The sequence below is a fragment of the Streptomyces sp. NPDC090798 genome (assembly GCF_044768965.1).
In the GTDB taxonomy this organism is placed as follows: domain Bacteria; phylum Actinomycetota; class Actinomycetes; order Streptomycetales; family Streptomycetaceae; genus Streptomyces.
Window position 1 is genome coordinate 1 of record NZ_JBIVXA010000004.1, and the last position, 54,386, is coordinate 54,386.

The window sequence follows — 54,386 nt, forward strand, 5'->3', positions numbered from 1 at the left end:
GAAAGAGAGCGGTCCCACCGCGGTCGTACCCCCGCGCTCCTGACTTCGGGCCACCGTCTCGTCCGCACTCGCCACCGCGAAATACGGAGTCCACGCGACGGCCGTGCTTGCCGCGAGGTTCACCTCCGAGATCCCTGCGACCGGGACCCCGTGCACGCTCGCGACCCGATACTGGTCGCCCACCGTGCTGCCCGTGCGCCACTCCCAGCCCAGCACGGCGTGGTAGAAGTCCTCCGCCGCCCGCAGATCGCGCGTGGTCAGACTCGCCCAGCAGGGTGCTCCGAACACCGAGTGACTGGTGGTGACCTCACCGTGCAATGCTGCGTCGCTCTTCATCGCCGTACCGCCTGACCTGCCTGACACCGCAATCGTCATGGATCGTGCATAGACCCCGGACTCGGTGGTCGTCCAAGAGCCGGGTGCCCCTTCGAACGCGCCGCAACCGCTGTCCCGCGCACACCGCGCAGCGACCGACGCCAGACGAGTCGAACTGCCTGCAGTGGCGCGCAACAGGCCGAGGCGGTCGGGCAGCTGTCCCGACCGCCTCGAGCCGTCTCATGCAGTCAAGCCGCGGGTGGTGCCGACCGACGAGGTGTTCGGACTCGGCATTCGCTCGGCTCGGTGCGTCCTGTCAGGCGTACCGCCGGAGCGAGCAGTCCTACCGGCCGGTCCTCTTCACACGGTCCGTCGCCTTTTCCGTGGTCTCTTGCGCCTTACCGACGATCCGCTCACCCCTGCCCTCAGCCTGCATGCCCTCGTCGTGCATGGCCTTGCCCGTGGTCTCTTTCATCTTTCCTTTGACCTGCTTGGCCTTTGCCTTCGCCTTGCTCATGACCCGTTGCCCTCCAATGAGGCTGGAATTGGTGCTTAAACAATGCGCTGGGCACGACGGCTCCGCAACCGGTCCGCAATCGGTCGCGCAGCTGTATCGGAATGCGGCAGCACGAAGAAATGCCAGGTCGAAACAGATCATCGGGGGGGGTAGGGCGGTCTCGTCTGTTTCTGACTCGATCGGGTGGAGGCGGGCCTTGGTCAGCAGGTCGAGTCCCGTGCAGCCGCTCCTGCGGAGTGTTCGACCAGGTCTGGCCGCCAGATCTCGCGGGGAAACGCGGTGAATGCGAGAGGTTCGTCCCGGCGGCGTCCAAGTGGGTTGCGGCCTTGGGGAACTTGGCCTCCACAGCGTCCAGGGCGTGCCGCATCTGGACCTGGAGGACGGCGGTCTCGGGCTTTTCGAAGACGGTCCGCAGCAGCGTGGGCACCCAGGGCTGGGCCGATTTCGGAACCTGGCTCAGCACGTTGCGGGCGTAACGCGTGCGGCTTCGCCGCCACGATGAACCGGGCACGACCGCGCCGATGGCGTCGACGAGCCCCGTGTGGGCGTCGGAATTGACGAGCTGGACGCCGGACAGGCCGCGGGCGATCAGCGAGCGCAGGAAGGTGAGCCAGCCCGCCGCGTCCTCGGCTGTGGTGACGTCGACGCCGAGGATCTCGCGGTGGCCGTCGGCATGCGCGCCTACCGCGATCAGCGCGTGGACGTTGATGATGCGGCCGCCTTCCCAGACCTTCCGGGTCGGTGCGTCGACCCAGACGAACGAGTAAGGGCCCTGGTCCAGGGGCCTGTGGCGGAAGGCGGCAAGCTTCTCAACCCGGCGGGTGGAGTCGCCTCGCCCGACCTGGCGCGCTCCTTGTTGACCGTCCGCGCAGCGATCTCCTTCCCCCGGCCAGTAGAGGCACCGCGACTCTCGACACCCTCCTTGAGGTGCTCGTATTGACGCTCACGCTTGGGACTGGAACCTGACGGAAGCGGGAGCCCGCCATGGAACCTGCGAGCAGAGCGGAACAGCGGCATCATGACGACATGAGCCACAGGCGCAGCGCGGTCATCGTGATCGACATGATCAATACGTACGACCACGCCGATGCGGACCTGCTGCTCCCCTCTGTCCAGAGGGCCGTCCCATCGATAGTGCACCTGATCGAACGAGCTCGGGAGCGCAAGGTCCCCGTCATCTACGTCAACGACAACTTCGGACAATGGCGCTCGCACCACGGCGAGATCCTCCAGACGGCGCTCGCCGGGCCCCGATCCGACCTGGTCGAACCGATTCGCCCCGACGAGGACTCCCTGTTCGTCGTCAAGGCACGGCACTCGATCTTCTACGAGACACCGCTGGCCTACCTGCTGAATCAACTCAAGGTGCACCACACCATCCTGTGCGGGCAGGTCACCGAACAGTGCGTCCTGTACTCCGCTCTCGACGCCCACATCCGCCACCTGCAGGTAACCGTGCCGGAGGACGCCGTCGCGCACATTCACGCCGACCTGGCCCAAGCAGCACTAAAGATGATGCACACCAATATGAACGCCGACATCGTGGACAGCGGCGCCGTCCAGCTCAGAGCCCGCTAGGAAGACGCCACCCATTCTGGATCTGCCATGGGTAATGGCGGGTCAGGTGCCTCGGGTTGAGCAGTGCAGCGCCCTGCATGCTGCTCCTATGGAGCTCCGGTCACTCCCGGTCGGCGAAGACACTGGTATCCAGGCGTTCCAGGAGGTCGGCGGGGTCTCGGTACACCGCGCGAGCGCCGGCTGCCTCCAGGTCTGCACGCGGGATCCCGCCGGACAGTACCGCGACGGCGACCACGCCGTCCCGTACGCCGGCCTTCATGTCCCAGACGGTGTCGCCGACGAACACGGCTCGTTCGCTCGGCACGCCGGCGAGTTCCCTGGCCTGTTCGACGGGGTCGGGGGCGGGTTTGCCGTCGGCGACGTCGTCCGCGCTGGCTGACCCGAGGATGACGTCGTCAGCGTCGATGGCACGTCGTAGCGCGGCGAGCTCCGCGCCGGCCGCCGAGGTGGCCAGTACGATCTCCCAGCCTCGCGCGGCCAGAGCGTGCAGCAGGTCGGCCGCCGAGTCCAGTGCCGGCAGTCGCTCGAAGTACGTGGCGTAGAGGGCGTGGTGGGCCGCGGTGAGCTGCTCGTCGTCGTCACGGTCGCGGTCGTCGCCGAGCAGGTGGTCGATCAGGTCGCCGCCGCTGAGGCCCACGGCCCGGTGGATCTCACGCATGGGGACGTTGTGGCCCGCCTGCCGGAACGCCTCCCACCAGGTGACGACATGGAGGTGATTGGTGTCGACAAGTGTTCCGTCGACATCGAAGATCGCAGCACGTTTCGTGGTCATCTCAGGTGTCCTCGGTCCGTACGAACTGGGTGGCATCGGCGAATCCTGCTGGTCCGGGCAGTTCGGAGGTGATCGGCCAGCCGCTGCCGAACCAGCGGAACTGGTGGACACCACGGTGGTTGACGTTCCCTCCCGCGAAGAGGGAGCGGATGATCTCCACTGCCTCCTCCAGCATCTCCAGCTGGACGGGCGCGGCGGGCCATCCGCCGCCCGCCGCATACTCGTTGAGGCTTTCCCCCGGAGCCGAGTCCCAGGCGGAGGCGTCCCTGGGAGAGGAGTTGCATGGCGGTGGCCTTCTGGGGAACCGCCGCCGGGTGGTAACGGGTCGTCGGGCAACTCACGTACGTCATCAGGGGAATGCGCTCAGTGGCCTGCGCGGCGACACCGAGCACGCTCCACGCGTAGGGGGCGTGTCTCTGGGCCTCTAGCCGGGGGAAGCAGGGATCGGATGTGACGGAGAAGTCGAAGACGGCCCGCTCGGCTCCGGCCACACGGCCGACGAGCTCCCGCGGGCCGCCCTGTTCGGTCATCATCGTGTACCCGATCTGCACCATGTCGCTCTTCTCCTCGTGGTCGAGGCCACCCAGGTGCGCATGGGGTCGCCAAGCGCGGCCTCCGTGTCACTACTGCATCCTCCGCAGCTGCAGGTCGACCTCCTTCTCCTGGTCTCCCGACGCCGTACCCCGCTCGTGTACGGCGAACGAGGCTCTCAGGGCCTCACAGAGCTGGTCCACGGCGACGTAGCCGCCCTGCAACGTCGCGGTGAGCGAACCCTCCAGCGGGGTCGGCCCGGTGGGTATGCGCTCCTGCGTCGGCTCGAACTCCGCGGTCCACACGACAGGGTGGTCCCCGGGCCGCTCATGGAGCGCGGCGTCGGAGGGCCGGTCGATGGGGAACGCCCTCCGCAGGACGTCGAAGACGGTGGCAGCGTCCTGCTTGGACGCTCCGGTCAGGGACACAGTGACCATCGGGGTCACACTCCATTCCTCTGAGGTACGACGGTGTACTTCGGGTCCTCCGCGGAGGCGATGCCCGCCGCGAAGACCCCGAAGCGGGTGCAGACCGAAGCCGCGAGCAGTGCGATCCCACCCCCCAGGGCGGCCGGCCGCCACCGCCGCGGTCGCGGCGCCCGCCAGGGTCAACACGCGGGCGGTGCGCATGAGCGTGCCCGCGCGGCCTTCGCGCCAGGTCTCGGCAACCATGCCCAGGCGTCGTTCGGCAGCGTCGGTCACCACACTTTCGGCCGCTGCGGCGAGGACCGCCGCGCACCGCGCGGGCCCGCTCTCGCGCCGTGGCGCGACGATCAATGCCATCCCCGAGGCGGCGGCCGTAGCGGACGCCGTGAACAGACAGGGAAGTTCTCGGTGAGCACCGTGCCAGGCGGGAACGGCGGTATCGGCGGCAAGAACCGCGGTGTACGAGGCCAGCATCGGCCCGAGTAACGCGGCTCCCGCGGTCGCGGCGGCGCCCGCCTGGGGCAGCCGCCCAGTGACGGCACTGAGAGCGGCTGCGCCGGCGGCGGGGCCGTACGCGCTGAGCCACCCGGTCGGCGACCATGTCCATGGCCGTCTCCAGATCGAGGGGCTCCCAGTCGGTGGCATACGGGCGCCGGTAGAGGACCTCGTGGAGACGCGCGGAGCCTGTGGTGAGCTGAAGGGTGGCAGATCCCTTCGGGCAGGGCGGCCTCGGCTGATGGGCGACGCGGGATCGCCCTCGATCTGCACCACCTTGTCGTCCTTGACGTAGATCTGCCGGCCACAACCGACCGCGCAGTAAGGACAGATGGAAGAGACCACTCGTTCGGCGGTGTCGGTGCGCGGCCTCAGCTGCCGCGTCTGTGCGGACATGACCACCCGGCCCCGCGCCAGCGGGTCGGATCCGGTCAGTTGTCGGTGGACGGGCCAGTCGCTGACCCAGGTGCGCACACCCATCACATGTCCTCTCGGGCGGCCAAGACCCTGTCGACAGTCGCGGGCTCCCTCCCAGCGTCACCTGTCGGGGTTCCCATGGCGCGCGGGACGTCAGGCTGGCGGTTCGTCGGGCACGGGATGCTCCGGACGCCGGCTGCCGGAGTGCGGGGCGCCCCTGCGGCCGGTGCCGGCCTCGTCCGTATCGGGAATCTCCGGGTCGGGCTGCTCGTCGGCGGTGGACTCCATCGAGACGCCGACGACGTCCCAGGGGTCCTCGTCGGCGGTGGCCTGCTGATCGGGCAGGTCCCTGGGGATCAGCTTCGGTATCTGCTCCCCGCTGTTCCCAGGGGCTTCCGGGCGGCGCTCGCTCACGGCATCCTCACTTCCTCGTGCAGGGGCTGGTGTGAGGCGCAGGTACCCCGGCGGCCGACGATGATGCCCGGTGATCAAGGCCCCGCCCCGAGGCTCGTCTCCAGGACTGCCGTTCGCCGCGGATCGAGGATGCGCAACACACACCGGCCCCTTTTCCAGCACTCGGCGGGCGCTGCGATCGCGCTCACGGAACACTGCCGTCGTTCAGCAACACTGTCGTCGTTCGCGGAACACTGTCGTCGGCGCAAACTGGCGCTGGCGACTCAAGCGTGCCGTCACCACACCTCAGGCCCGCCACCGTGCCACTCGATGACCGGTGAGTCGGCCACATCGATCTCATCCATATCCACCCAGCCCGCCCGCCGCATGATCTCGGCCAAGCCGCGCAGACTGCAGGCCGCCCCCGCGGGCTCCCCGTCCACGCGCACTTGGCGCCCCTCCCCCTTGACGGGCGGGCAAACGATCACGGAACGCTCGGTCATTCGGCAAGCATCGCTCGCAACCACACTCCGCGCATGCGGACGTAGCCCAGGACACGCGTACGAAGGTCGCGCTCGTCACCTTCGCCGAGGCGGCCGAGGGCCGGCGGGATCTCATCAACGCTGTCCAGGGCGAGCAGCGTCCTCGGCAAGCCGGGCGTGCTCCTCGGCACGACCGCCCGGCGAATGGCAGCGGCCGGCGCTGTCGTCCCACCGCGGCCGACGGGCAGGACGCTGGACCTCTCAGTGAACGAGCGCCTTGCGCAGCCCGGGCTTCGACGCGTCGGCCCACGCGGTCGGCAGTTCCCGCTCGCGCCCTTGAGCCACGGCTTGCTCCTGGCCGTACAAGAGGCCCCAGGTGAAACCGGGCTCTCCTGCCGCGTGCGCCGCCACGGCCAGGTGCCGCAGGGCGTCCCGCGCGACGACGCTGTCCTGATGGTCCCCGAGCACCTTCTGTACGGCCTTGACGCGCTTGCCGAGCTTCTTGGCGGGTTCGCCGAGCGAGGCGCGCGCCAGTTCGGTGGCGTACCGCGTCTTCTTCGCCGCCTTGCGGGCCTGATGGAGGGCCGCGTCGCGTTCCGTCCCAGGGGAGAGCTCCAGCGCGTGTGCTACCCGGTCAGCCAGCTGGTCGTACTCCTTGAGGGTTGCCTTGACCATCACTTTCTCCGGCTTGCGAGCGGCTTTACGACGCAGCGGGGGCTGCTGCGTGAGCGTGGCCAATGAATTCAGTAGGTCCAGGTAACGGGGTGAGAGCAGGGCGTCGAGAGTGCGCTGCCGCGCCTCGGCGGTGCGGGAGACGTTCCACACCTGCAACCTGGCCTCGACGGGCCCAAGGACCAGTTCCCGGGGCGCGGCCTCGATGCGGCCGCCGAGCCGTTCCATGAGGACCTCCTGGTCGCGTTCGGCGCCCAACTCGCCGCCCAGCCACTTGAGCTCCTCGCGGATCGGATCGGTGACCTCACGCTCCAGCACCGCCCGGTAGGAACGCAGGGTGCTGCGCAGTCGACGACAGGTGACGCGCATCCGGTGCACCGAGTCCGGCAGGCCGCGGCGTACCGCGGGATCGAGGTCCACCAGGGTGCGCACCTGCCCGTCCACATACCTGAGGACCTCTTCGGCGGCCGAGCCGGGTACGACGATCTCGGCACGTGTGTCCGGCAGGCGCGGCGCTCCCGTCCCTGTTTCCTCCAGGGCCCGGCTCAGCTTGGAGGGATTGCCAGCACGGTCGATGCCCTTCTTGCGCAGCGCCTTGTCCACGAGGTCGAGCAGCAAGGGATCGGTGTTCTCGGCGAGTTCGACCTCCATCTCAGTCCATGAGGCCCGTGCGGTCGTGGCCAGAAGGGACTCGGCGCGGACCCTGTCGAGGCTCAGCTCAGCCAGGACCGCGCCTTCCGTATCGACGAGGTGCCGCGTGCTGCGAGTGGACCAGATACGGACGACTGGCCTCAGCTCCACCCCTCGGGTGCGAGAAAGGACCAGGTCACGCAGGGCGTCCGGGACCCTGTCGGACAACGGGACCTGCACCTCCTCCCGGCTGTCCCCGGACATGGGCAGTTTCAGGTGCCAGCCCGCATCCGCCCCACCGGTCCTTCGCCGGAGTGTCGCCGACGCACCAACCAGGCGCAGGTCGTCAGTGTCGTAGTACACGGCGTCCAGTTCGTCGAGGCCCTCTCCCACGACCGATGCGATGCCGTCCACGCCGGTGAGGTCCGGCAGCCACGAGGTGTCATTGGCCGACGGGGCTTCGTACTTGCGCTCTGTCTCTCGCTTCGAATGGGTCATACCGGGCGCGTGCACACCTCAGCACCGCTCAAACCCTCGTGAGGCAACATATGCGGCCTCCGGCCAGGAGGCTCGGCCGGGGGCCGCGTCGAACGGACAGGCTATGGCCTGGATGGCTTTGCGGCGGTCGTCTTTCGGTCTCCGCAGATCCCTCAGTCTCCGCAGAGAGCAGTCGGTCTTCAAGGCGGTGACGGTTCGTGGGACCGGCGGTTCGTGGGACCGGTACCTGCGGCGCTCACGCCGTGGCGGGGCGGGCGGCGATACGGGTCACCGTGACCGCGACGGTCACCGGCTCCGCGACACCGTGAGTGGCGAGGTGGGAGGTGGCGGCGGTCCGTACCCGGTCGTGGACGTTCCTGGCGGTGTCCAGGGCTCGGTGGCCCTCGGCCAGGACGCAGCGCACCTCGATGCGCCATCCCGAACCGTCCGGCGCCCGGTCGGCGCGGATGCCCGCCTCGGGCGGCATGCGGTGCGGCGCGGTGTCCGCCAGGGTGTGCGCGGCGGCTGCCGCGAGGCAGTGGGCCAGTCGGGGTTGCAGGCCGGCCACGCCGGAAACCGCGAGGGCTGCCTCGGCCGCGACGCCGAGGAGCGTGGTCGTGCCGGTGGCGGTCATCACGTACCTCCGTCCATGAGGCCGGGGCTCAAGGATGGCAACGGCTCCAGTACGTCGACCACGCTGATGTCGACGGCAGTCACGGCCAGACCCAGGTCCTGTCCGGCCGAGCCGAGGACCGATTGACGTACCTGATCAACCCGGTCGGGCAGCGGGCGGTCTAGGGCAGCGGCCAGGGCCATGGTCACCCGTACGTCGGTGCCCTCGGCCGCGGGTACGAGCCGGCAGGTCGCGGCCCTCACACCGGAAATCGTGTCCGCGGCCTGCCGCAGCACCTTCGCGGCAGCGCTCTCGGCGATCCGCAGCTCGCGGCCCGGGTCGGCCAGAGGCAGCAGCCGTCCGAGCCGGACCTCTGCTCTGACGACGTTCATGACACGGTCGGCGAGTGCCTGCAGGCCGGGAGGATCTTCCGTACGCAGCGCCTGGGCGGCCTGGTTCACCGTGGCCAGTCCCTCGGCGGCCTCGTGGCAGTGAGGACAGGACACCGTGTGCGGGTCCGCGGCCGGCGCGGCGTCCTGCGCCTGTTCCCAGACTCGGCTGAGCAGACGGCCGCAGGGCAGTACCTCATCACCCGCGAACGGGGGCGGGTCGGCGGCGGTCGGGCTGGGGCGGGGCCCGTCGGCGCGGGGCGATTCGGAAGGCCGGGCGTGTGGGTCGTCTAGCGCCATGAGCCCATCGCCTCCTGCAGGGATCGGCGTGCTCTGAACAGTCTGCCGCGCACCGTCTGCTCACTGGTCCGTGTCATATGGGCGATCTCGTTGTAGGGCAGGCCCTGCAGTTCACGCAGGATCCAGCAGATGCGCTGGTCGGCGTCCAGCTCGGCGAGCGCCCGGGACAGGGCCGCGGTGGCCGCGTCCTGCTCGGCGGTCCGGGCGGGCTGGCTGCTCGCGTCGCCCGTCGCGGGTTCGGCGACGGTGTCCAGGGGAAGGGGCGGCGGGCGGCGCCGCCGTCGCATGGTCAAGCAGCGGTTGATGGTGATCCGGTACATCCAGGTGCGGAACTCAGCACTGTGACGGTACTCCGGTAGACGCCGCCAGGCGCTGACGAAGGCGTCCTGAACGGCCTCTTCGGCGTCCTGGGGATTGCCGAGGATGCCACGGGCCAGGGCCAGGAGGGACCCGTTGTGCCGCTGGACGAGAACGGCGAAGGAGTCTTCGTCTCCCTCGGCCGCCCGCACCGCAAGCAGTCCGTCCGGCAGGTCGCATCCCAGCCGTGGGGAAGCAATACGTTGGATCATGACGCTCTCGCAGGGGACTTGGAAAGATCGTGTACCCCCACCACACCCATGTGATGCACATCACACATCATGTCTGTGAGAGGTACGCCGCCCCGGGTGTCCAACCTCTTGAAGGGCACCGTGCAGGTGTCACACCTGACCCATCGAGGCGACCGCCATGACGGACAACATCACCAGCGTCGGCGGGGGCAGCCGGCCCGACACAGGCGTCAGCGCGCTGAAGGGCCGTACCGGGGCCGGAGCTCCGGCCGAGACACGAGGGAAGACCACCATCGCGGACGGCGTGGTGGCCAAGATCGCGGGCATGGCCACACGCGAGGTACCGGGCATCCACAGCCTGGGAGCGGGGATGGCCCGCGCCTTCGGCGCCATGCGGGAACGCGTCCCCGGCGGAGGCGGGGGCGGAGGCGTCACGCGCGGGGTGAAGGTCGAGGTCGGCGAGCGCCAGGCCGCGGTGGACTTGGACGTTGTCGTCGAGTACGGCGTCTCCATCGTCGACGTCGCCGGGGCCGTACGCACCAACGTGATCAGCGCCGTGGAGCGGATGACGGGACTGGAGGTCGTCGAGGTGAACATCGCCGTCGACGACGTCCACCTCCCCGACGAGGAGGAAGAGGCCGAACCGGACGAGGGCCGCGTGAGGTGATCGACCGCCGTGCCCACGGCCATGCCCCGCGCATGAGCGGGTGATCACACGGACGATCACGTTCGCGAGACGGGTGAGTGCAAGATGAACGCAGCGACAACGGGACTCGCGGCCGGCATGGCTCTGGGCTTCGCCGGATACTTCGGCGGCTTCTGGGCGTTCCTGCTGGTTCTGGTTCTGGGTGTGGCGGGGCTGATCGTCGGCCTCGTCGTGCAGGGCGACCTCGACCTCCATGCGCGGAGGCAGCGGTGAGTACCGGGCCCGGTTCCCAACCCCCTGACGAAGGGCCCGGCCCGCCGGGGCGATCCGCCGACCTGCCGCCTCCGGCCGAGCGGGGCGCCACCGTCATCCCGGACAGGGTGGTCGCCCGTATCGCCGCCAGGGCCGCACACACGGCTCAGTCCCGGCGCGCCGTGATACCGCCCGACCGGGGCGGACCGACGGCCCCCAGCGCCTCCGCCACCGTCCGTACCGGATCGGTGCGCCTGCACCTGGCCATGGACCTGCCCTATCCCACCGACATTCCCCACGTCTGCGAGCGGATCCAGCACGACGTCGCCGAACGGGTGACTCAGCTGACAGGCTTGGAGGTGGGAGAGGTCACCCTCACCGTCCGTCGGCTGGTGACCGCCGCCGACGCGAACCGGGGACGGGTCCTGTGAGCCGCCCGGCAGCCCGGGCCGCCGGGCACACCGTCCAGGAAGCCGCCGGGCACACCGTCCAGGAAGGAGGACCGGAATGACACCAGACCCGGACCCTCCCGCGCGCAGCTCCGCACCGTCCGGGCGTCGCGCCACGGTGCCGCTGACGAAGGAGCCCGAAGAGCCGAGGGAGCCGACGGAGTCCGGTCCCCCCGAACACGACGTGCCCCCTCCGCCGGACTTGGTGGCGGACCAGCACGACAGACGGCACCGGACCCACCGTCCATGGTCCACGCGCCGCCTACCGGCCGCGCTGGTCGCCTCGGTGATTCTCGTGGCGGCGGCTGCGGCGCTGTTCGACGTCGTCGCCGTACGGGCGGGACGCCCTGCGGCAGCCTGGCGACGGCACCTGGCCGACGAGTTGGCCACTCGCCCCGTGGACGACGTGTGGGTGCTCACGGGGGCCGCAGTGGCCGCCGCCCTCGGCATCTGGTTGATCGCCCTGGCCCTCACCCCCGGCCTACGCCACTGGCTGCCCCTGCGCTCCCCCGCGACCGGGCTGCGGGCTTCCCTGGACCGCGACGGCGCCGCCGAACTGCTGCGCGACGCCGCCATGCGGGTCCCGGGAGTGAGCACGGCTCGCGTCCGGGTGCGCCGACACCGCGTCAAGGCCCGCGCGGACGTCCGCTTCCGCGACCCCCAGCAGGTGAAGGACGACCTCACCGCCGTCCTCGACGAGGAGCGCGACCGGCTGGCCCTCGCCCGCCCTCCCCGCATCGTCGTACGGGTGCGGCGACGCACCGACTGAGCGAAATCCCCCAGCACCGGAGCCCACACCATGACGCCGCGAACCGTACTCAACCGCAGTCTGCTGGCCCTCGCCGGACTGGTACTGCTCGGCGGCGGCCTGCTCATTCTCTTCGCCGGGCTCGACATCTACCGGCGCCACGACCTGATCCCGCCCGTCGGCTGGCCTCTGACCACCCCGCACGACGTCCTGCTCGGTGCCGCCGACCGGGCCCGCTGGAGCAGTCAGGGCTGGTGGTGGTGGCCCGCGGTCATCGCCGCCCTCGCCCTCGTCGCCGTGCTCGCCCTGTGGTGGCTGCTCGCCCAACTGCGACAACGCCACCCCGGAGCGCTGCCCGTGGGCGGCACACCCCCGCAGGAAGGCGTCGAACTGCGCGACCGCGCGCTCAGCGACGCGATCGCCGCCGAGGGCGGTGCCCTTCCAGGGGTTGAACATGCGGCCGTACACATCACTGGCCGGCCCGCTCACCCCCGCACCGACATCACGCTCGCTCTCACCCCCCACAGCGCACCCGGCGCCGTCCTCGACACCCTGTGCGAAGGCCCGCTCCGTACCGCACGCCGGTCCACCGGCTTCCCCAACTCCCCCCAGATGCACACCGAGGTCCGCCTACGGGTCGCCCACCACAAACCGCACCGCGCGCAGTAAGGCAGGAGACCGTTGCCTGGCGATCTGTCCTCTCACCGCTCCCCTTGGCTTGAGGCGGTCGCCCAGTTGCCGGGCCCGGCGGGCAGGCGCACGGTGAACAAAGATGTGTCGGTCCTGGACGGGCCGCGCTTCCCAGCGTCTTCAAGAGGATGGCGATTCAGATGGCCAAGACCAATGCGAAGGTGCACCAGATCCGGGGCAAGATGAAGGAGACTCTCGGCAAGGCCCTCGGGGACTCATCAATGCAGCAGGCCGGGCGTGGGGAACAGCTGCGCGCCAAGGCACATGAGATGACGGAAAGGGCGGCGGGCCACCTTCGTAAGCGGAGCGGGCACTGATCGCGGGCATACGCCTGGTCCGCACCTTCGGGGTCTGGTGACATTGCCCGCCGGCCGCCCACGGCCGGCGGGCAATGTCACGAAGAGCGTTTCGATGTCCTGACCGCCCTGGGTCTCGGTACCGGCGGCGCCGGTACCGAGACCCAGGGCGGTCAGACCGTACGCGGGGCCATATGCCGCCGCGGGACTTGTGCCTGTGGACGAGCCGCGTCTCGGGGCAGGGCACGCCGAGGGGAATCGCTCGGCTCGGGCCGCGTCAGCCCTCGTCCTCGGCGTCCTCGGTGTCCTCGGCGTCCTCCTCGTCCTCCTCGGCGTACTCGTCCTCTGGCCCCTCCTCGTCGTACTCCTCTTCTTCCTCTTCCTCGTCGGGCGTCTCCTCGTCTTCTTCGTCGTACTCCTCCTGCTCCTCGTCCTCCCCTGCCGCTTCCTCCTCTTCCAGTGCTTCCTCGTGGCTGCGAATCACCTCGCCGTCGCGGATCTCTCCGCGCCAGCCCTCGACGTCCTCGTCGGCGAACGTGACATAGCGCTGGAAGTTCTTGAAGTCCAGCCGCAAACGGCGTCCTTGGGCACGCCACAGGTTGCCCGTCTTCTCGAAGAGACCCGAGGGGTAGTACTCGACGACAAGCACGATCCGCGTCAGATTGGGCGCGAGTTCGTGGAAACTGACACAGCCGTGAGTAGTGCCTTTCGCGCCCTCGGAGCTCCACACGATTCGATCGTCCGGCACCTGTTCCTGAACCGTCGCCTTCCAACCGCGAGTCGAAGGGCCGACCTTCACCTTCCAGTCACTGGCGGTCTCGTCGTTCCGGGACACACTCCGTACACCTTTGGTGAAGTCGCTGAACTCCTCGTACTGGGTCCAGTAGTTGTACGCCACGCGGATCGGCACACCCACGTCCAGCACTTCAATGATGTTCATCACCTTGGTGCTGCCGGACTTGCCTCCGCGTCCCCCGCCGAAGACGTTCTTGACCTTGTCCATCACATTGTCTTTGAGGCCCTTGGCCTTCTCACCGACGAACGCCTTCAAGGGGGAATCACCTTTGAGGATGCGTCCGCCGACGCCGAGAAGAGATCCGCCGTTCTCGGCCGTGTCGAGGAGCTGGTCGGTGACATCCCCCAACTTTTCCCCGGCCTTGTCGACGAGATGTCCGACCTGAGCACCGAGGAAGTCGGTCAGTTCATCGCGCAACATTTCGAGGCCGGAGCCATCTCCCCGGCCGGAGTCACGCTCTTTGTCGGCCATGACCTACCTCCGCCGCGCGGGAGTCTTCTTGGCAGCCGCCTTCTTCGCGGGGGCTGCCTTCTTGGACGGGGCCTTCTTCGCGGACGCGCTCTTCGTCGATGCCCTCTTCGCCGCCGCCTTCTTGGCAGGGGGCGGCGACTTCTTCGCGGTCTTCTTCGCCGGCGGCGACTTCTTGGCGGCAGTCTTCTTGGCCGCCGGCCGCTGCGCCGCCGACTTCTTGGCCGGGGGCCTGTGCGCCGCGGTCTTCTTCGCGGGAGCCTTCTTCTCGGGAGCCCTCCTCGCAGGAGTCCTCTTCCTCTCGGGAGCGGCTTCCTTGGCAGCCGCCCTACGGGGAGAGGGTTTGGCCGCCTGCTTCTTTCCCGCTACGCGGCGACGACGCCGTGGCGGCTCCTCCTCAGCCTCTTCCTCCGGCTCTTCCTCCTCCTCCGGTTCTTCTTCCTCTTCTTCTTCCTCTTCTTCCTCCTCCGCTTCTGCCTCTGGTTCTTCTGCTTCCGGCTCTTCTGCCTCCGGCTCTTCAGCCTCGGGCTCTTCTGCCTCCGGCTCTTCCTCCTCTTCCTCCTCCTCTTCTTCTTCGAACTCTCCCTCAGGCTCTTCCTCGCCCTCTTCCTCCTCCGGTTCCTCCTCGCCCTCCGTCTCCTCCTCGTCTTCGTAGCGCTCCTCGCCCTCCTCCGGTTCTTCCTCGTCCTCTTCTTCCTCCTCGCCCTTCTCCTCACCAATGCGCAGCGTGCGCTCATGGAGAGAATCGGCGAGGTCGGCGAGGCGCCGGTCGGCGGTGGCGGCCAGGGCTTTGCGTCCGGCGTCCAGCAGCTCGCCGCGCACCTGCTCGTTCAGCTCGGCGACTCCAGGAACGTCGCCGAGTTTCTTCAGGCCGGTCGTCAACAGCTGCTGCGGATCGAGCCCAAATCGGCGACCTGCGAGATAGGTTGCCAGCCCGAAGGCGAAACGGGCTTTCTTCGTACGTCCGAGCACATAGCCAGCTGCGACCGCGGCACCGAGGCCGATCTTGGTCGTGTCGTTCATGAGGCGGTTCCCTTCGGAAAGGGGAGGCGAACACACTCGAATTACGGGCCAACATCCCCTGCCCAACCAGTGATTGAGACAGAAGCGGATCGCACGCGACGCGTCTCTCGGCCCGCTGAGAGCACCCCGGGCACGCCATACGGCCCCACCGGGAGGCCGTGGCCCCACCGGGCAGGTTCACTCGAAGCCATCCACGCCCGGCGACATGTGCCTCTATATGATGGAATTATAGTGTTTGTGCGTGGAGTATGGCGCGCGCTCCGACCACCGGAGAGACCATGGCCGCAGCAGAACCCCGGCGGCGATCCAGCAGCGGTAGCCGCAGCACTGACCGGGGCACCACAGGTGGCCCCCGACGCCGCTCCGGCAAGGGCAACACAGCCTGGGCCATTCGTTCCGCCGTCGAACAACTTCAGGAGTTGCTCGGACGGGCCCCCGAGTCCGTCTCGGCATTGAAATCCACCGAGGCCGGTTGGGAGGCCGACGTGGAGGTACTCGAACTGGAACGCGTCCCCGAAACCACGAGCGTGATGGCTACCTACCGAGTGACGCTGGACGAGGAAGGCGACCTGGTGGAGTACCGAAGGACGCGCCGCTACAGCCGCGGCCAGATCGACCGGCTGGGCTGAGGCCGCAACGGCCATGAAGGGAGGCACCATGACGGTGGTGCCGCAGAGTGGAGGCGGTGTCGCGCGCGGTGGTGGCGGCGGCACCAGCCTCTACGACGTCTTGGAACTCATTCTCGATCGCGGGCTTGTCATCGACGTCTTCGTCCGCGTGTCTCTGGTGGGGATCGAAATCCTCAAGATCGACGCTCGCATCGTCGTGGCCAGCGTCGACACCTATTTGCGTTTCGCCGAGGCCTGCAACCGCCTCGACCTCGAGACCGGGAGGAAGGCACCCGCCCAGTTGACCGACATCGTCGGAGACACGATGGAGAGCGGAGCCAAGGGCAAATCCAAGGGGGCCCTCTCCGGCGCGGCGGAAGCGGTCACCGATTCCCTCAAGGGGATCACCGGCCGTGACGACGAAGAAGAGGAGGAGGCCGAGGAAGAAGACGAGAGCAAGGAAAAGGAACCCGTGGAGAGGCGACGGCGGCCGGCTCGGCGCACCTCCCGACGTGAGCGCGAATAGGGCTCGCCCGGCGAGAAGGAATGAGCCATGGCCGTTTATATCTACTCCATCACCGGCAAGCAGCACCCGCTCAGCCTCGACGGGCTCAGCGGAGTCGGTGAGTCACCGGCGGGCTTGCGGGCACTGACGGCGGGACCGCTGTGCGCCGTGGTCAGCGATGCGCCAGAGGATCTACGCCCCAAGCGCCGCGACATCATCGCCCACCAGGAAGTGCAGAAGAGCCTCATGGCTGATGGCACTGTGCTCCCCATGCGGTTCGGCCTCATCGCCGAGAACGACGAGGCCGTTCTGCTGGCTCTGGAGCAGAATGCGGCGGACTACACGGACAGGCTTCAAGTACTGGAGGGGTGCACCGAGTACCACCTCAAGGCGTCGCAGGACGAAGACGCGCTGCTGCGGCAGATCCTGCGGGAGTCGGACGTGGCGCGAGAGCTCAATGACGAGATCCGGAGCGGCACCGCCGCCACCGACGCGTCGCTGCGACTCGGCGAGCTGGTCGCCCAAGAGGTGCAGGCACGGCAAGAGGCGCTGGCGGCGGGCGTGGTCGAAGCACTGCGCCCCTTTGCCCGGACGCTTGAAACATCCCAGCCGACGGGTTCGGACTTTCTCAATGTGTCGTTCCTGGTGACCGAGGAACAGGAAGAGACCTTCCTCACCTCGGAGTTGAGCGTCGCCCACCAGATGGGCGACGACTTCGACTTCCGGCTCAACGGCCCCCTGCCTCCCTACAGCTTCGTCTGAAGGAGTTCTCATGGGCCTGCTCACACAGCTCGTCACCCTCCCCCTGGCACCCGTGCGCGGCGTCGTATGGGTAGTGGAGCGCGTCCGGGAGGAAGCCGAGAACGAGTACTACGACCCCGCGCCGGTGCACCGCGAACTCGCCGAGCTCGAACGTCTCCTCGTCGCAGGGGAGATCGACGAGGAGACGTTCGACCAGCGCGAGGACGAACTGCTCGACCGGCTGGAGGAGATCCGTGCCTATCGGCAGGGCTGACACTCCTGATCCGGCACGAGGGAATACGAGGCCGCAACCGTGACTGAACCCCTGGCCAACAGGCTTGGTTCCTATCCGTCCCGAGCAGCGCCCCCCTACGGGCAGGGCTCCTCCGCGAATCTCGCCGACATCCTTGAACGGGTACTCGACAAGGGCATCGTCATCGCAGGCGACATACAGATCAACCTTCTCGACATAGAGCTGTTGACCATAAAACTGCGTCTCCTGGTCGCCTCCGTCGACAAAGCGAAGGAAATGGGCATCGACTGGTGGGAGCACGACCCCGCGCTCTCCTCTCGAAGCCGGGGTGAACAGTCACTGGCCGAGGAGAACCGCCGATTGCGGGCCGAGATCGACGCCATACGGCAGGGCAACGCCCTCCCCGCGGAGGAGGAACCGCCCCGGAAGACGGCCGGCCGTCGCCGGGGAAGTGCTCGCGATGAGTGACCTGCTGACATACGCGTATGCGGTGGTACGCAACGCCGAGGGACTGCGGGAGGCAACCGCGTCGCTCCAGGGCGTCGCCGACAGCCCGGTCAGCCTCGTCACCGACGCCGACGACGATCCGCTGGGGCTCGTGGTGAGCCATGTGCCCGGACAAGACTTCCAGGAGGACGCCCTCAAGCAACATCTCGAGGACCTGGAATGGCTGGAGACGGTGGCCCGCGCTCACCACGGCATCATCGAGGCCTTGGTCGAGCGCACCACCGTCCTTCCACTGCGCCTGGCAACCGTCTACCTCGACGACAACCGGGCTCGGGAGGTGCTGGAAGCCGGGCGAACCATGTTCGCGGAGCGCCTGGCTCGACTCTCCGAACATGTCGAATGGGGGGTCAAGATCTATGTGGAACCGTCCACGGCCCTGGCGGCCCCGGCTGTTCCCCCAGCAGACCTGACCCCCGGGCGTGCCTATCTACGTGACCGCCGACAACAGCAAAGTGTTCGCGACACCGTGTACCAGGCGGCGCAGAAGGCCGCCGAGCGGGTGGAGGCCGCAGGCCGCAAGCACGCCTCCGATCGTGTCCGGCACCGCGTACAGCAAGGCGTTCTCGCCGACGCCGTCGACACGGTCGGCGAGAACGTCGTCAATGACGCGTACCTTGTGTCTCTGAAGCGTTGCAACGACTTCCTGGCCGACGTGGCGCATGCCGCTGACGGGCTGGACGGGGTGCGGGTCGAGGCCACCGGCCCCTGGGCGCCGTACTCCTTCGCCATGCCACTCGATGAATCCGGCGGTGCTGCAGCTGCTGAGGGAGCACCCCCGTGATCACGCCTGGCCGTCCTCACGAGGCGGAGCGTCTGCCCTCTCCGCCCGAGGCGGAGCGTCTGCCTCAGCGGCAGGTCGCTCTCATCGACCTGCTGGACCGACTTCTGAGCGGTGGGGTCGTCCTCACCGGGGACGTTGTGCTGTCCATCGCTGACATCGATCTGGTACGTATCTCACTCCGTGCCCTGATCGTTTCCATCAGCGAGCAGAACCCCTCGCCATGGCCGAGGACGAATCCGCCGCGAGGCGGCGACCATGACAACTGAGGGAGAGAGCCGGCCGCCGTGCCGCGCCGACGAGGTCGCGGAGGCCGCCGCACGCGCCTTCCGGCTGCTGCCCGCCGCCCCACGCGACCTGGAGCCGCCGGCCGGCAAGGGCTCACGTTCCCCGGCCCGGCGGATCAGCTCCGACCGCGACACCGTCGAACGGGACCTCATGAGGCTCGTACTCACCCTCGTGGAACTGCTGCGCCAGCTCATGGAACGGCAGGCCCTGCACCGCGTCGACCATGGAGACCTCACCGACGAACAGGAAGAACGCCTGGGAGCGACGCTCATGCTGCTCCACGATCGCATGACCGACCTGTGCGCCCAGTACGGACTGACCATGGAGGACCTCAACCTCGACCTCGGGCCGCTGGGCACACTGCTGCCGCCCCCCGACTGAACCCCCGCAACGTGGCCATGCCGCTGTCCGTGCGGTGGATACGAAGGGGGCCCAGCCATGAGCAGGGTGGCACGAGCAGGGCTCCTCGCCTTCGGCGGCCGGCCGTGTGAGACGTTCTGGATCGCGGGTACTCCGTACACATGGATTTCTGGTCGAAAGAACCGCCATTGCCGCCGAGCCGGGGCAGAATATCGACGGCGATCACTGAGTACTTGAGAAGTACGGGTCCGCCTCCCGACGACAGGACGATTGCGGACGCATCCCCCTTCGGCGACGATTGGCAGCTCGGCCTGTATCTCTGTTACGAGCTGCACTACCGGGGTTTCGCAGATGTGGACGCCGCCCGCGAATGGGACCCCGACCTGCTCAGGGCCCGAGCGGCCCTGGAGCGCCCCTTCCTCAAGGCCCTGCGCCACCAGGCGACACGGCATGAACGAGCCTCCGAGGCGCTGGACGAACTGCTCGTCGAGCCCATGGACGGCACCGGGGTCACCCACTACCTCCAAGACGACGGGGAGCTGTGGCAACTGCGCGAGTACGCCGCGCAACGGTCGCTGTACCACCTCAAGGAGGCCGATCCGCACGCCTGGGTGCTGCCCCGCCTGTGGGGCCGGGCGAAGGCCGGAATGGCAGCCGTGGAGTTCGACGAGTTCGGCGGCGGCCGGGCGGATCGTGTGCACGCGCGGCTGTTCGCCGATCTCATGGCCGACCTCGGCCTGGACGCCACCTATGGGCGCTATCTCGACTCTGCCGGCGCCGAGGCACTCGCCGTCGTGAACCTGATGTCCCTCTTCGGACTGCACCGCGCCCTGAGAGGCGCGTTGGTAGGTCACTTCGCCACCGTCGAGATCACGTCGTCGCCCGGTTCACGGCGGCTCGCTCAGGCCATGCGGCGCACCGGCGCGGGCCCGGCCGCCGAGCACTTCTACGACGAACACGTCGAGGCCGACGCCGTACATGAGCAGGTCGTGCGCCGAGAAGTCGTCGCGGGCCTCCTCGAAGAAGAACCCCACCTGGACGGTGACGTCGCGTTCGGCGTGGACGCCACGAACTATGTCGAGGACCGACTTGCCGAACGACTCCTCGGCGCGTGGCGGGCAGGTGAGTCATCGCTGCGTACGCCCGTCCGACCAGCCGGCCCGGCCCCGAACAGGTTCTCCGACGCCCCCGCGAACCGGAGATGAAACCCCATGACTCCCCTTGCTCTTCCCGGTGTCTACGCCCCTCGGGACGACACCGATCTGCTCGTGGAACACCGCTGCGTCGTGGCGGGCCCATGCTTCGCTCCCGAAGCAGCCGGCTGCGAAGCCGCGGCATGCTGGAAGGCGATGACGAGAAGGAAGAGCTGGTGATCATCCGTGCCGAACGACTCCGCTGAACGCCGCCGCATCACCGCTCAGCGCACCGGGCCCCTGCTCGTCGAAGGCCCGGTCGAAGTCACATTGGACGACGGCACCACCGTGTCGTCCGACCGATTCTGCGTAGCCCTGTGCACCTGCCGCCGCAGCCGCACCTACCCGTGGTGCGACACCAGCCATCGCAGGCCCGCCAGGCCGAGCCAAGGGGACGGTCCGGGGCCTGAGCCGACATCATCGGAACTCAATCCCTGATCCGCGCTGGCCCTCACCCTCCACCGGCCCGGGCGGGTCCGGCACCGCACATCGCCGCCAGTACTCCGCCATGAATGCTTGGATGGGCGCGACGGATTGGCGGCCGGACTTCGGGACACACGCACGATGTGCTGAAGATACTTCTGGTCGCCCTGCTCGGCTCGCTCGCGATGGGTGGTGCGGCCCTCGCTGTCCTGGTTTCGCCCTGGTGGTGGGCCGCGGCCTGCCCACTGCTTCTGCTCGCGCTCGTGGCCGTCCACGATCTCGTGCAGCGTCGGCATTCCGTGCTGCGGAACTACCCGCTGCTCGGGCATCTCCGATTCGCGCTGGAGGCCCTGCGGCCGGAGCTCCAGCAGTACTTCATCGAACGCAACTTCGACGGCCGCCCCTTCGACCGTGACACCCGAAGCATCGTCTACGAGCGCGCCAAGGGCACCGACGCCGAGGAACCGTTCGGCACCGAACTCGACCTGTACCGCGCGGGCAGCGAATTCCTCACCCCGTCCATGGCCCCCCGATCGGTGCGCAGCGAGGCGCCACGTGTCCGCATCGGCGGCCCCGAGTGCACCCGGCCCTACGACATGGCCCTGCTCAACGTCTCGGCGATGAGCTTCGGTTCACTGTCGGCCAATGCCGTACTGGCCCTCAACACCGGCGCGCAGCTGGGCGGCTTCGCCCACGACACCGGCGAGGGCGGTCTGTCGGAGTACCACCTGCGCCCCGGCGGGGATCTCGTCTGGGAGATCGGCACCGGATATTTCGGCTGCCGGACGGACGACGGGGACTTCGACGAGCGGCAGTTCGCCGCGAAGGCCGCGCACGAGCAGGTCAAGTGCGTGTCGTTGAAGATCAGCCAAGGCGCCAAGCCCGGCATCGGAGGAGTCCTGCCGGGTGCCAAGGTGAACGCGGAGATCGCCGCCGTCCGCGGCGTTCCACAAGGGGAGACCGTCATCTCGCCGCCCTTCCACCGTGTCTACTCCACCCCGCGCGAGCTGGTGCGCTTCCTGGCCCGGATGCGGGAACTGGCAGGCGGCAAGCCCGTCGGGTTCAAGCTGTGCGTCGGCTCGCGCCGCGAGTTCCTCGCCGTGTGCAAGGCGATGCTGGAGGAGGGCAGCGCACCGGACTTCATCATCGTCGACGGCGCGGAGGGCGGCACGGGCGCGGCGCCGCTCGAGTTCGCGGACAACGTGGGCCTGCCGCTGGGTGAAGGACTGATGGCCGTCCACAACGCTCTCGTGGGCGTCGGGCTGCGCGACCGGATCCGGATCGGTGCGAGCGGCAAGGTCGCCACCGGCGGCGACCTCGTCAAACGCCTGCTCCAGGGAGCCGACTACACCAACTCCGCCCGCGCCATGATGTTCGCCATCGGATGCATCCAGGCCCAGCGCTGCCACACCAACACCTGTCCCGTAGGGGTCGCCACCCAGGACGAACGGCGCGCCCGCGCCGTAGACGTTCCCGACAAGTCCCAGCGCGTACGGCGCTATCAGCAGGCAACGGTCAAGAGCGCTCTCCAGATCATGGCCTCGATGGGCGTCGACGACCCGCGCGGACTGCAACCCCACATGCTGCTCCAGCGGGTGAACCCGCACACCGTCCGCTCCTACGCGGAACTCCACGAGTGGCTCGTCCCCGGACAACTGCTCACATCGGCGCCCCCCAGCTGGGCATCCGACTGGAAGACGGCAGACCCGGACCGCTTCACCCACTGAACCAGGCACTCATTCCGAGGGCCGCACCTGAACGAAGGGCACTCCCGTGGCACGAACCGTCGCTCGCGTGATCGTCGACGCGCTCAAGGACCTGGGCGTCCAGCATGTCTTCGGAGTAGTCGGAGACGCCTTGAACCCACTGACCGACGCGATCCGCACCACTGACGACCTGAACTGGGTCGGCTGCCGGCACGAAGAAGCCGCGGCCTTCGCCGCCGGAGCGCAGTCCCAGCTCTCGGGAACCCTCGGGGTGTGCATGGGAACGGTGGGACCAGGTTCCGTACACCTTCTCAACGGGCTGTACGACGCGGCCAAGAGCCGTACCCCGGTCCTCGCCATCTGCGGTCAGGTTCCTCTCGCCGAGGTCGGCAGCGACTACTTCCAGGAGGTCGACAACGACCTGCTCTTCCGTGATGTGGCCGTCTACCGTGCCACCGTCTCCTCCCCCGACCAGATGCCGCGGATGCTGGAGTCCGCCGTGCGTACGGCCGTCAGCCAAGGCGGAGTGGCGGTGCTCACCGTACCCGGGGACCTGGGTGACCAGGAGCTGAGCGACGACCGGCCCGCCCGCTTCGCCCTCGACCGCCCCGTCACGCGCCCGGACGACCCGGCGCTCGCGGCGGCCGCCGAACTCCTGAACGCCGCGGACCGCGTCACCCTGCTCGTCGGCCGCGGAGCGCGCGCCGCCCGCGCCGAGGTCCTTCGGACCGCCGAAGTGCTAGCCGCGCCGATGGTGCTCACCCTCAAGGCGAAGGAGGGGTTCGAGGGGGACAACGACTTCCAGGTGGGTCAGACCGGTCTGATAGGCAACCCCGCCGCTTCCCACGCGCTCGACAGCGGCGATGCGCTCCTGATGCTGGGTACCGACTTCCCCTACCGGGACTGGTACCCGAAGGGGTGCAAGGTCGTCCAGATCGACACCCGTGAGGAGCACTTGGGTCGCCGGGTTCCCGTGGACGTGGGCCTGACGGGCGACGTCGGCGCGACGCTACGGGCTCTGCTCCCGCTGCTGAAGGCGGCCCCGGACCGCGGCCACCTGGACGACGCTCGGGAACGGTTCACCCGCTGGCAGGAAGGGCAGCAGCGCCTGGCCGATCCGAGTCACGAGCGCCGCTGGACCGGGAAGCTGAGGGCCGCGCTGGACAACCGTGACCACGAGATCCGCCCCGAGGCGCTGGCGGCCGCGGTGGACGCCTACGCCGCCGAGGACGCCGTCTTCACCTCCGACACCGGAATGGCCACCGTCTGGCTGTCCCGCTTCGTCACCATGCGCGGCAGCAGGCGCCTGATCGGCTCGTACAACCTCGGCTCGATGGCCAATGCCATGCCCCAGGCCCTCGGGGCACAGCTCTGGGCGCCCGATCGCCAGACCGTCGCCTTCTGTGGGGACGGCGGGCTGAGCATGCTGCTCGGCGACCTCATGACGATCAAGACGTATCAGCTGCCGGTGAAGCTGGTGGTCTTCGACAACCGCCGACTGGGGATGGTCAAACTCGAACAGGAGCAGGCCGGCCTGCCTGAATTCGGCACGGAACTCGACAACCCCGACTTCGCCGCGGTCGCCACCGCGCTCGGCCTCACCGGCATCCGCGTCACCGACCCGGCCGATCTCCACGACAGTGTGCGCCGGGCCCTCGACACCCCTGGGCCGGTCGTGCTGGATGTGCTGACCAACCCCGAGGAGGTGGCCGTGCCGGGCAAGCCGACCGTGGCACAGGGATGGGGCTTCGCGATCGCCAAGGTCAAGGAAATCCTCCCGAGCCGCGAAGGCTGACCGGGGGCGTCAGCGTGCTGCCACTGGGAGCGTCAGCGTCTTGCCCCGGCAGCGGCCCGGCTGACGAGCAGACACCAGATGCCCGGCGCGAGGCAGGACTCCGCCCGGCCGCCGCCCCTGGAAACGGCCGCTGACACCGCCCGTGCCCGGCGTACCCGCACCGGGTCACGGGTCCCCTCCGGGGCAGGATGGGTGCCGCGAGGCGCGGCGCAGCGGGGCCTCCCGGTCCACCGCGGAGACCTGGACGACGTACGCGGACCCCATCTGGGTCCACTGCCTCGGCGCCCCGTCACGACTGAAGCCACTCGGTCCCGGGGGGCCGTGGAAGCGTCTGCGAGGATGGGCGTATGACTGTGCGGAGCAGGAATCATGTGACGGTGACCGGCCAGTCCGGTCGCCCTGTGCTGATGCTGGCGCACGGGTTCGGGTGCGACCAGAACATGTGGCGGCTGGTGGTGCCGCTGCTGGAGCACGACTTCACCCTGGTGCTCTTCGACCACGTGGGAGCGGGGCGTTCCGATCTTTCGGCATGGAGCGTGGAGCGTTATTCCTCGCTGGAGGGATATGCCGATGATGTCCTCGAGATCTGCCGTGAGTTGTCGCTCGGGCCGGTGACCTTCGTGGGGCACTCGGTGAGCGCGATGATGGGCGTTCTGGCTGCGGCGCGGGAGCCGGAGGCCTTCGCCGGTCTGGTCCTGCTCGCCCCGTCGCCGTGTTTCATCGACGATCCGGCCGCCGGCTATCGGGGCGGGTTCAGTGCCGAGGACATCGATGAGCTCCTGCAATCGCTGGATGCGAACTATCTGGGCTGGTCGGGTGCCATGGCGCCGGTGATCATGGGCAATCCCGAGCGTCCGGAACTGGGCGAGGAGCTCACCAACAGCTTCTGCCGGACCGATCCGGGCATCGCCCGGGCCTTCGCCCGGGTGACATTCCTGTCCGACAACCGCGACGACCTGGCCAAGGTCACCGTGCCCACTTTGGTCGCGCAGTGTTCCAGCGACGCGATCGCGCCCCCGGAGGTCGGAGCCTTCGTACAGGCGCAGATCCCCGGCAGCCGCCTGGTCACACTGAACGCGACCGGGCACTGCCCCCAGCTCGCCGCCCCGGAGGAGACGGCCGCCGCGATCAGCGCCTTCGCGAGAGCGGACCGATGATGTGCAAGCCCAGCCGCAGCGAGAGCAGCGAGAGCCGTGACGACCACGCGACGTTCTCCGCACTGCTGGAAGACAGCGCAGAAGACCTGTACGAGCATGCGCCGTGCGGCTATCTCTCCACCCTGCTGGACGGCACGATCGCGAAGATCAACACGACGCTGCTCGACTGGCTGGGCTACCGACGCGGCGACCTGGTGGGCCGCAAGACGTTTTCCGACCTGCTCACCGTGGGAGGCCGGCTGTACCACGAGACGCACTTCGCTCCGCTGCTGCGCATGCAGGGAGAGGTCAGCGGAATCGCTCTGGAACTCAAGACGGCCGACGGCAGCCGTCTGCCGGTACTGGTGACCTCCACGGTCAGGACCGGCAGCGACGGGCAGCCACTGCTGATCCGTACCACCGTCTTCGACGCCCGCGACCGCCGTGCCTACGAAACCGAGCTGCTGCGCGCCCGGCAGGAAGCAGAACGCGAACGCGAAGAACTCAAGCGCCTCAACGCCACCCTGCAACAGACCCTCCTGCCCCCGACCCTGGTGAATGTGCCCGGTTTGGACGTAGCCGCGCACTACCACATCGCCTCCACCGACAAGGTCGGCGGCGACTTCTACGACCTGTTCCCTCTCGCCTCCGGAACGTGGGGACTGTTCCTGGGCGACGTGTGCGGCAAGGGCGCAGCCGCAGCGGCCGTCACCTCCCTGGCCCGCTACACCCTGCGCGCCGCCGCCGTCTACAACCCCGACCCGGTCGCCGTCCTGAGCAACCTCAACACGGTTCTCAACCACGAATACAACGGCCACGACCCGCGGTTTTGCACGGTCATCTTCGGACTGCTCACCCCCGACGCCGACCGAGGCGGCTTCGGTGTCACCCTGGCCAGCGGCGGCCACCCCCCGGCCCTGCTCATGCGTGCCGACGGCAGTGCCGACTACCTGCCCACCCCCGGCGGGCAGCTCATCGGCGTCCTGCCCGACGCCCACATCGCCACCACCACCGTCCGCCTGGACCCCGGCGACACCCTGCTGCTCCACACGGACGGCCTCACCGAGGCACACACCGCCCAGATCACTGACCGCGACCGCTACGGTGACGAGGCCCTCCTCGACTTCGCCCAGGTCCTGGCACCGACGACCGCCTCCGACGCCATCGCCGCGGTCCGTGACCTGCTCGACACATTCGGCACCGGAGTGGACGACGACGCCGCCGTGCTCGCCATCAGCGTGCCCCGGCCCACCAGTGAAGAGCAGCCGTGACCCAGCTGACCGTCCACACCCACGCCACCCCCGCCGGGCCCGTCATCGAACTGACCGGAGAACTCGACAACAACAGCGCCCCCGACGTACGGGCGCTCCTGCCCGGCCTGACACTCCAGGCAGGCCAGCAGCTCGTCATCGACCTGACCGGCATCACCTTCTGCGACTCCAGCGGCATCACCGTCCTGATCGCCGCCCGCAATCACGCTCTCGCCGCCCAGGCAGACATCGCTCTGGCAGCGGTCCCCGACCGCGTCAGGCGAATCTTCCACATCGTCGGGCTGGCCCATGTCTTCCCCACCCACCCCACCGCACAAGCAGCCGAAGCCGCCTGGACACCACCGACCGTTCCCAAGGACTGAGCGGGAGTGAGTCCTGTTGCCAGAACTGCTGGTGAGGGGCTTCTACCAGTACTGAGACGCCCCACCGGAAGGTGTAGGCGGGGTCCACGGCGATGATCGCGATGCCGGTGGCGTCCGCCATCGAGGTCGCCGCCAGGTCGATCTGTCGTCCCATTCACCCCGACGGTCCGACTACTTGAGATGCTGCCGCAGGAAGTCGACGATGTGCCCCATCGTCTCCTGGACCAGAGGTCGGCGGCTGAGGTGTCGCCGGTGAAGGACAGGCCGCCGTGGCCGGCGCCGGTGAGCACGTAGCGGGTGCTGTTGATCCCCTTGGCGCGCAACGCCGTGTGCAGGTCCAGGGTCTGACGGGGCGAAACCAGGTTGTCGGCACAGCCGTGAAGGAGCACGAGCCCCTCCCCCGCCGTTGCCCTCAGTGGCCTACCCGGAGGCGGGCACGCCGTACCGGCTGGAGATCTACCGAGGCACGCCGGGCACCGCGCCCCGGGAACGGGCGAACCGGGAGATCAAGTCAGTCCGTGACCACGGAGGTGTTCAGGCCCTTGTCGTAGTGGTTACGCGCGATCCGGATGCCTGAACTGCCGTGGAAGACGAACAGCGGGGAGGTGTACGGCGGGTGATCCGCTCCGTCCAGCCGCCGGACGGTGTTGCCGGTAAAGGCGAACCCGCCGACGCTCTTCGCGTTGACGACGGTGACGTCACCGATGTCGAACGAGTTGTGCTCGACCGAGATGTTGTGATGCACCGGGGCCGCCGGGTCGATGACCTGATTGGTCGGCTCCACGAAGATGACCGGACCACTGGGCCGCGTGAACGAGTTCCCGCGGATCGTGAGGTCGGCGACCGGCCCGGACTCGTACCACTGGTAGGCGTCGGCGGAGACGTAGATGCTGGCCATGGACATCCCGTCGAACCGGTTGCCGGTGATCAGGACGGGCTTGCGGGTGGTGACCAGCACGCCGCGGGTCGGCACGTTGCGGAACACATTGCCGGAGATGACGACCGACGGGGTGGCCGTGATGTTCTCGACGACCGTGCCGCCGATCTCGACCCCGGCGGGAACCGGCCGGTCGAAGGTGACGGTCATCGTGGTCAGCGGCTTCGTATGGTCCATCCCGCTGGGCCCGTCGACCGCGGTGACCACCGCGTGTGCGTCCCCCAGCGGGGTCATCGTGCGCTTGGTGGCGAACTCGACCTCGTCACCCCGGGCGAACTGCGGGAATCCGGCGGTCTGCGGGTGTTCGTAGGCGAGGGTGAGGCTGGACGGACCAGGTTTCCCTACGACCTCGAGGTAGGTGCCGTGGATGTTGATCGGGTCGTCGTGCGGGCCGTCGAAGACATTCCCGGTGATGGAGACTTTCCCTTTGACGCCGGACATCTGTACGAAGTCCGCGAACGAGGCTGTCGACCGGCCGGATGCCGGATCGGGTGCGAAGTTCACTTTGTCGATGGAGATGTTCTCGCTGAACTGCCCCACCACACCGAAGGACTGTAGGTAGTAGGCGTTCATCGAGCGCATCGTGACGTTCTTGGACTCCCAGATGAAAGCGCCCGGTTCCGTTCGCTCGATGAGGCGCATCTGGTAGACGAGCCCGGCGTCCGCCGGCCGTGCCGCAGTGGTGTAGTCGATCCGGATCCGGCGGCCGCCGAGGTCGGTGACCGCGGCGACGTCGTTGAACAGCGGGTTGTCCGCGCGCCAGGACCGTTGCGCCTTGGGGTCGTGGATCTGGGTGTACTGGAGTCCGTCGACACCCGACCAGTACGGCTGCCCGGTGGCCGGACTGGTCTCGCCGAGCCAGGTGATGTGTGTGCCGCTCACCCGGTACGGGCTGTCGGCAGGGATCGACAGGACGCGGTAGGCGTGCCCGCCGGCGACACCGGTGGCGGCGACGGTCGCGTCGATGACCTCGGGGGCCGCGTAGTCGAAGGAGAAGTTCGTGAAGGTCACGTTGGTCGAGCGGATTGATGCGAACGCCGTCTGAAGGCCGTGGTAGACGAGCTTGGCCCCGCCGCCGTCGATGGTGACGTCGTGCATGTCCTCGACGAGCAGCCCGATCTTCTTGTCCCGGTAACGCTGGTCGGCGCCGACGGTGTTGGACACGTACAGCTCACGCGTCTCGGCCCGCTCGGGGAAGAGCTGGTAGGTGCCCTTTGAGAAGACAACCCTGACCGGCCGATCGACGCTCTTGGCGTGCCGCAGCGCCGCGGCGACAGCGGGCGTCGAGTCCGTCCGGCCCGTGGGGTCGGCTCCGTAGGCGTCTACGTCGACCACCACCGGCGTCGCCCTCGGCGCCGCGGCGACAGGACTGCTGGCGCCTCCGAGCAACGCGAGTGCCACCCCGAGAAACACGAACCGAGACATAGCCCCTCCGGAGCCTCCGTCAGTCACGAAACATCCAATGAATATGCGGAGCTACGGCCAACATCCCGGCCAGATCCCCGTGCAGAGTCTCCATAGATCCGACCTCTAGGTCAATGATGTGGACAAGTAATCGCAACTGACACCGAGGGCCGACAGGTCTTCAACTGCGCTTTCGAAGCGAGCAGTTCGGGGCCATCGGCGGGAGACGCCGTCCGTGGCGGCGACGGACGGCGGAAACACAGCGCGCCGCTCCTGCCGCGGCGACCGGGTCCTCCTCGTCCGCGAAGAAGACCTTGGCGCAATCGGTGGGGGCGCCGGTGGCGGCCCCGTCCTCCGGAGAGGACGTGGGCACGAGCCCGGATGGAGGCCGGGGCGAGACAGCGGCGTTCATCAGTGGGTTGATCGAGCCAATGCGCTTTTCCACGGCAGGCAGTACGGCCAACACACCTGTGGAAGCCCCAGCCGGACCGGATGCGAGACGGACCGCTGTCGCGCGACGAATTACGTCAGGATCGCCTGTACCGTACTCCCCGGCGCCGAGGCCGGTGCCTGGAAGCTCCCCCCGCCCCTTCACTCCGTCCTGGGCGCCGCCGTGCTCGCGCGGATCACCAGTTCGGGGTCGAAGAGGAGTTCACCGACGGGGACGTCGCGGTTGCCGACCAGGCCGAGGATGCTGCGGGCCACCTCCGAGGCCAGGCGGTCGGCCGGCTGGCGGACCGTGGTGAGCGGGGGGTCGACGAAGTCCATGATCATGGCGCCGTCGTAGCCGACGACCGACACGTCGCCCGGGACGTCGTACCCCTGGCGGCGCGCGCCACGGATCGCGCCCAGGGCCATGTAGTCGCTGGCGGCGACGATGGCCGTGGCGCCGCGGCCGAGGAGCGAGATCGCGGCGGACTGGCCGCCCTCGACGGTGTAGGACTGGCGGACCACCCACTGCTCCGGGTCCTCGACACCGCGTCTGGCGAGCGAGGAGACGAAGCCGCTGACGCGGCGGTCGGCCGGGCGGTTGCCGACCGGGCCCGATGCCATGCCGATGCGGCGGTGACCGAGCCGGTGGAGGTGGTCGACGGCCAGCTCGGCTGCCAGCAGGTCGTCGGTGGAGAAGACCGGCGCCTCACCCCCGCCCTCGAACTGGCCGTTGACCCCGACGAACGGGATCCGACGGGTGCGCAGGAGTTCGTACGCCGCCGGATCCGCGCCCTCGATCGTGTTGCTGGCCGAGAGGAAGACGACGGCGGCGACGCCCCGGTCGGCGAGGGAGGTCACGAAGTCCAACTCCTGCACTCCGCCGGGGAAGCACGGGCACAGGATCGTCTTCAGGCCGTGCGGGGCGAGCGTGGACTCGATCCGTTCGCAGACATCGGCGAAGAACGGGTTGGAGACGAACTCGGTGATGACCGCGATGAGCTGACCCCGCGTCTGCCGCTCGTACCCCAGGTCGGCCATCGCCTGCTCGACCGCCTCGCGGGTCTTGCGCGACACGCCCTGGCGTCGGTTGATGACGCGGCTGACCGTGGCCTCGCTCACCCCCGCCCGGTCCGCGACCTCGGTGATGCCGACCTTCATGCGGTTCCCTCCGTCACCCGTAGTGCCACCAGCCCCGAGCGAGGTACGGGCACGCTGTGCAGCCCCGGTGCCGGCGACCGTTCGCAGTCGTCGATGATACGTCCACGCTCGTCACGGACGGTCATGCGCAACGGGCGCCGGCCGCCGGTCACCTCGATCACCAGCCGGTCCGACGCCGTGCCGTTGACCAGGGTGATGTCGTCGTACGCGGTGGTGTCGACGGGCACGGTCCGTTCGCTGTGCACGGTGGTGACGCAGGCCGATTCCCGTGCCGCGGTGACCAGCGTGTAGAGATCGTCGGGCCGGCCGGGCTCGACGTCCCCGTGCAGCAGCACCGGCCGCAGCCGCCGCCACTCGGCGAGCCAGAACGCCAGCGTCTCGCGGTGCTCGCTGGACAGGTCGGTCAGCCGTACGGAGATCTGCGGGACGCAGTGCAGGGAGCCGATCAGCTGCCGGGCCACCGCGTGCGCGGGTGCGTCACGGTCCCACAGGAGCATGTCGCCGTGGACCGCGCCGCCGACGGCGAGCATGGCGGTGTCGAGCGTGCGCACCCGGTTGCCGGTGGCGTCGCCCGGGCAGTCGAAGGAGCGCAGCATGTTGCCGAACGGGGCCATGCCGGGGCCGACGTAGGGCTGGCGCAGTTCCAGCAGCAGTCCGCCGTCCGGCCGCAGTTCTTCGAGCGCGGTGCGCAGGCCGGTGAGCAGGACGGCCATGGCCTGGCCGACATCGCTGATGTCGGTGCCTTCGTTGTGGGCGTACGCGCCGTCGCCGCGGTACGCCATGGCCTCGTCCAGAAAGTCGATCTTGAGCCCGTCGAGGCCGTGGTCGGCGACCAGCCGGGTGCACAGGCGGATGACATGGTCGCGGACCTCGGGGCGGCGTGGGTCGAGGACATGGGCGCCTGGGACACCGGCGGGCGCCGGGGCGTAGGGGGTGAGCCGCTCGGCGCAGTCCGCGTCGGGGCCGAGCAGCAGCGGAGCGACCCATGCGAGGTAGCGCAGGCCCTCACCGCGCACGGCCGACACATGCGCGGTGAAGTCGGGGAACGTCGTCGGGTCGGGGCGCCAGTCGCCGCATCCGGCGTAGCCGCGACCGCTGCCGTAATCCTGCCAGCCGTCGTCGAGGATGAGCACCTCGCAGCCGAGGGAGGCGGCGACGCGGGCCTCGGCCTCGACCGACGCGGCGTCCACGCGCTGGTTGAAGGCGTACCAGGTGGAGTAGACGGGCGCCCAGGCGCCGGCGGGGACCGGCATGGGGGCGCACTGCGGCTGCGCGGCGAACCACTCCCGCAGCCCGCGCATGGCCGTCGCGACTGTGGGCGCCGAGCGGGCCAGCACGACGCGGCGCGGGCTGCCGTCGGGCGCGGGAGCCAGGTGCAGGTGCACCACATGGGTGTCGTTCTCCTCCGAGACCCCGAAGACGACGTCGGTCTCGGGGACCGGGTCGGCGACGGCGAAGGTGAGCCGTGTGCGGCCGTCGTGGTCGTACAAACAGCCGGCGGCGATGCCGTCTACGAGGCTGACGCGCGAGCGGCCCGCCCAGTCGGCGACGAGAGTGCGCTCCCAGCCGGCGCCCGGGTGCCAGTAGCCGGCCGCGTCGCCGAGCGGCACGCTCATCCTCACCTCCATCGGTACCGGATCGCGGCCGTCCGTCCGGATCTCCAACAGGGCCTGTCCGTCGCCGAGTTCGGTCACCGTCCAGTGCGCACCGGCGTCCGGCGCGTGGGCGAGGACCGCGATACGGACGCCGTCGAGGAGTGGCTCGTAGCGCGCCGGGGGAAGTTCGGCCGTGGTGACGGGCTGGGTGGTGCTGAGGGTCATTGCGGGGATCATTCCTTCACGGCACCGGCGAGGAGCCCGGAGACGAACTGGCGCTGGAGAGCGAGGAAGACGAGAGCCATCGGGATCGCGGCGAGGGCCGTGCCGGCGAGCAGGGCGCCGTAGTCGGTCTGGTCCAGGCCCTGGAGGGACGCCAGCGCGACAGGGATCGTGAACTCGCCGGCGTCGCGCAGGACGACCAGCGGCCAGATGAAGTCGTTCCACTGGAAGAGGAACAGGAAGATGGCGAGGGCCGCGAGCGCCGGTTTCATCGGCGGCAGGACGACCTTGAGGAAGAGCCTGAACTCCCCGCAGCCGTCCATCCGGGCGGAGTCGATGAGTTCGTCGGGCAGCGCGGCCATCGACTGCCGCATCAGGAAGATGCCGAACGGCAGGGCGAGGTTGGGCATGATGACGGCCTGGTAGGTGCCCAGCCACTCAAGGTCGACCATCATCTTGAACAACGGGATCAGCGTGACCTGCGTGGGGATGACGAGCCCGAGCATCAGCAGGCCGAACAGTGCGCCGCTGCCGCGGAAGCGGAACTTGGCGAAGCCGTATCCGGCCAGCGTGCAGATCGCTCCGGCGGCGATCGTGTAAATGGCCGTGATCAGCAGCGAGTTGACGATGACGTCGCTGAACCGCGCCGACGACTCCAGGGTGGAGAGGTTCTCCCTCAGGTGCCCGCCGGGCAGCAGCGGCGGCGGGCTGTCGAAGATTTCCCTGGTGCTGTGGGTGCCGGCGATGATCAGCCAGTAGAACGGCAGCAGGACGGCCGCCGCGGCGATGGCCAGCGAAGAGGTCAGCAGGATCGAGCGCGCGCGTGTGCGGGGGCGGGGCGTGCGGCCGGGCCGCGGGCGGGTGTCGGTGAGGGTCACGACTTCTCTCCCAGCAGGCGGAACTGCACGATGCCCAGGATGCCGATCAGGACGGTGAGGATGTACGCGACGGCCGAGGCGTAGCCGAAGTCGAAGTATTTGAAGGCGTTCTGGTAGAGGTACACGCCGATGGTGAGGGTGGCGTTGTCGGGCCCGCCGCCGGTCAGGACGTACGGCTCGTCGAAGAGCTGGAGGGTGCCGATGGTGGACAGCACCGTCGTCAGCAGGAGCGCGGGCCGCAGCCCCGGCAGCGTGACATGGCGGAACGACTGCCGGGCGGAGGCGCCGTCGACGGCCGCCGCGTCGTACAGCTCGGCCGGCAGCGACTGGAGCCGGGCGAGGAAGATCACCGCGTTGTAGCCGGTGTAGTGCCAGGTCAGTGCGAGGCCGAGGGAGATCCTGGCCCACAGCGGGTCGGTCAGCCAGGGGACCCCTCCGATGCCCACCAGGCCGAGCAGCCAGTTGACCAGTCCGTACTGGGTGTTGAGCAGGACGGCGAAGATGATGCCGTACGCGACCAGTCCGGTCACCGTCGGCAGGAAGAAGCCGAGCCGGAAGAAGGCGCGGCCGCGCAGGAGAGTGGAGTTGAGGGCGACGGCGATGCCGACGGCCAGCGCCAGCATGACGGGTACCTGGACGACGAGGATGACCGCGGTGTTCTTCAGCGCGGTCCACAGCAGCGGATCGTCCATCGCCCGCGTGTAGTTGCCCGCGCCCACGAACTTCTGGGTGCCGTTGACGTTCTCGTACAGGCTCATCAGGAACGACGAGCCGATCGGGTACAGCTTGAAGACCGCGAAGAGGACGAGCGCGGGGAGGATGAAGAGATACGGGACGGCCCGCCGGCGCAGGATCCGCGCGGTGGGGCGGGGGGCGGCTGCCGGACGGGCGGCGCCGGCGGCTTTCAGGACGCCGTCGGGGGTGGTGGTCGTGGTCACGAGGCGAGCTCCCGTCCGGTCTGGCGGGCGAGTTGGTCGGCGGCGTGGCGCAGGGCCCGGCCGGGGTCGGCCCCCTTGAGCAGTACCTGGGTCTGCGCGTCGTCGACGGTCTTGAGCGCGCGGGCGTAGTCGGCGGAGTAATTGACGGCGGGCGAGCGTGCCTTGAGCGCGTTCAGGAAGATCTCGCCCTTGTGCTGGCCGCTGAAGAACGCCGACGGCTCGTGGAAGACGGGGGCCTCGTACGCCTGGAGCAGGGCGGGGGCGATGCCCTTGCTGCGGTAGACGGCCTCCTGCGAGGCCGGCCTGGTCAGGACGTACTCGACGAACGCCCAGGCGGCGGCCTGGTGCATGCTGGAGCCGGCGACGGCGAGATGGGTGGAGTTGACGGTCGCGGCCGTGGTGCCGCCGGCCTTCACCGCCGGTGGGAGGCGGACCTTCCACTTGCCGGATTCCTTGGGGACCAGGCCCTCGATGATGCTGCTGAACCAGGTGGGCCAGGGTAGTACTGCCGCCGTGCCGGACTTGATGGAGTTCTCCAGCGCGGTCCAGCCGCCCGCCAGATCACTGACCAGCCCGGCGTCGTTCATCTCCTTGATGAGGGTCATCGCGGTGACGGCCTCGGGGGAACTCAGGGTGATCCGGCCCTCGGCGTCGAAGTAGAACATGCCCTGGAGCTGGAGCAGCATTTGGAAGAAGTTGGCGGCGTCCGGCTGGGACGCGGGCTTGTCGATGCCCAGCAGATGGACTCCGGTCTTCTTCTTGATCTTCTTTCCGGCGTCGATCGCGTCGTCCCATGTCGCCAGCGCCTCGCCGTCGACACCGGCGGCCTCGAAGATGTCGGCCCGGTAGTAGAACCCGGCCGAATTGGCCTCCCAGGGAAGGGCGTTGACCTTGCCCTTGCGGGTGACGGTCTGCCACATGCCGTCGGCGAAGGCGTCACGGTAGCGGTCGGCGCCGAGCGGGCCGAGGTCGGCGAGACCGTCGGGGAACTTCTCGGTGTAGGCCGGGAGATAGTCGACGCCGATGTGCAGGACGTCCGCAAGGCCCTGCCCGCCGGCCGCCATGGCCGTGGTGATCTTGTCCCAGATCGCCGGGTTTCCGATGTCCTGCACGGTGACGTCGATCCCGGGATGCTGCGCCTTGAAGGCGGGGACCAGGGCCTTCATGGCGGCGGCGGGGCCCTGCCAGCTCCAGACGGTGATCGCGGCCCGGTCCGGGTCCCCGAGGCTCCCCGCCTTGGTGGCGCCGGTCACCGAGCAGGCGCCGAGCAGCGAGGTCCCGGCGCCGACGCCGAGCAGCGAACCGCCGAGCGCGAGCAGGCGCCGTCGGTCCAGACCGCCTCGCGGAGGGTCTTCCGGCGGTGGCTGGTTCAGGGGCGAGGCGTCCATGGCTGCTCCGGGGGTCCGGCGGGTGCGCGGCTCTTGTAGCGCGGCTGGAAGCTAACAAGCGACTGAGCCAACTTGCAAGATATGAGTGAAAACTTTCTGCCTCACTGAACATGCAACATGGCAGTCTGTCTGCATGTCTTGCATGTTTCTGGCGCATGACCGTTGAATCGCCTCTTCGGCCCCTGCTAGCTTTCCGCCACCACTCGGCTGCCCCACCCGCCGTAACCGAAGACCGGGAGATCCGATGAAGCCCTCAAGGCTCATGCTGCTCACCGCTGTTGCCCTGCTCGCGCCGATGGCACCCGCGCTGTCGGCCACGGCGGCGCCGGGAGACGGCGCGGCTCCCGCGTCGGACACCGCCTCTGCCACCCGCCCCCCACTCACCCTCGACGACCCGGGCTTCGAGAACGGCGGCACGGGCTGGACCTTCGGCGCGGGCACCGGCGTCGGCACCGGCAACTCCCATGGCGGCGCCCGCTTCCTCTACCTCGACTCCGGAGCCGGCAAGAGCGCCAGGCAGACCCTCGTCGCGCCCCGGAACGGCAGCTACGACTTCTCCGCGTGGGTGGCGAGCGCCGGCACCGGCGGCACGTACACGGTCCGGCGCAACGGCGAGACCGTCGGCACGGTCGCCCTGCCGCAGCGCGCCACGTACGCCCGGTACACCATGAGCCGCGTCGAGTTGAAGGCAGGCGACCGGCTGGAGATCTCCTTCGGCTCGGGCAGCGGCTGGGTCAACGCCGACGACCTGATGATCTCCCCCGCCGCGCCCGCCGACCCCAAGGTCACTTCGTCCGACCCCGAGGTCGTCGCGATGTTCGGCTGGGCTCAGAAGAAGGCCAACAGCTGGGTGCAACTGCCCGGCACGACCGGCCCGATCAACGTCGACGAGAACCAGACCGGCGGCACCGGAACCGCGCCGTACGCGCCCACCTACTGGGCCGGATACGCCAACCGCAGCGCCTACTACTCCCGCGACATGACCCACCAGCTCGCCGGCGCCCACATCCTCGGCCTCGACGCCGAGAACAAGACGATGCTCCGCTCGTACGCGCAGTCGGCCACCGCAGCGCACAAGTACTTCCCGGTGTGGTCCCTCAACTTCGACGCCAAGACCTATCTGAGCATCGACTACAAGAGCCCGGACAATTTCGTGCGCGAGGTGCCGGCCACCTTCGAACTCGTCGAGAAGGCGGCCCAGGCGTACCTCTGGACCGGCGACCGGAGGTACGTCGACGACCCGGTGCTGTGGGACTTCTACCGGCACGCCACCGAGCAGTTCATCGACCTGCACAACGCCGCCAAGAACAACGGCAAGGTCAAGGTCGCCGAGGGCACGGGCAACGGCATCTTCTCCGGCGCCGCCAGCTACAACGAGCAGGACGGCGACGGCCTCGCCGAGGCCGGGGACGGCATCGCCGCGGAGTACCAGGCGTATCTGGCGATGGCGATACTCGCGCGGGGCAAGGGCGACGCCGCGCTGGCCAGGACGTACGACAAGCGGGCCGCCGACCTGAAGACGTACTTCAACGACGACTGGAGCGGCACCGGAACCGGAGCCGACATGGTCCGCGCGTACACCCTGTCCGGCACCCCGGTCACCGGCTGGGGCAAGGAGAACAGCGTGTTCATGCCGATGAAGCAGATCATCGATCCCGGCCCGCGCAATGACGCCTATCTCGACTACATCGAGGCGCAGGAGCTGGGGCCGGAAGGGTCGCCCAACATCGAGTCGACGACGTACCTGCCCGACATGTTCTTCAAGAACAACCGCGACGACACCGCCTGGACGTGGATGAAGAAGATCTACGGCGAGCGGGAGCTCCAGCACGTCAACTCCAGCCAGGGCCCCGACGGTGACTACCCCGAGGTGTCGTTCACCCTGGTCAGCCAGACCGTCGAGGGCCTGATGGGTATCGCACCGGACGCGGCGGACCACCGGGTGACCACGCAGTCGCGGCTGCCGTCCGGCATGAAGTGGCTCCAGACGGCGGACGTACCCATCGGCACCAGCACGATCACCGTGCGGCACGACGGCGCGACGAAGACCACGCTGACGAACAACGCGCGCAATGGCGCCTACCGCTGGGAGGCCCGCTTCCAGGGGGTCCACAAAAAGATCACGGTCAACGGTGTCCCGCAGCGCGTGCGAACCAAGACGGCCGACGGCGTGACGTACACGTACGCGACGCCGACGGTGCGGGCGGGGGCGACGGCGGTGGTGCAGGTGGCCGACTGACGCGGACGCTACGTCCCAGTCCCGCGCCGAGTCGTTCGCGGCCACGCCGATGCGCCTGACACCCGGGGTTGCATGAGGTTCTTGGATCCCGGCTTCACCCAAGGACTCGGCGAGCCCGGGGGTGGGCGATGGTCGGGGGCTTCATAGTTCGAGGGGCAGATGGCGGGGTCCGCGGAGCATGGCGTTCTGCCGATAGGGCGGCGGGTCCTGGACCAGGTGGGCCGTACCGAGGTGGGGAAGCAGCGCCCTGAGCGCGGTCTCCGCTTCGATGCGGGCGAGTGGTGCGCCGTAGCACAGATGGATACCGCTGCCGAAGCCGAAGTGCTCGTTGTCCGGGCGGGTGAGGTCGAACCGGTCGGGCTCGTGGAACCGCTTGGGGTCGCGGCTGCCTGAGGCCAGCGCCAGAATGACGGACGAACCCTTGGCAATCGTGGTGCCGGCGATGTCGATGTCGGCGAGAGGGATCCGCTCGCGCATGTGGACCGGGGGTTCGTAGCGCAGCAGTTCCTCCACCGCTCGCGGCAGCAGGTCGGGTTCGCGGCGCAGCCGGTCCAGTTGGTCGGGCCGGCGCAGCAGCGTGAGGGCGCCGTTGGTGATCAGATTGACCGTGGTCTCATGTCCGGCGATGAACAACAGGATGGTGTTGTCCGCCAGTTCCTCGACGGTGAGCCGCAGGGCGGGGTCCGGTTCGTTGATGAGGTCGGAGAGCATGTCGCCGGTGGGACGGTCGCGGCGCTGTTCGGCGAGGTTGACCAGGTACCGGCCCATCTCCTGCCGGGCCTGCAACCCCGCCTTGTCCCGTTCGGTGCTGTCGTCTTCGGGCCCGATGTCGGCGGCCGCGACGATCACTTCGGTCCATCCCTGGAACAGTGACTCGTCCTCGCGCGGGACGCCCATCAGCCGGCAGATCACGGTGATGGGCAACGGGTAGGCGAAGTCGTCGACGACGTCGATCTGTCTGCGGTCCCGGAGTGCCTCGATGAGCTCCCCGGTGATGTGGGCGATCTCGCCGCGCATGGCGTCGATCCGGCCGGGGCTGTGCGGCGGCCCGAACGGCCGCATGGTCAGGGTGCGCTGCCTGTGGTGCTCGGGGTCGTCGAGCCGCAGGAACGGCAGCCGCCCCGCCTCCTCGGACGGCGACGGGGTGCTACGGCTGCGCGGATCGGCACTCATCCGAGGGTCGTGGAGCAGAGCGGCGATTTCGTGGTAGGTGCCGATCAGATGGCTGCCGTCTGCCTGCCGCACCACGGGACCGGCCTCGCGGAGTTCCGCATACAGCGGGTAGGGGTTGGGACGGTTCGCGTAGTCGGAGATCCGTGCGAGCAAGGTCTCGGAGGCCATGGTGGCTCCTCGTGGTTGGGCGGGACGTGGGTCAGCGCGTGGCCTGTACCACCGTCAGTCGTCGATCGGGCAGGTGACCGGTGAGCGCCACGGTGGGGCCGTGCGACAGCCCACTCGGGTCCGGAACGTCGGAGGGAATCGTGACGTCGGCCGCGATCGCTCGGTCCGCCGCGCCGGGCGGGGGCGGGAACGGAGCAGCCGTCTCGATCAGGTGCTCGTAGTAGTCGAGCGACTTGGCCATGTCGACGGTGACCGCGGCGGTGACCCGTCCCTGGTAGCCGTAGACCACGGCCAGGCGGCGCGCCTCCAGAGAACCTTGGGCGATGACGACATGGTCGGAGTAGGTGGGCACGCCCACCGACTTGATGTTGAGCCCGAACTGGGTGGACCAGAACGTCGGGACGGCGAGGTGCGGACGCCGCAGAGGTCCCGGATTGACCATGTTGTGAGCCGCCACCTCGGCCTGTGCGACCGCGTTGCCCCAGTGCTCCAGCGAGAGCATCTGGTACCCGAACAGCGGGTGCGGGAACCGGGAGACGTCGCCGGCCACGAAGACGTCGTCGGTGACGATCCCGTACATGTCGAAGGCCCGGCACCCGCCGTCGCAGGCGATTCCGCGCGGCCCCGCCGCCAGCCCGGACTCCGCCAGCCACTCGACGTTGCGGACCGCCCCCAACGCCACGACGCACACATCCGCGTCGACACGGCTGCCGTCGGACAGGTCCGCGCCGGTGAACCGGCCGTTCCCGTCCCCGCGCAGAGCGGTGACCGTCACCCCGCAGCGCAGGTCCACGCCGTGGTTGCGATGCATGGCGGCCGCGAGTTTCGACAGGGTGCCGCCGAGCGCGCCCACCAGGGGTGCGGGGCCGCGTTCTGCGACCGTGACCTCGATACCCCGCTCCCGGCAGGCCGAGGCGATCTCCGAGCCGGTGAAACCAGCGCCGATCACCAGTACCCGCTCCGGCCCGGCGGCCAGCCGCTCGGCCAGTCCCCCGGCCTCGTCGCAGGTGCGCAGGGTGAACACCCCGTCGAGGGAGGCCTCCTCCGGGTTGGGCCAGGGACGCGCCCGGGTCCCGGTGGCGATCAGCAGCCGGTCGAACGGCAGCGACTCGCCGTCGGCCAGCATCACCCGCTTCTCCAAGGGGTCCAGGCCGGTGGCTGCCACTCCCAGCCGCCAGTCGGCGTCCGGGTCCCGGCGCATCGGCAGCGCCGTGGTGTCCGCCGGCGCCTTGCCGAGCAGCACCTGCTTGGACAGCGGTGGCCGGTCGTAAGGCGGATGGGGCTCGTCCCCCACCACGGTCAGTGAACCGGTGAAGCCCTCCTCGCGCAGCGTCTCCGCGGCCCTCAACCCGGCCAGCGACGCGCCGACGATCACGATGCGGCCGTCGCGCAGATCACCGGGCACCGGCGCTCACCTCCTCGCCGACGAGGATGGCCTGGACGGGGCACGCCGTCGCGGCCTGGCGCACGCGCTCGACCTGGTCGTCCGGGACGGCCGTGGCGTACAGCAACCCTTCCTCGCCGTGCAGCTCGAACACCTCCGGTGCGAGGAACACGCACTGCGCATAGCCCTGGCAGCGCGTGAGATCCACAACGGTCTGCATCCCCACCACCTCCTCCGTGGCCCGACTCCTTCATTTCCAGCATGGGGGGAGATCCGTAAGCCCGCACGGCCACCTCCTGGTCACCACGGAGCGACCGCTCACCGCCGTCGCGCGCCGCCGCGGCTTCTGCTCCACGCTGCCGGGCGGCCGCGGTGCCGCTGCGACGGTCAGGACGTTGTCTGCTGCCGGAGCAGTGCGAGCGAGATGTGCGGGGACAGTGCCCGGAGGAAATCGGGCGCGTCGAAGATCTCACCGGCGGAGGCGACACCGACCGTGCGGGTCTGGCCGGTGAGGATGCGGTGGACCGCCTCCACCGCGAGCGGCGCGCTGACGGCGTAGATGTCCCGGCCGCTCGCGCCAGCGCGCCGTTCGGTGCCACCGGAACGTACGACGACGTCGACGACGAAGGTCTGGTCGGACCGCCCGTTCTCGTCGACTGCGGTCGGCGCCGGTGTGTCCGGGGCTGAGAGGTCTCCGGCCGCTTCGGTCGTCATATGGGTGCGTACCTCGGGGATGGAGAGGTGGCTGGGGATGGTGACGATGTCGGTCATCGTGAACTCCCCGATGACCTCCCTGGTGCCCATCGGGTCGGGGAAGGGCCACTTCAGGAGCGTCGGCTTGTCGTCGTGGTACTCCAACCGCCCGTCCGTGTAGCGGACGCGCCGGCCGCCTCGCCGCTCCTGGGAGACCGTGCCCGCGCCGCGTGTCCCTGAGGTGGGGTGCCAACTGCTCAGTCCGTACGCGATGTTCACTTCGTCGGCCGCCGTCCAGTCCCCCATCGCGGCGGTGGCCAGCAGGTCGCCGAGGCCGCCGTAGAAGGCCATCGCGGGGACGATCACCGCTCCCGCAGCGCGGGCGCGGTCCGCGAAGTCCGTGAACGTGTCGAGATTGGCCTCGATCTCGGCCGCCACATCGACATACGGGATCCCGGCGCGCAGTGCCGCCTCGATCACGGGAGCCGCGGTCACGGCGAAGGGCCCGGCGCAGTTGATCACAGCGTCCGCACCGTCCAGGGCGCGGTCGAGCGAGGCGGGGTCGTCGACCGACGCCGGCCGGACCTCGAGTCCGGGCGTGGATGCCGCCAGCGCCCACAGCTTGCCTGCGTCGCGGCCGGAGAGTACCGGCACGAATCCGCGCTCCCGCAGCTGTGCCACCACAAAGCGTCCGGTGTGTCCGTACGCGCCGAACACCGTCACCGTCTGTCCCGATCCCATGGGTTCTCCCCCGTGCTCGAATGATCCGCTGAGAACATCCTCGCGAGGGCGGCCACCCCACCGTGAGTGTCCGGAACGACGTGCCCCGTACAATTCCGGACATGGGTACCGTCGCGCTGGCCCTCACCGAGGGGATGCTGCACTTCGAACTGTCCATGGCGTACGAGGTGTTCGGCGCCGCTCCGGTCGGCGTGACCGTCCCGTGGTACGACGTCGAGGTCTGCGGGTCGGCCGCCGTGCGGGTCGGCCGGTTCCGGCTGGAGCCCGACCAGGGGCTCGACCGCCTCCGGCATGCCGACACCGTGATCGTCCCCGGCTGGGCGGACGCTGACGAGGACCCGCCCGCCGATCTCGTCGGCGCGGTGCGTGCGGCCCACGAGGCAGGTGCGCGCGTGGCCTCCTTGTGCACGGGCGCGTTCGTGCTGGCCGCCGCCGGTCTGCTGGACGGCAGGCGCGCGACCACCCATTGGGCGCACACCGGGGCTCTGGCCGCCCGCTACCCGCGGGTGGAGGTCGATCCGGACGTGCTCTACGTGGACAACGGCAGCGTGCTCACCTCCGCGGGCAAGGCCGCCGCGATGGACCTGTGCCTGCACCTCGTCCGTCTCGACCACGGCTCGTCCGTCGCCAACGCCGTCGCCCGCCGCCTGGTCGTGCCGCCGCACCGAGCCGGCGGCCAGGCCCAGTTCGTCGCCGCCCCGGTGCCCACCCGGGACGACCACCCGCTCGCCGCGCTGCTCCCCTGGGTGATCGAACGCCTCGACGACCCACTCACCGTGGAGGACCTGGCACGCCGGGCAGGGATGAGCTCGCGCAATCTGGGCCGCCAGTTCAGGGCGGTGACCGGCACCACTCCGCTGCAATGGCTGCTGACGCAGCGGATCCGCCGCGCCCAGGAGCTGCTGGAGACCACCGACGACGTTGTCGACGCCATCGCGACAGCCACCGGCATGGGCACCGCCACGACGCTGCGCCGACACTTCAACCGCACGGTCGGCGTGCCTCCGGACACCTACCGCCGAACTTTCCGCTCACGGCCCCCCGCCGACTCGAACGACGACCGGCAACGCCAACCCTGACGGTGTCCCAGCCGGACATGCCCGCCAAGGGGCGGCGCGCGTCGGCGCGGTCATCGTGACCGGCGCCGGGCTCGACGATGCGCGGGTGCGGGCCGCGATCGTCGAGGCGGGGTTCGGGGCCGGGGTCGCCGTCGCCGCCTGATCCGGGAGCGTCGGCACACGCCGGTGCCGCATCCGCGCCGACGCGTGCAGGGAGATACCTGCCGCCGTACGGTCGTGATCTCTCGCCCGCACGGCGCTCCGTCGCACACCCGGCCCGCTCCACGAGTCGTTCGCCAGTCGCGGTCAGTTCCCGCCAACCGCGTGGCTCTTCTCATGCGTTGAGCCCGTTTGTCGTCGGTCGTGTGCCGGGCATCGTTGACCTGCCGGACCGTCCGGCGCGGCGGAAGCGACGAGGTGGCACAGATGGCTGACGTGAACCCGGAACCGATCGCGACCTTCTGCGGCGACTGCAACTGCGGTTGTCCCCAGCTCTTCCTGGACCCGGGTGCCCCCGAGGACAAGCGGGTGCGCATCACCGACGACTTCGGACAGCGGGTGCAGATGAGCGAGGAGCAGTTCGCCGACCTCGTCACCCAGGCCAAGGCCGGCGCCCTGGACCGGCTCACCGTGGCGTCGGCATGACGCCGGCACGACTCCCATGAACGACGACAACCCGACCGTCGGCGTCCTCCTCTTCGAGGGCGCCGGGGAACTCGACGTCGCCGGTGCTTGGGAGGTACTGGGTTCTGGGCTGCCCACATCGCGTCGTCTCCGGTGCGGGTCCTGACCCTCGGGCCCCGGGCGGGTGTGGTGCGGTGTGCCAAGGGGTTCGGCCTCGTCGCGGATCACGACCTGACCACGGCACCGCAGCTCGATCCGCTGGTCCGTCCCGGAGGCCGACCCGGACCGGAATCCAGTACGAGCCACACGGCGCGTGACGGGGCGTCACCGCTCCGCGGGCTCGGGCTCGGGCGCGGGCTCGGGCTCCCGGTCGAGGGCGAGTGGCTGGGCGGCATAGGTGATGCGGACGACGCCGTCGGGGTGTCGTTCCGTGGCGCCCCTGACGCCGAAGACGTCGCACAGGAGGTCCGGTGTCAGGACCTCCAGCACGGGTCCCGCCGCCGCCACCGCGCCTTCGTGGAGCACGACGAGGTGGTCGCAGAGCCGGGCGGCCAGGTCGAGGTCGTGCAGGACCGCCAGGGTGGTGATCCCTGAGCTGCGGATCAGGTCCAGGAGCTCGAACCGGGCGCGGATGTCGAGATGGTTGGTGAGTTCGTCCAGGACCAGGAGCCGGGGTCCTTGGGCGAGGGCGCGAGCCAGCAGGACGCGCTGGCGTTCGCCGCCGGAGAGGGTGGCGTAGTCGCGGTCCGCGAAGGGGCCGACCCCACACCGCTCGACCGCCTCGGCCACGGCCTCACGGTCCTCGGCGCCGTCCCGGCCCATCAGCCCGTGGTGGGGTGTACGTCCCAGGGCGACGATCTCGGTCACGGTCAGGCCGGTCGTGGTGCCGGCGTCCTGGAGGACGGCAGCCGTGCGGCGGGCGGCGGTGCGCGCGGACAGCTCCCATACGTCGTCGCCGCCCACCCTGACCACGCCGTCGGCCGGCCGCAGCGAGCGGTAGACCGTGCGGAGCAGGGTGGACTTGCCGCTGCCGTTGGGGCCCACGAGCCCGACGATGTCGCCCTTGGCGGCCTCCAAGTGCACATCGCGCAGGATCTGCTTGCGGTCCAGGGAGATGTGGAGCTGGTCCACGGTCAGTTTCATACGCCGTCCAGGCTCTTCGTACGTGTCCGGGCCCTCCATGCGGTGTCCAGCCCTTCATATGGTGTCCAGGCCCTTGTTGCGGCGCAGCAGCCACAGGAAGAACGGGGCGCCGAGCAGGGCGGTGAGGATGCCCAGCGGCAGTTCGTTGGGGCGGTTGACGGTGCGGGAGAGCAGGTCGACGAGGACGAGGTAGGTGGCGCCCAGGAGTGCGGTCAGGGGCAGCAGTCTGCGGTGGTCCGCGCCGGTGGTGAGGCGGACCAGGTGGGGGATCATCAGGCCGACGAAGCCGACGCCGCCGGCGACGGCGATGACGGTGCCGGTGAGCAGCGCGCTGATCACCAGCAGGACGGCGCGCAGCCGGTTGACGTCCACGCCGAGCGCGGTCGCGGACTCGTCGCCGGCCAGCAGGGCGTTGAGCCGCCGTCCGAACAGGGTCAGCACGACGGTGCTCGTCAGGACCACCACCGTGACCGTGGGCAGTTGGCTCCACTGGGCGCCGGCGACGCTGCCGAGCATCCAGAACATCACCGTCCGCAGCTCGGTGGGCGTCGCCAGCAGTTGGACGAAGCTGGTCACCGACAGCAGTACGTAGCCGACCGCGACCCCCGCCAGCACCAGCCGGGTCGGGGCCAGTCGGCCCTGGCGTTGTCCCAGGGCGAAGACCAGGGCCCCGGCCGCGAGGGCGCCCACGAACGCCGCGCCGGACACGCCGAGACCACCCAGGCCGCCGAGTGCCACCCCGCCCAGAGTGATGACCAGCACGGCGCCCAGGGAGGCACCGTAGGAGAAGCCCAGGACGACGGGGTCGGCGAGCGGGTTGGAGACCAGGGTCTGGAGCACCGCCCCGGCGACGGCCAGGCCCGCGCCGACCAGGGCGGCCAGGGCGACGCGGGGCGCCCGGAAGGTCCACACGATCTGGTCCAGCGCCGGGTCACCGGCGGCGCCCCGGCCGGTGACGTGGCGCAGGAGGATTCCCCACACGTCCGCCACCGGGATGTTCACCGCGCCGATGCTCACCGCCACCACCATCACGGCGACGAGGACGACCAGCAGGCCGGCGACCGCGAGCGGCAGCCGCAGGCGGCTGGGGCTCAGAACTTGTCGGGATGCAGCATCTTGGCGACCTTCTCGACGGCCAGGTCGTTGCTGGGGCCGAGGTACATCGAGTCGGACACGGCCACGTACTTGTTGTTCTTCGCGGCCGGCCACTGGGGGAACTCCTTCAGCAGTTTCTTGGCGTAGGCCGCCGGGTCGGGGTCGTTGTAGCCGATGACGACGAGCGCGTCCACGTCGGTGGCGGCCACCTTCTCCTTGCTCAGGTCGGCGAAGGAGGTCTTGGATGCCGACGCGAAGGCGTTGCCGCCGCCGGCCTTGGCGAGGATGTCGTTGTAGATGCCCTTGGCGACGACCGAGCTGAAGTCGTTGCCGCCCATGGCCATGTTGGAGAACAGGACCATGACCTTGGGCCGCTTCTCGCCCTTCACCTTCGCGGAGACGTCGGCGATGTTCTTCTCCGACGCGGCGATCAGCTTCTCGGCGCGGTCGCTGACGTTGAAGATCCTGCCCATGTCGCGCAGCAGTGTGTAGCTGTCGGCGATGGTCATGTGGGAGGTGTCCTGGTCGCAGCCCTGCGGGGAGACGTAGGTGTTGGCGGCAACCTGCCTGAGCTGGTCGCGGGTGGCGAAGCCGTTCTTCGCGTCGAAGCCGTACGAAGTCGTGGACAGCACCAGATCCGGCCGCAGCCCGATCATCGCCTCGCGCGGGATGTCGTACGCGTCGTTGAGCTTGACGTTGCCGGTCGGCAGGGCCTTGATGGCCTTGGCGCGGCCCGCCACCTCGGACATCCCGTAGCTCTGCTGGTTGGCGACGATGCGGTCGCCGACGCCGAGGGAGAGCAGTGTGGAGACCTCGGCCACCGAGGCGCCGTTCATCACGACCACCCGGCTGGGCTCCTTGGTGAACTTCTCGGACACCCCGCAGTTCTCGATCGTCGCCGGATAGCCGGACTTCGCGGCGGCCGCGGCTGCGTTGCCGCCGGTGGCGGCGCCCTTGTCGGTCGACGAGTCGGCGCATGCCGTCGTGACCAGACAGAGGGCGCCGGCCAGGGCGACGGCGACCGGCCGTTTCTTCGACATGCTGGCTCCTTGTTGCGGGGTGCTCGTGAGGCGACGGGTTCTGTCGCAGTAGTCGGGGGGTGGAGCCCCTGAGTTCCCGGACATGCCCAACTACCTTGCGGGCGTGGCGGGATGGCACCGCTTCCCGGCCGGGGCGGGCAGGGTTCCGGTGGTGACGCAGCGGTCGAGGTAGCGGAAGGCGAGGTCGCGGTCGACGGGCGGGCAGGTGATACCGCTGCCGCGCAGACCGTTCACGACGTTGTCGGCGCGGACACGTCCCAGGCGCAGGTCGGGCCCGGTCGCGTCGTCGGTGTCCGCGTCCCAGGAGTCGAAGAGGGCGAGCGTGGTCGCCGCCACGCCTGAGTCACCGGAGTCACCGAAGGGGCGAGGCAGTTCGGCACGCCACTGGGCCAGCGGCATACGCCGCAGCGGGTAGCCGTACTCCTCCAGCCAGTCGTAGACGTCATCCAGCCTCACCAGGCCGGCGGCGGCGTGGTTGAAGACGGTCGCGCCCGGCGGGCGCTGTCCGAGGCAGAGGTGAACGAGCGCCCGGGCGACGTGGTCGACGGGTGTCCAGGTCTCCTCCTCGAACAGGTCGGGGACGATGCCCGCGGGAACCCCCGCGCGCAGCACGCTCCAAAGGAAGTCCCGCTCGTTCACGTAAGCGGTGGCGTAGGGGCCGACGATCCGGCCGAGCCGGTGCACGGTGACCGGCAGGCCCCTCTCCGCGGCCTGTTCCAGCAGGCACTCGGCCGCCCACTTCGACTGCTGGTAGCCGTGGCGCAGTCCGGCGTGGTACGGGAGGAAGGCCTCCGGTACCTCCGGGGCGAGGCCTAGGGGTGGGGCGACAGAGAGGGTCGACACGAAGTGCAGGGGGGTCGAGCGCACGGCCGCCAGGCGCAGCAGGTCCCGGGTGGACTCGGTGTTCGCGGCGCGGAGGGTGGCGTACTCGCGCATGATGCTGACGGTCGCCGCGTTGTGGAAGATCGCCCCGCAGGTACGGGCGAGTTCGGCGAAGAGCACCTCGTCCAGGCCGAGGCGGGGGCGGGCGAGGTCCGCGGGGACCGCCGTGATGCGTTTGCGCGCCGTGTCCGGGAGGTGGATCCGGTGGGTTTCCAGGGCCTGGCGGATGCGCGCGGTGGCCTCGGCGGGGCTCGCGGCGCGGACGGTGCAGACGATCTCCGCGCCGGTGTTCGTCAGAAGCTCGGCCAGCAGGTGTGTGCCGACGAAGCCGGTGGCGCCGGTGAGCAGGATTCTCTCCGGTGGGCTGCTCGCCCGGGGTCCGTCGCCGGGTCGGATGTCCGGGTCGAGGACGGTGTCGGCGCGCAGGGCCGCCGACAGGCCGGGAGCGGCCGGACGAGGCTGCTCCCGCCGCTCCAGGAACCTCGCCAGCTCGGCCGGGGTCGGGTGCTGGAAGAGCCAGGCGACCTTCACGTCACGGTGCAGTTCGACGCCGAGGCGGTTGGCGACCTGGATGGCCTGGAGCGAGTGGGCCCCCAGGTCGAACACGTCGTCCCGCGGGGAGAGGGCGGCCACGCCCAGCGCCTGTCGCCAGACGGCGGCGATGGCGCGCTCCAGTGCGCTGTCGGAAGCGGCCCCCTGCGTATCGGGGGCGGGTGCCGTCGTGGCGAGCGCGTTCCTGTCGATCTTCCCTGAGCTCGTGCGGGGCAGGTGGTCACGGAACTCGACGGCCGACGGGATCATCGCCGCGGGCAACCTCTTCCGGAGGTGGTCCCTGATCAGGGCCACGGCCGGGGCGGGCCCGTCCGGGACGACGTAGGCGACCAGGCGCCGCGTCCCGTCCCCCAGCACCTGTCCTACGACAGCCGCGCCACGGACTCCCGGGTGGCCGAGCAGGGCGCCCTCGACCTCGGCCGGATGCACACGGTGTCCGCTGATCTTGAACTCGGTGTCCGACCGGCCCAGGTAGCGCAGTTGGCCGTCGTCGCCGATCCGTACGAGGTCGCCGGTGCGATAGGCGCGGGGCGCTCCGGGGAGCCGGCCGAGAGGGGCGAAGCGGGAGGTGTCCGGTGGCCGGTCTCCGCGGTAGCCGAGGGCCAGGTTGTCGCCCAGGAGGTGGAGTTCGCCGTCGACGACCGCGGCTCGGGTGCCGGGCAGCGGCAGCCCGATGGGGACGTCGCCCGGGGCGAGCGAGGGGTCGTGGAGGTCGGCGACGGTGGCGACCACGGTGGCCTCGGTCGGACCGTAGGTGTTCAGCAACCGGACCGACGTGCCGACGGCCTCGCGCCAGCGGTCGACCCGTTCTGGGAGGACCGCCTCACCGCCGATGACGACGGTGCGCACGTCGGCGGGCAGAGTGACGGCGCCGGTCGAAACGGCGTAGGCCACTTCGTGCCAGTAGGCCGTGGGCAGGTCGAGGAAGCTGATCCGCAGCCGTGCGCAGGCTTCCAGGAAGCCGGGGACGGAATCGGTCATGTCGTCGCTGCGGACGACGAGCGTGGCGCCCTCGCACAGCGTGAGGAAGATTTCCTCGACGCTGGTGTCGAAGTGCAGGGGGGCGAACTGCAGGACGCGGTCCTGGTGGTGAAGGCCGTAGCGGTGTGTGGCGCCTGCGACGAAGCGCGCGAGGGCGCGGTGGCCGATCTCGACGCCCTTGGGGCGCCCCGTGGAGCCCGAGGTGTGGAGGACGTAGGCGAGGTCCTCTGTCGTCGTCCGTGCCGCCGGATGGGCGGCCGCGGACTCGGGTTCCGGCTGGTCGTATCGCAGAACGACGCGGTCCCCGAAAGCGTCGGCGTGGGCGCTGGTGGTGAGGACCAGGACCGGCCGGGCGTCGTCCAGCAGTTCCGCCCTGCGGGCCTGGGGCGCCGTCGGGTCGAGCGGGCAGTAGGCGGCACCGGAGAGCAGGACGCCGAGGATGGCGGTGATCGCGTCGATACCGCGCGGCAGGGCCACGGCCACCAGGTCGCCGTGGCCGACCCGTCGCGCGGCCAGTCGGCGGGCGAGTGCACGTGCCGACCCCAAGAGTTGGGCATACGTGATGCTGTTGCCGTCGTGCTCGACGGCGACGGAGCCGCCGCGCCGGGCGGCGTGGTCGGCGATCAGGTCGGGGACCGGGCGTACGGGGCCGGGCAGCGGCTCACCGTCCAGGACCGGGACGGGCTCGCGCACACCCAGGTCGCCGAGCGCCCGGTCGGGGGCGGCGACGGCCTCCCTGAGCCAGGAGAGCAGTCCCTCCTGGAGTGCGGCGACGTCCGCCTCGTCGTAGAGGTCGGGGTTGGCGTCCACGGCGATGCGCAGTCCCCCGCCCTCGCAACGGTCGTAGACGTTGACCGACAGGTCGTCGACGGGGCCCGCGGAGACGTTGTGCACCGTGCTGCGGTGGCCGGCGAACCGCAGGTCGTACTCGAAGGGCATGATGTTGACGCCAGGGCCGGACAGCCGGCGCTGTCCGCCGACGAGCTTGAGATCGCGCCGCAGTTGTTCGTAGCGGTAGCGCTGGTGCGGAAGTGCGGCGCGGAGCTCGCGGGAGATCCGGGTGGCGAGGTCGCGCGGGCTGTCCGACCGCGTGACCGCGACACGCAGGGGCAGGATGTTGCGCACCATGCAGGGAACGCGCAGCGATACGGAGCCCAGGCGTCCCATCGCCGGCAGGCTGAGGACGATCTCCGGCGCGCCGGTCGCGTGCTGCAGCTGGGCCACGGTCACGGCCAACAGCACCTCGGACCAGGTGAGTTCGAGGTCGCGGGCAACGGCACGCAGGGCCTTCGTCTGCGCCGTGTCGAGGTCCGCCACCCGCCGGTGGAACGTGCGCGCGGGCAGGGCCGTGCGGCCGGCCGGTGTCGCCACGGGCGGCCGGTCCGCGAACCGGTCCGCCCAGTAGGCGCGGGCCCTGGCGAAGCGGGGCGACTCCCGGTAGGCGCGCTCCTCGTCCCGCACCGCGGCCAGGGTGCCGAAGCCGCTGTCCACCACCGGCTCGCCCGCTGTCAGGGCTGTGTAGACCTGGGCGACCCGACGGGCGACCAGCGAAAGGCCGAAGCCGTCGAGGGCGATGTGGTGCACTCGGTGGTACCAGAGGTACTGCTCCGGTCCGGTGCGCAGCAGGGCGTGGCCGAAGACGGGGCCGCGCGCAAGGTCGACGGGGCGGGCCATGTCCTCGTCCATCCAGGCTCGGGCCGCCGCGTGCGGATCGGGCTCGACGGTGAGGTCGGCCGTGTGCAGGCGCCAGTCGCCGGCCGGGGCGACCGTCTGCCAGGGGCGGCCCTGGTCGTCGACGACGAAGGCGACGTTCAGGGCCTCCGTCTCCGCGACCACGTGGTGCAGGGCCGCGTCGAAGACGGCCGTGTCCACCGGTCCGTCGATGAGCACGTACTCGGCCGTGTTGTACGCGGGACTGTCCGGGTCGAGCTGCTGGCCGGTCCAGATGCCTTCCTGGGCGGCGAGCAACGGATGACGCCGCGCCGTGTCATTCATGTCGCTGTCAGGCGTCGGCATGGTCCGCTCCCCTGTGCCGTGTGGAGAGCAGCTGCCACCACTGGGCGAACGAGGTGCACTCGGCGAGTTCGACGAAGGTCACCTCCGCGCCGGTCTCCCGCCACCGTTCGAGGAGGGTGACGATCCTCAGGGAGTCCAGTCCGGCGTCCATGGGGTTCTCTTCGAGGTCGACTTCGTCGGGCTGCTGGTACAGGAACTCCGCCAGGTCCGCGCGGAAGCCCTCCAGCGTGAAGGGAGCAGGCATGTCGTTCTCTCTCAATCAGGCCTGTTGGAGGGTCAGTTGACCTTGCGTGCGCTGTCGCCCCAGAAGCGGTCGCGCAGCTCGCGGCGCAGGATCTTTCCGCTGGGGTTGCGCGGGACGCTGTCGATGAACTCGTAGCGGGCGGGCAGCTTGAAGCTCGCGAGCCGCGGGACGAGGAAGGTGTGCAGGTCCCGGGGGCTGGGCGGCTGCCCGGGCGCGGGGACGACGAAGGCGTGCACGTATTCGCCCCAGCGTTCGTCGGGGGCGCCGACGACGACGGCCTCCGCCACACCGGGGTGATGCTCCAGTACGTTCTCGATCTCGGCGGGGTAGACGTTCTCGCCGGCGACGAGGATGGCGTCCTTGATGCGGTCGCGGATGAAGACGTAGCCGTCCTCGTCGATGTATCCGGCGTCCCCGGTGTGGATCCAGCCGTCGACGAGGGTCTCGGCGGTCTTGTCGGGCAGTCCCCAGTACTCGACCATGTGGGCCGGCGTGGCCAGACAGACCTCCCCGACCGTGCCCGGCGGAAGTTCGCGCCCGTCGGCGTCGATCACCTTGCTGCCCACCCCCGGATACGGCCGCCCGGCCGCCTGCATGAGGGAGCCGCCGGGGACATGCGCGGCGGGGGGCAGGCAGACGGCGGTGTTGCCGGTCTCGGTGAGGCCGTAGATCTGGGCGAACTCGCAGTCGAGAACGGCGAGGCTCTCCTCCAGCAGGGCCTCGGAGATCGGAGAGCCTCCGTAGACGGTCTTGCGGAGGGTGGTGAAGTCCTTGGCGCTGGCGCCGGGTTCGGTCAGCATCATGCGGAGCATGGCCGGGACGACGCAGGCGGTGGTGATGCCGAGGTCGCGGATGAGGTCGACGGCCTGGCGGGCGGCGAAGGCCCGCATCGCGACGATCGTGGTTCCGGCGTTGAAGTTCTGCGTGGCCCACCACAGGCCGCCGACGTGGAATCCGGGGATGCCGATCAGCGCGATGTCACCGGCGCGCCAGTCGATCCAGTCCAGCCCCTCGCTCGCCAGCGCGTCGCGGATCGCGAAGAAGCTGCGGTGGGCGAGCACGACGCCCTTGGGCAGTCCGGTGGTGCCGCTGGTGTAGAGCTGGGCGACGGGGGTGTCGGGGGTGACGTGCAGTGTCGGGTCGGTGTCGGGGTGGGATGCCTTCCAGACGGCGAAGAGCTCTCCGAGCTCGACGACCGTGCCGGGAGGTGCGGTCGGCATCTTCTCGACGATGGGCCCGAACTCGTCCTCCAGGAAGAGCAGTCGGGTCCCGGAGTCCCGCAGGATGTGGCTGACCTCGGGCGCGGCGAGCCGCCAGTTGACGGGGACGAGCACGGTGCCGCTCTTGGCACAGCCGAAGAGGATCTCGTAGTAGTGCTCGGACTCCTTGCCGAGGTACGCGACCCGGTCGCCCGGCGTGAGTCCGGCGGCCTGGATGGCGTGGGCGATGCGGTTGCTCTCTCGGTGCAGTTGCTCGTACGTCATCGTGCGGCCCTCGAAGAGAACCGCGGGAGTTGTGGGCTGGTGTCGCGCGTGGAAGCTCGTGGTCTGGACGAGCGTCCGGAGCTCCGGGTGATGGAGCCTGTCCATGGCCATGGGGGTCTCCGTCCTCTCTTGCCGCTGGGTGGGGTTGCTGAGGGCGCGTCAGGGGACGTTGACGAACGCCAGGACCGCCTCGCCGTCGCACCTGCCCGAGTCGGCGTCCCAGTAGCGGAAGGCGGTCTCGGCGTGGAGGAACGGGCTGCCGCCTGCCGGGGCGCGTCGGGTGACGGACCGGAATTCCATCTCCCCGGAGAACGCACGGGGGTTGACGGCTCGCCGGAAGTTGGAGGCGAAGCGGGCGATCAGGATGTCGGGGAGCTGATGCTTCCAGAAGTCGTCCAGCGTCCAGGATTCGAACCCTGTCCCCAGCCCTTCCTTCACGGACTTGGCGACGAGGTAATACATCATCTGGTTGTAGCAGATGTTCACCTCGACGGAATTCAGATGGCCGGTGTCGTGGATGTAGCACGACTCCGGAATCCCGAATTCGCAGCGGACGACGGCTCGTCCGGCGGCGCTCTCGGTCACGACGGCCGAGCGCAGGTATTTGCAGTGGTCCTTGTAGGGCACCAGAACCCGCGCCAACAGGTCCTCGTCCGTGGGGTGATCGGCCATGGAGGAGGCCGTCATGCCGCTTTGATCCCGTCGTGGAGCTTGCGTTCGTCGTGCACGGTGACGCGGTAGGAGACGGTCGGCTCGGGTGTGGTCGTGTGCCGGGCACGGTGGATGAGACTGCGGTTGTCCCAGACCAGCAGGTCGCCCTGTTCGAAGCTCTGCAGGTGGATGTTGTCGTGCTCGAAGGTCTCGTCGAGCTGGCCGGTGGCCTCGAACAGGCGCCCCAGCAGCTCGTCGTCGAGCGGCTTGCCGACCTGGTCCTCGATGCCGACGGTGAAGCCCTCGCTTATGTAGAGGACCGTCTCGCCGGTCATGGGGTGGGTGAACGTGGTCGGCTGGAGGACGGCCGGGGTCTTCCGCTCGACCTCTTCGATGATCTCGGAGATGGGCCGGTAGA

The 54,386-nt window shown here is 69.5% G+C and carries 56 protein-coding genes and 5 pseudogenes (1 of these 61 running past the window's edge); 25 read left to right on the top strand and 36 right to left on the bottom strand.

Annotated elements, in window-relative coordinates:
* The 4 genes and pseudogenes from ACIQTP_RS10130 to ACIQTP_RS10145 all read right to left on the bottom strand — a co-directional run.
* Positions 1 to 336: pseudogene (locus ACIQTP_RS10130) on the bottom strand (VOC family protein); the annotation flags it as partial.
* A 322-nt stretch (positions 337 to 658) separates the two neighbouring features.
* Positions 659 to 832: a CsbD family protein gene (locus tag ACIQTP_RS10135; RefSeq protein ID WP_403398175.1), complete on the bottom strand. Its 174-nt coding sequence runs from the start codon at positions 830 to 832 to the stop codon at positions 659 to 661.
* A gap of 280 nt (positions 833 to 1,112) precedes the next feature.
* A pseudogene (locus ACIQTP_RS10140) lies at positions 1,113 to 1,613 on the bottom strand (transposase); the annotation flags it as partial.
* Entirely contained in the window at positions 1,523 to 1,849 is a 327-nt protein-coding gene (locus ACIQTP_RS10145) for a plasmid stabilization protein (protein ID WP_403399076.1), read from the bottom strand. The gene ACIQTP_RS10145 and the pseudogene ACIQTP_RS10140, both read right to left, overlap by 91 nt.
* A gap of 9 nt (positions 1,850 to 1,858) precedes the next feature.
* Here ACIQTP_RS10145 and ACIQTP_RS10150 point away from each other — a divergent pair, with 9 nt between their 5' ends.
* Complete coding sequence (locus ACIQTP_RS10150) at positions 1,859 to 2,410, top strand: isochorismatase family cysteine hydrolase (protein ID WP_403398178.1); 552 nt, start codon at positions 1,859 to 1,861, stop codon at positions 2,408 to 2,410.
* A gap of 100 nt (positions 2,411 to 2,510) precedes the next feature.
* Here the strand turns inward: ACIQTP_RS10150 and ACIQTP_RS10155 are convergent, their stop codons facing one another.
* The 12 genes and pseudogenes from ACIQTP_RS10155 to ACIQTP_RS10210 all read right to left on the bottom strand — a co-directional run bounded on the left by ACIQTP_RS10155 (position 2,511) and on the right by ACIQTP_RS10210 (position 9,575).
* Complete coding sequence (locus tag ACIQTP_RS10155; protein WP_403398180.1) at positions 2,511 to 3,182, bottom strand: HAD family hydrolase; 672 nt, start codon at positions 3,180 to 3,182, stop codon at positions 2,511 to 2,513.
* 7 nt (positions 3,183 to 3,189) lie between these two features.
* A pseudogene (locus tag ACIQTP_RS10160) lies at positions 3,190 to 3,736 on the bottom strand (LLM class flavin-dependent oxidoreductase); the annotation flags it as partial.
* A 69-nt stretch (positions 3,737 to 3,805) separates the two neighbouring features.
* Positions 3,806 to 4,150 carry a hypothetical protein gene (locus ACIQTP_RS10165; protein WP_403399078.1) on the bottom strand — a complete coding sequence of 115 codons (345 nt, stop codon included), beginning with the start codon at positions 4,148 to 4,150 and terminating at the stop codon, positions 3,806 to 3,808.
* A gap of 5 nt (positions 4,151 to 4,155) precedes the next feature.
* Positions 4,156 to 4,720: pseudogene (locus ACIQTP_RS10170) on the bottom strand (polysulfide reductase); the annotation flags it as partial.
* Positions 4,698 to 5,113 (bottom strand): annotated as a pseudogene (locus ACIQTP_RS10175) (formate dehydrogenase); the annotation flags it as partial. The pseudogenes ACIQTP_RS10170 and ACIQTP_RS10175, both read right to left, overlap by 23 nt.
* 90 nt (positions 5,114 to 5,203) lie before the next feature.
* Positions 5,204 to 5,464: a hypothetical protein gene (locus ACIQTP_RS10180; RefSeq protein WP_402048757.1), complete on the bottom strand. Its 261-nt coding sequence runs from the start codon at positions 5,462 to 5,464 to the stop codon at positions 5,204 to 5,206.
* 275 nt (positions 5,465 to 5,739) lie between these two features.
* Positions 5,740 to 5,946, bottom strand: coding sequence for a hypothetical protein (locus tag ACIQTP_RS10185; RefSeq protein ID WP_402048760.1), 207 nt, complete (start codon positions 5,944 to 5,946; stop codon positions 5,740 to 5,742).
* The gene (locus tag ACIQTP_RS10190; RefSeq protein ID WP_403398182.1) at positions 5,943 to 6,095 is read right to left on the bottom strand and encodes a hypothetical protein; all 153 of its coding nucleotides are present in this window, start codon (positions 6,093 to 6,095) and stop codon (positions 5,943 to 5,945) included. Before ACIQTP_RS10190 ends, ACIQTP_RS10185 begins: the two co-directional genes overlap by 4 nt.
* A 91-nt stretch (positions 6,096 to 6,186) precedes the next feature.
* Entirely contained in the window at positions 6,187 to 7,725 is a 1,539-nt protein-coding gene (locus ACIQTP_RS10195; RefSeq protein ID WP_403398184.1) for a CHAD domain-containing protein, read from the bottom strand.
* 235 nt (positions 7,726 to 7,960) lie between these two features.
* Complete coding sequence (locus ACIQTP_RS10200; RefSeq protein ID WP_403398185.1) at positions 7,961 to 8,338, bottom strand: hypothetical protein; 378 nt, start codon at positions 8,336 to 8,338, stop codon at positions 7,961 to 7,963.
* On the bottom strand, positions 8,338 to 9,006 hold the full coding sequence (locus ACIQTP_RS10205) for a hypothetical protein (RefSeq protein ID WP_403398186.1): 669 nt from the start codon (positions 9,004 to 9,006) through the stop codon (positions 8,338 to 8,340). The genes ACIQTP_RS10200 and ACIQTP_RS10205 overlap by 1 nt, the downstream gene beginning before the upstream one ends.
* The gene (locus ACIQTP_RS10210; RefSeq protein ID WP_403398187.1) at positions 8,997 to 9,575 is read right to left on the bottom strand and encodes an RNA polymerase sigma factor; all 579 of its coding nucleotides are present in this window, start codon (positions 9,573 to 9,575) and stop codon (positions 8,997 to 8,999) included. The genes ACIQTP_RS10205 and ACIQTP_RS10210 overlap by 10 nt, the downstream gene beginning before the upstream one ends.
* Before the next feature lie 157 nt (positions 9,576 to 9,732).
* On the opposite strand from ACIQTP_RS10210, the gene ACIQTP_RS10215 reads away from it, so the two are divergent.
* From ACIQTP_RS10215 to ACIQTP_RS10240, 6 genes are all read left to right on the top strand, one after another.
* Positions 9,733 to 10,221 (top strand): Asp23/Gls24 family envelope stress response protein, encoded by a 489-nt coding sequence (locus ACIQTP_RS10215; protein ID WP_403398188.1) that lies wholly within the window; start codon positions 9,733 to 9,735, stop codon positions 10,219 to 10,221.
* An 84-nt stretch (positions 10,222 to 10,305) separates the two neighbouring features.
* On the top strand, positions 10,306 to 10,473 hold the full coding sequence (locus ACIQTP_RS10220; protein ID WP_402048779.1) for a hypothetical protein: 168 nt from the start codon (positions 10,306 to 10,308) through the stop codon (positions 10,471 to 10,473).
* Positions 10,470 to 10,883: an Asp23/Gls24 family envelope stress response protein gene (locus ACIQTP_RS10225; protein ID WP_403398191.1), complete on the top strand. Its 414-nt coding sequence runs from the start codon at positions 10,470 to 10,472 to the stop codon at positions 10,881 to 10,883. Before ACIQTP_RS10220 ends, ACIQTP_RS10225 begins: the two co-directional genes overlap by 4 nt.
* A 76-nt stretch (positions 10,884 to 10,959) precedes the next feature.
* Complete coding sequence (locus ACIQTP_RS10230; protein WP_403398193.1) at positions 10,960 to 11,670, top strand: DUF6286 domain-containing protein; 711 nt, start codon at positions 10,960 to 10,962, stop codon at positions 11,668 to 11,670.
* 30 nt (positions 11,671 to 11,700) lie between these two features.
* Positions 11,701 to 12,318: an alkaline shock response membrane anchor protein AmaP gene (locus ACIQTP_RS10235; protein WP_403398195.1), complete on the top strand. Its 618-nt coding sequence runs from the start codon at positions 11,701 to 11,703 to the stop codon at positions 12,316 to 12,318.
* A gap of 161 nt (positions 12,319 to 12,479) precedes the next feature.
* The gene (locus tag ACIQTP_RS10240) at positions 12,480 to 12,656 is read left to right on the top strand and encodes a CsbD family protein (protein WP_402048791.1); all 177 of its coding nucleotides are present in this window, start codon (positions 12,480 to 12,482) and stop codon (positions 12,654 to 12,656) included.
* 256 nt (positions 12,657 to 12,912) lie between these two features.
* On the opposite strand, the gene ACIQTP_RS10245 is transcribed toward ACIQTP_RS10240, so the two are convergent.
* On the bottom strand, positions 12,913 to 13,902 hold the full coding sequence (locus ACIQTP_RS10245; RefSeq protein ID WP_403398198.1) for an SRPBCC family protein: 990 nt from the start codon (positions 13,900 to 13,902) through the stop codon (positions 12,913 to 12,915).
* 3 nt (positions 13,903 to 13,905) lie between these two features.
* The gene (locus tag ACIQTP_RS10250; RefSeq protein WP_403398201.1) at positions 13,906 to 14,922 is read right to left on the bottom strand and encodes a histone protein; all 1,017 of its coding nucleotides are present in this window, start codon (positions 14,920 to 14,922) and stop codon (positions 13,906 to 13,908) included.
* A 278-nt stretch (positions 14,923 to 15,200) separates the two neighbouring features.
* Here ACIQTP_RS10250 and ACIQTP_RS10255 point away from each other — a divergent pair, with 278 nt between their 5' ends.
* The 15 genes from ACIQTP_RS10255 (at position 15,201) to ACIQTP_RS10325 (ending at position 26,848) form a co-directional block, all read left to right on the top strand.
* Positions 15,201 to 15,551: a gas vesicle protein gene (locus ACIQTP_RS10255; protein WP_402048800.1), complete on the top strand. Its 351-nt coding sequence runs from the start codon at positions 15,201 to 15,203 to the stop codon at positions 15,549 to 15,551.
* A gap of 28 nt (positions 15,552 to 15,579) precedes the next feature.
* Positions 15,580 to 16,056, top strand: coding sequence for a gas vesicle structural protein GvpA (locus ACIQTP_RS10260; RefSeq protein ID WP_403398204.1), 477 nt, complete (start codon positions 15,580 to 15,582; stop codon positions 16,054 to 16,056).
* A gap of 27 nt (positions 16,057 to 16,083) precedes the next feature.
* Positions 16,084 to 16,797, top strand: coding sequence for a GvpL/GvpF family gas vesicle protein (locus ACIQTP_RS10265; protein ID WP_403398207.1), 714 nt, complete (start codon positions 16,084 to 16,086; stop codon positions 16,795 to 16,797).
* Between the two features lie 10 nt (positions 16,798 to 16,807).
* A complete protein-coding gene (locus tag ACIQTP_RS10270) occupies positions 16,808 to 17,050 on the top strand; it encodes a gas vesicle protein GvpG (protein WP_402048809.1) in 243 nt (80 codons plus the stop codon).
* Between the two features lie 39 nt (positions 17,051 to 17,089).
* Positions 17,090 to 17,497: a gas vesicle protein gene (locus ACIQTP_RS10275; RefSeq protein WP_403398209.1), complete on the top strand. Its 408-nt coding sequence runs from the start codon at positions 17,090 to 17,092 to the stop codon at positions 17,495 to 17,497.
* Positions 17,490 to 18,317, top strand: coding sequence for a GvpL/GvpF family gas vesicle protein (locus ACIQTP_RS10280; RefSeq protein WP_403398211.1), 828 nt, complete (start codon positions 17,490 to 17,492; stop codon positions 18,315 to 18,317). Before ACIQTP_RS10275 ends, ACIQTP_RS10280 begins: the two co-directional genes overlap by 8 nt.
* A complete protein-coding gene (locus tag ACIQTP_RS10285) occupies positions 18,317 to 18,583 on the top strand; it encodes a gas vesicle protein (RefSeq protein ID WP_403399080.1) in 267 nt (88 codons plus the stop codon). Before ACIQTP_RS10280 ends, ACIQTP_RS10285 begins: the two co-directional genes overlap by 1 nt.
* Positions 18,573 to 18,983, top strand: coding sequence for a gas vesicle protein K (locus ACIQTP_RS10290; protein WP_403398213.1), 411 nt, complete (start codon positions 18,573 to 18,575; stop codon positions 18,981 to 18,983). Before ACIQTP_RS10285 ends, ACIQTP_RS10290 begins: the two co-directional genes overlap by 11 nt.
* A 140-nt stretch (positions 18,984 to 19,123) precedes the next feature.
* Complete coding sequence (locus tag ACIQTP_RS10295; RefSeq protein ID WP_403398216.1) at positions 19,124 to 20,167, top strand: iron-containing redox enzyme family protein; 1,044 nt, start codon at positions 19,124 to 19,126, stop codon at positions 20,165 to 20,167.
* 174 nt (positions 20,168 to 20,341) lie between these two features.
* Positions 20,342 to 20,593 (top strand): CDGSH iron-sulfur domain-containing protein, encoded by a 252-nt coding sequence (locus tag ACIQTP_RS10300; protein WP_403398219.1) that lies wholly within the window; start codon positions 20,342 to 20,344, stop codon positions 20,591 to 20,593.
* 170 nt (positions 20,594 to 20,763) lie between these two features.
* On the top strand, positions 20,764 to 22,305 hold the full coding sequence (locus tag ACIQTP_RS10305) for an FMN-binding glutamate synthase family protein (RefSeq protein WP_403399081.1): 1,542 nt from the start codon (positions 20,764 to 20,766) through the stop codon (positions 22,303 to 22,305).
* A gap of 46 nt (positions 22,306 to 22,351) precedes the next feature.
* Complete coding sequence (locus tag ACIQTP_RS10310) at positions 22,352 to 24,079, top strand: thiamine pyrophosphate-dependent enzyme (protein WP_403398221.1); 1,728 nt, start codon at positions 22,352 to 22,354, stop codon at positions 24,077 to 24,079.
* A gap of 347 nt (positions 24,080 to 24,426) precedes the next feature.
* Complete coding sequence (locus ACIQTP_RS10315; protein WP_403398224.1) at positions 24,427 to 25,236, top strand: alpha/beta fold hydrolase; 810 nt, start codon at positions 24,427 to 24,429, stop codon at positions 25,234 to 25,236.
* A complete protein-coding gene (locus ACIQTP_RS10320; RefSeq protein ID WP_403398226.1) occupies positions 25,233 to 26,486 on the top strand; it encodes a SpoIIE family protein phosphatase in 1,254 nt (417 codons plus the stop codon). The genes ACIQTP_RS10315 and ACIQTP_RS10320 overlap by 4 nt, the downstream gene beginning before the upstream one ends.
* The gene (locus ACIQTP_RS10325; protein ID WP_403398229.1) at positions 26,483 to 26,848 is read left to right on the top strand and encodes an STAS domain-containing protein; all 366 of its coding nucleotides are present in this window, start codon (positions 26,483 to 26,485) and stop codon (positions 26,846 to 26,848) included. The genes ACIQTP_RS10320 and ACIQTP_RS10325 overlap by 4 nt, the downstream gene beginning before the upstream one ends.
* Positions 26,849 to 27,359: 511 nt before the next feature.
* Here the strand turns inward: ACIQTP_RS10325 and ACIQTP_RS10330 are convergent.
* From ACIQTP_RS10330 to ACIQTP_RS10355, 6 genes are all read right to left on the bottom strand, one after another.
* Positions 27,360 to 29,210 (bottom strand): right-handed parallel beta-helix repeat-containing protein, encoded by a 1,851-nt coding sequence (locus ACIQTP_RS10330; RefSeq protein WP_403398231.1) that lies wholly within the window; start codon positions 29,208 to 29,210, stop codon positions 27,360 to 27,362.
* A 570-nt stretch (positions 29,211 to 29,780) separates the two neighbouring features.
* Positions 29,781 to 30,779 carry a LacI family DNA-binding transcriptional regulator gene (locus ACIQTP_RS10335; protein WP_403398234.1) on the bottom strand — a complete coding sequence of 333 codons (999 nt, stop codon included), beginning with the start codon at positions 30,777 to 30,779 and terminating at the stop codon, positions 29,781 to 29,783.
* Positions 30,776 to 32,599, bottom strand: coding sequence for a glycoside hydrolase family 36 protein (locus ACIQTP_RS10340; RefSeq protein WP_403398236.1), 1,824 nt, complete (start codon positions 32,597 to 32,599; stop codon positions 30,776 to 30,778). The genes ACIQTP_RS10335 and ACIQTP_RS10340 overlap by 4 nt, the downstream gene beginning before the upstream one ends.
* An 8-nt stretch (positions 32,600 to 32,607) precedes the next feature.
* Entirely contained in the window at positions 32,608 to 33,474 is an 867-nt protein-coding gene (locus ACIQTP_RS10345) for a carbohydrate ABC transporter permease (RefSeq protein ID WP_403398238.1), read from the bottom strand.
* Positions 33,471 to 34,412 carry a carbohydrate ABC transporter permease gene (locus tag ACIQTP_RS10350; RefSeq protein ID WP_403398240.1) on the bottom strand — a complete coding sequence of 314 codons (942 nt, stop codon included), beginning with the start codon at positions 34,410 to 34,412 and terminating at the stop codon, positions 33,471 to 33,473. The genes ACIQTP_RS10345 and ACIQTP_RS10350 overlap by 4 nt, the downstream gene beginning before the upstream one ends.
* Positions 34,409 to 35,800, bottom strand: a complete 1,392-nt coding sequence (locus ACIQTP_RS10355) for an ABC transporter substrate-binding protein (protein ID WP_403398242.1) — start codon at positions 35,798 to 35,800, stop codon at positions 34,409 to 34,411. Before ACIQTP_RS10355 ends, ACIQTP_RS10350 begins: the two co-directional genes overlap by 4 nt.
* A gap of 244 nt (positions 35,801 to 36,044) precedes the next feature.
* Here ACIQTP_RS10355 and ACIQTP_RS10360 point away from each other — a divergent pair, with 244 nt between their 5' ends.
* On the top strand, positions 36,045 to 38,039 hold the full coding sequence (locus tag ACIQTP_RS10360) for a hypothetical protein (RefSeq protein WP_403398245.1): 1,995 nt from the start codon (positions 36,045 to 36,047) through the stop codon (positions 38,037 to 38,039).
* Between the two features lie 141 nt (positions 38,040 to 38,180).
* Here ACIQTP_RS10360 and ACIQTP_RS10365 read toward each other — a convergent pair whose 3' ends face one another.
* The 4 genes from ACIQTP_RS10365 to ACIQTP_RS10380 all read right to left on the bottom strand — a co-directional run bounded on the left by ACIQTP_RS10365 (position 38,181) and on the right by ACIQTP_RS10380 (position 42,198).
* On the bottom strand, positions 38,181 to 39,380 hold the full coding sequence (locus ACIQTP_RS10365; protein ID WP_403398247.1) for a cytochrome P450: 1,200 nt from the start codon (positions 39,378 to 39,380) through the stop codon (positions 38,181 to 38,183).
* A gap of 31 nt (positions 39,381 to 39,411) precedes the next feature.
* Positions 39,412 to 40,785: an NAD(P)/FAD-dependent oxidoreductase gene (locus ACIQTP_RS10370; protein ID WP_403398249.1), complete on the bottom strand. Its 1,374-nt coding sequence runs from the start codon at positions 40,783 to 40,785 to the stop codon at positions 39,412 to 39,414.
* The gene (locus ACIQTP_RS10375) at positions 40,775 to 40,984 is read right to left on the bottom strand and encodes a ferredoxin (protein ID WP_403398252.1); all 210 of its coding nucleotides are present in this window, start codon (positions 40,982 to 40,984) and stop codon (positions 40,775 to 40,777) included. The genes ACIQTP_RS10370 and ACIQTP_RS10375 overlap by 11 nt, the downstream gene beginning before the upstream one ends.
* A gap of 167 nt (positions 40,985 to 41,151) precedes the next feature.
* Positions 41,152 to 42,198, bottom strand: a complete 1,047-nt coding sequence (locus tag ACIQTP_RS10380) for a saccharopine dehydrogenase family protein (RefSeq protein ID WP_403398254.1) — start codon at positions 42,196 to 42,198, stop codon at positions 41,152 to 41,154.
* A 101-nt stretch (positions 42,199 to 42,299) separates the two neighbouring features.
* On the opposite strand from ACIQTP_RS10380, the gene ACIQTP_RS10385 reads away from it, so the two are divergent.
* Positions 42,300 to 43,277: a helix-turn-helix domain-containing protein gene (locus ACIQTP_RS10385; protein ID WP_403398256.1), complete on the top strand. Its 978-nt coding sequence runs from the start codon at positions 42,300 to 42,302 to the stop codon at positions 43,275 to 43,277.
* A gap of 405 nt (positions 43,278 to 43,682) precedes the next feature.
* Positions 43,683 to 43,901, top strand: a complete 219-nt coding sequence (locus ACIQTP_RS10390; RefSeq protein WP_403398258.1) for a hypothetical protein — start codon at positions 43,683 to 43,685, stop codon at positions 43,899 to 43,901.
* 303 nt (positions 43,902 to 44,204) lie between these two features.
* Here the strand turns inward: ACIQTP_RS10390 and ACIQTP_RS10395 are convergent, their stop codons facing one another.
* From ACIQTP_RS10395 to ACIQTP_RS10430, 8 genes are all read right to left on the bottom strand, one after another.
* Complete coding sequence (locus tag ACIQTP_RS10395; protein ID WP_403398260.1) at positions 44,205 to 45,023, bottom strand: ABC transporter ATP-binding protein; 819 nt, start codon at positions 45,021 to 45,023, stop codon at positions 44,205 to 44,207.
* A 54-nt stretch (positions 45,024 to 45,077) separates the two neighbouring features.
* On the bottom strand, positions 45,078 to 46,052 hold the full coding sequence (locus ACIQTP_RS10400; RefSeq protein ID WP_403398262.1) for a FecCD family ABC transporter permease: 975 nt from the start codon (positions 46,050 to 46,052) through the stop codon (positions 45,078 to 45,080).
* Between the two features lie 62 nt (positions 46,053 to 46,114).
* Positions 46,115 to 47,158 carry an ABC transporter substrate-binding protein gene (locus tag ACIQTP_RS10405; RefSeq protein ID WP_403398264.1) on the bottom strand — a complete coding sequence of 348 codons (1,044 nt, stop codon included), beginning with the start codon at positions 47,156 to 47,158 and terminating at the stop codon, positions 46,115 to 46,117.
* A 90-nt stretch (positions 47,159 to 47,248) separates the two neighbouring features.
* Positions 47,249 to 51,589 (bottom strand): amino acid adenylation domain-containing protein, encoded by a 4,341-nt coding sequence (locus tag ACIQTP_RS10410; protein ID WP_403398266.1) that lies wholly within the window; start codon positions 51,587 to 51,589, stop codon positions 47,249 to 47,251.
* Positions 51,576 to 51,833, bottom strand: a complete 258-nt coding sequence (locus ACIQTP_RS10415) for a phosphopantetheine-binding protein (RefSeq protein ID WP_403398269.1) — start codon at positions 51,831 to 51,833, stop codon at positions 51,576 to 51,578. The genes ACIQTP_RS10410 and ACIQTP_RS10415 overlap by 14 nt, the downstream gene beginning before the upstream one ends.
* 32 nt (positions 51,834 to 51,865) lie before the next feature.
* Positions 51,866 to 53,428: a fatty acid--CoA ligase gene (locus ACIQTP_RS10420; RefSeq protein WP_403398271.1), complete on the bottom strand. Its 1,563-nt coding sequence runs from the start codon at positions 53,426 to 53,428 to the stop codon at positions 51,866 to 51,868.
* A gap of 48 nt (positions 53,429 to 53,476) precedes the next feature.
* Entirely contained in the window at positions 53,477 to 54,004 is a 528-nt protein-coding gene (locus tag ACIQTP_RS10425) for an FcoT family thioesterase (RefSeq protein WP_403398273.1), read from the bottom strand.
* Positions 54,001 to 54,386 carry the 3' portion of a TauD/TfdA dioxygenase family protein gene (locus ACIQTP_RS10430; RefSeq protein WP_403398275.1) on the bottom strand. 505 nt of this gene lie beyond the right edge of the window, so the window shows 386 of its 891 coding nt (coding positions 506-891); the start codon falls outside the window, past its right edge; it ends in the stop codon at positions 54,001 to 54,003. Before ACIQTP_RS10430 ends, ACIQTP_RS10425 begins: the two co-directional genes overlap by 4 nt.

What these genes read in the sequence shown, in the direction of transcription:
- ACIQTP_RS10145 (WP_403399076.1), bottom strand. Translation starts at nt 1,849, where the DNA reads ATGCCGCTGTTCCGCTCTGCTCGCAGGTTCCATGGCGGGCTCCCGCTT.
- ACIQTP_RS10215 (WP_403398188.1), top strand. Translation starts at nt 9,733, where the DNA reads ATGACGGACAACATCACCAGCGTCGGCGGGGGCAGCCGGCCCGACACA.
- ACIQTP_RS10415 (WP_403398269.1), bottom strand. Translation starts at nt 51,833, where the DNA reads ATGCCTGCTCCCTTCACGCTGGAGGGCTTCCGCGCGGACCTGGCGGAG.
- ACIQTP_RS10315 (WP_403398224.1), top strand. Translation starts at nt 24,427, where the DNA reads ATGACTGTGCGGAGCAGGAATCATGTGACGGTGACCGGCCAGTCCGGT.
- ACIQTP_RS10410 (WP_403398266.1), bottom strand. Translation starts at nt 51,589, where the DNA reads ATGCCGACGCCTGACAGCGACATGAATGACACGGCGCGGCGTCATCCG.
- ACIQTP_RS10320 (WP_403398226.1), top strand. Translation starts at nt 25,233, where the DNA reads ATGATGTGCAAGCCCAGCCGCAGCGAGAGCAGCGAGAGCCGTGACGAC.
- ACIQTP_RS10340 (WP_403398236.1), bottom strand. Translation starts at nt 32,599, where the DNA reads ATGACCCTCAGCACCACCCAGCCCGTCACCACGGCCGAACTTCCCCCG.
- ACIQTP_RS10185 (WP_402048760.1), bottom strand. Translation starts at nt 5,946, where the DNA reads ATGACCGAGCGTTCCGTGATCGTTTGCCCGCCCGTCAAGGGGGAGGGG.
- ACIQTP_RS10305 (WP_403399081.1), top strand. Translation starts at nt 20,764, where the DNA reads ATGGGTGGTGCGGCCCTCGCTGTCCTGGTTTCGCCCTGGTGGTGGGCC.
- ACIQTP_RS10205 (WP_403398186.1), bottom strand. Translation starts at nt 9,006, where the DNA reads ATGGCGCTAGACGACCCACACGCCCGGCCTTCCGAATCGCCCCGCGCC.
- ACIQTP_RS10360 (WP_403398245.1), top strand. Translation starts at nt 36,045, where the DNA reads ATGAAGCCCTCAAGGCTCATGCTGCTCACCGCTGTTGCCCTGCTCGCG.
- ACIQTP_RS10195 (WP_403398184.1), bottom strand. Translation starts at nt 7,725, where the DNA reads ATGACCCATTCGAAGCGAGAGACAGAGCGCAAGTACGAAGCCCCGTCG.
- ACIQTP_RS10395 (WP_403398260.1), bottom strand. Translation starts at nt 45,023, where the DNA reads ATGAAACTGACCGTGGACCAGCTCCACATCTCCCTGGACCGCAAGCAG.
- ACIQTP_RS10400 (WP_403398262.1), bottom strand. Translation starts at nt 46,052, where the DNA reads ATGGTGGTGGCGGTGAGCATCGGCGCGGTGAACATCCCGGTGGCGGAC.
- ACIQTP_RS10425 (WP_403398273.1), bottom strand. Translation starts at nt 54,004, where the DNA reads ATGACGGCCTCCTCCATGGCCGATCACCCCACGGACGAGGACCTGTTG.
- ACIQTP_RS10250 (WP_403398201.1), bottom strand. Translation starts at nt 14,922, where the DNA reads ATGAACGACACGACCAAGATCGGCCTCGGTGCCGCGGTCGCAGCTGGC.
- ACIQTP_RS10355 (WP_403398242.1), bottom strand. Translation starts at nt 35,800, where the DNA reads ATGGACGCCTCGCCCCTGAACCAGCCACCGCCGGAAGACCCTCCGCGA.
- ACIQTP_RS10280 (WP_403398211.1), top strand. Translation starts at nt 17,490, where the DNA reads ATGAGTGACCTGCTGACATACGCGTATGCGGTGGTACGCAACGCCGAG.
- ACIQTP_RS10330 (WP_403398231.1), bottom strand. Translation starts at nt 29,210, where the DNA reads ATGTCTCGGTTCGTGTTTCTCGGGGTGGCACTCGCGTTGCTCGGAGGC.
- ACIQTP_RS10260 (WP_403398204.1), top strand. Translation starts at nt 15,580, where the DNA reads ATGACGGTGGTGCCGCAGAGTGGAGGCGGTGTCGCGCGCGGTGGTGGC.
- ACIQTP_RS10420 (WP_403398271.1), bottom strand. Translation starts at nt 53,428, where the DNA reads ATGGCCATGGACAGGCTCCATCACCCGGAGCTCCGGACGCTCGTCCAG.
- ACIQTP_RS10210 (WP_403398187.1), bottom strand. Translation starts at nt 9,575, where the DNA reads ATGATCCAACGTATTGCTTCCCCACGGCTGGGATGCGACCTGCCGGAC.
- ACIQTP_RS10365 (WP_403398247.1), bottom strand. Translation starts at nt 39,380, where the DNA reads ATGGCCTCCGAGACCTTGCTCGCACGGATCTCCGACTACGCGAACCGT.
- ACIQTP_RS10385 (WP_403398256.1), top strand. Translation starts at nt 42,300, where the DNA reads ATGGGTACCGTCGCGCTGGCCCTCACCGAGGGGATGCTGCACTTCGAA.
- ACIQTP_RS10220 (WP_402048779.1), top strand. Translation starts at nt 10,306, where the DNA reads ATGAACGCAGCGACAACGGGACTCGCGGCCGGCATGGCTCTGGGCTTC.
- ACIQTP_RS10390 (WP_403398258.1), top strand. Translation starts at nt 43,683, where the DNA reads ATGGCTGACGTGAACCCGGAACCGATCGCGACCTTCTGCGGCGACTGC.
- ACIQTP_RS10240 (WP_402048791.1), top strand. Translation starts at nt 12,480, where the DNA reads ATGGCCAAGACCAATGCGAAGGTGCACCAGATCCGGGGCAAGATGAAG.
- ACIQTP_RS10290 (WP_403398213.1), top strand. Translation starts at nt 18,573, where the DNA reads ATGACAACTGAGGGAGAGAGCCGGCCGCCGTGCCGCGCCGACGAGGTC.
- ACIQTP_RS10375 (WP_403398252.1), bottom strand. Translation starts at nt 40,984, where the DNA reads ATGCAGACCGTTGTGGATCTCACGCGCTGCCAGGGCTATGCGCAGTGC.
- ACIQTP_RS10150 (WP_403398178.1), top strand. Translation starts at nt 1,859, where the DNA reads ATGAGCCACAGGCGCAGCGCGGTCATCGTGATCGACATGATCAATACG.
- ACIQTP_RS10200 (WP_403398185.1), bottom strand. Translation starts at nt 8,338, where the DNA reads ATGACCGCCACCGGCACGACCACGCTCCTCGGCGTCGCGGCCGAGGCA.
- ACIQTP_RS10230 (WP_403398193.1), top strand. Translation starts at nt 10,960, where the DNA reads ATGACACCAGACCCGGACCCTCCCGCGCGCAGCTCCGCACCGTCCGGG.
- ACIQTP_RS10135 (WP_403398175.1), bottom strand. Translation starts at nt 832, where the DNA reads ATGAGCAAGGCGAAGGCAAAGGCCAAGCAGGTCAAAGGAAAGATGAAA.
- ACIQTP_RS10265 (WP_403398207.1), top strand. Translation starts at nt 16,084, where the DNA reads ATGGCCGTTTATATCTACTCCATCACCGGCAAGCAGCACCCGCTCAGC.
- ACIQTP_RS10380 (WP_403398254.1), bottom strand. Translation starts at nt 42,198, where the DNA reads ATGGGATCGGGACAGACGGTGACGGTGTTCGGCGCGTACGGACACACC.
- ACIQTP_RS10245 (WP_403398198.1), bottom strand. Translation starts at nt 13,902, where the DNA reads ATGGCCGACAAAGAGCGTGACTCCGGCCGGGGAGATGGCTCCGGCCTC.
- ACIQTP_RS10270 (WP_402048809.1), top strand. Translation starts at nt 16,808, where the DNA reads ATGGGCCTGCTCACACAGCTCGTCACCCTCCCCCTGGCACCCGTGCGC.
- ACIQTP_RS10255 (WP_402048800.1), top strand. Translation starts at nt 15,201, where the DNA reads ATGGCCGCAGCAGAACCCCGGCGGCGATCCAGCAGCGGTAGCCGCAGC.
- ACIQTP_RS10335 (WP_403398234.1), bottom strand. Translation starts at nt 30,779, where the DNA reads ATGAAGGTCGGCATCACCGAGGTCGCGGACCGGGCGGGGGTGAGCGAG.
- ACIQTP_RS10405 (WP_403398264.1), bottom strand. Translation starts at nt 47,158, where the DNA reads ATGTCGAAGAAACGGCCGGTCGCCGTCGCCCTGGCCGGCGCCCTCTGT.
- ACIQTP_RS10235 (WP_403398195.1), top strand. Translation starts at nt 11,701, where the DNA reads ATGACGCCGCGAACCGTACTCAACCGCAGTCTGCTGGCCCTCGCCGGA.
- ACIQTP_RS10155 (WP_403398180.1), bottom strand. Translation starts at nt 3,182, where the DNA reads ATGACCACGAAACGTGCTGCGATCTTCGATGTCGACGGAACACTTGTC.
- ACIQTP_RS10295 (WP_403398216.1), top strand. Translation starts at nt 19,124, where the DNA reads ATGGATTTCTGGTCGAAAGAACCGCCATTGCCGCCGAGCCGGGGCAGA.
- ACIQTP_RS10165 (WP_403399078.1), bottom strand. Translation starts at nt 4,150, where the DNA reads ATGGTCACTGTGTCCCTGACCGGAGCGTCCAAGCAGGACGCTGCCACC.